At 40.9% G+C, this 52,886-nt stretch carries 48 protein-coding genes and 2 pseudogenes (1 of these 50 cut by a window edge); 21 read left to right on the top strand and 29 right to left on the bottom strand.

All coding sequences use genetic code 11. The features are described from left to right. A partial coding sequence (locus tag R2S57_RS04470; protein ID WP_410479063.1) for a DDE-type integrase/transposase/recombinase occupies positions 1–190 on the bottom strand: 190 nt, incomplete at its 3' end. A 140-nt stretch (positions 191–330) separates the two neighbouring features. On the opposite strand from R2S57_RS04470, the gene R2S57_RS04465 reads away from it, so the two are divergent. Next, positions 331–1,179 (top strand): TlpA disulfide reductase family protein, encoded by an 849-nt coding sequence (locus R2S57_RS04465; protein ID WP_316843908.1) that lies wholly within the window; start codon positions 331–333, stop codon positions 1,177–1,179. Positions 1,180–3,168: 1,989 nt separating this feature from the next. On the opposite strand, the gene R2S57_RS04460 is transcribed toward R2S57_RS04465, so the two are convergent. The 15 genes and pseudogenes from R2S57_RS04460 to R2S57_RS04390 all read right to left on the bottom strand — a co-directional run bounded on the left by R2S57_RS04460 (position 3,169) and on the right by R2S57_RS04390 (position 22,583). Further along, positions 3,169–3,588 (bottom strand): LysM domain-containing protein, encoded by a 420-nt coding sequence (locus tag R2S57_RS04460; protein WP_316843907.1) that lies wholly within the window; start codon positions 3,586–3,588, stop codon positions 3,169–3,171. A 10-nt stretch (positions 3,589–3,598) separates the two neighbouring features. Next, complete coding sequence (locus R2S57_RS04455; protein ID WP_316843906.1) at positions 3,599–5,311, bottom strand: WG repeat-containing protein; 1,713 nt, start codon at positions 5,309–5,311, stop codon at positions 3,599–3,601. A gap of 94 nt (positions 5,312–5,405) precedes the next feature. Continuing rightward, positions 5,406–5,579 (bottom strand): hypothetical protein, encoded by a 174-nt coding sequence (locus R2S57_RS04450; protein ID WP_316843905.1) that lies wholly within the window; start codon positions 5,577–5,579, stop codon positions 5,406–5,408. A 21-nt stretch (positions 5,580–5,600) separates the two neighbouring features. After that, positions 5,601–5,942: pseudogene (locus tag R2S57_RS04445) on the bottom strand (lipid-binding SYLF domain-containing protein); the annotation flags it as partial. A 12-nt stretch (positions 5,943–5,954) separates the two neighbouring features. Then, a complete protein-coding gene (locus tag R2S57_RS04440; RefSeq protein WP_316843904.1) occupies positions 5,955–6,143 on the bottom strand; it encodes a lipid-binding SYLF domain-containing protein in 189 nt (62 codons plus the stop codon). 97 nt (positions 6,144–6,240) lie between these two features. Further along, positions 6,241–9,534, bottom strand: a complete 3,294-nt coding sequence (locus tag R2S57_RS04435; RefSeq protein ID WP_316843903.1) for a TonB-dependent receptor — start codon at positions 9,532–9,534, stop codon at positions 6,241–6,243. 84 nt (positions 9,535–9,618) lie between these two features. After that, positions 9,619–10,635, bottom strand: a complete 1,017-nt coding sequence (locus R2S57_RS04430) for a fasciclin domain-containing protein (RefSeq protein WP_316843902.1) — start codon at positions 10,633–10,635, stop codon at positions 9,619–9,621. 10 nt (positions 10,636–10,645) lie between these two features. Beyond that, the gene (locus R2S57_RS04425) at positions 10,646–11,716 is read right to left on the bottom strand and encodes a fasciclin domain-containing protein (protein WP_316843901.1); all 1,071 of its coding nucleotides are present in this window, start codon (positions 11,714–11,716) and stop codon (positions 10,646–10,648) included. A 10-nt stretch (positions 11,717–11,726) separates the two neighbouring features. Then, complete coding sequence (locus R2S57_RS04420) at positions 11,727–12,962, bottom strand: fasciclin domain-containing protein (protein WP_316843900.1); 1,236 nt, start codon at positions 12,960–12,962, stop codon at positions 11,727–11,729. A gap of 19 nt (positions 12,963–12,981) precedes the next feature. After that, complete coding sequence (locus tag R2S57_RS04415) at positions 12,982–14,040, bottom strand: fasciclin domain-containing protein (protein WP_316843899.1); 1,059 nt, start codon at positions 14,038–14,040, stop codon at positions 12,982–12,984. Positions 14,041–14,046: 6 nt separating this feature from the next. Continuing rightward, positions 14,047–15,330 (bottom strand): hypothetical protein, encoded by a 1,284-nt coding sequence (locus tag R2S57_RS04410; RefSeq protein ID WP_316843898.1) that lies wholly within the window; start codon positions 15,328–15,330, stop codon positions 14,047–14,049. A gap of 4 nt (positions 15,331–15,334) precedes the next feature. Further along, positions 15,335–17,173, bottom strand: coding sequence for a hypothetical protein (locus R2S57_RS04405; RefSeq protein ID WP_316843897.1), 1,839 nt, complete (start codon positions 17,171–17,173; stop codon positions 15,335–15,337). 4 nt (positions 17,174–17,177) lie between these two features. Beyond that, positions 17,178–20,591: a TonB-dependent receptor domain-containing protein gene (locus R2S57_RS04400; protein WP_316843896.1), complete on the bottom strand. Its 3,414-nt coding sequence runs from the start codon at positions 20,589–20,591 to the stop codon at positions 17,178–17,180. A gap of 247 nt (positions 20,592–20,838) precedes the next feature. Next, positions 20,839–21,858 carry a FecR family protein gene (locus R2S57_RS04395; protein ID WP_316843895.1) on the bottom strand — a complete coding sequence of 340 codons (1,020 nt, stop codon included), beginning with the start codon at positions 21,856–21,858 and terminating at the stop codon, positions 20,839–20,841. Positions 21,859–21,983: 125 nt separating this feature from the next. Further along, the gene (locus R2S57_RS04390; RefSeq protein WP_316843894.1) at positions 21,984–22,583 is read right to left on the bottom strand and encodes an RNA polymerase sigma-70 factor; all 600 of its coding nucleotides are present in this window, start codon (positions 22,581–22,583) and stop codon (positions 21,984–21,986) included. A gap of 330 nt (positions 22,584–22,913) precedes the next feature. Between R2S57_RS04390 and R2S57_RS04385 the strand changes: the two genes are divergently transcribed. Continuing rightward, positions 22,914–23,222 carry a hypothetical protein gene (locus R2S57_RS04385; RefSeq protein ID WP_316843893.1) on the top strand — a complete coding sequence of 103 codons (309 nt, stop codon included), beginning with the start codon at positions 22,914–22,916 and terminating at the stop codon, positions 23,220–23,222. A gap of 247 nt (positions 23,223–23,469) precedes the next feature. On the opposite strand, the gene R2S57_RS04380 is transcribed toward R2S57_RS04385, so the two are convergent. Next, positions 23,470–24,651, bottom strand: coding sequence for a hypothetical protein (locus R2S57_RS04380; protein WP_316843892.1), 1,182 nt, complete (start codon positions 24,649–24,651; stop codon positions 23,470–23,472). A 356-nt stretch (positions 24,652–25,007) separates the two neighbouring features. On the opposite strand from R2S57_RS04380, the gene R2S57_RS04375 reads away from it, so the two are divergent. The 7 genes from R2S57_RS04375 to R2S57_RS04345 all read left to right on the top strand — a co-directional run bounded on the left by R2S57_RS04375 (position 25,008) and on the right by R2S57_RS04345 (position 31,754). Continuing rightward, positions 25,008–26,837, top strand: coding sequence for an ABC transporter ATP-binding protein (locus R2S57_RS04375; RefSeq protein ID WP_316843891.1), 1,830 nt, complete (start codon positions 25,008–25,010; stop codon positions 26,835–26,837). A 227-nt stretch (positions 26,838–27,064) separates the two neighbouring features. Continuing rightward, the gene (locus tag R2S57_RS04370; RefSeq protein ID WP_316843890.1) at positions 27,065–27,445 is read left to right on the top strand and encodes a nuclear transport factor 2 family protein; all 381 of its coding nucleotides are present in this window, start codon (positions 27,065–27,067) and stop codon (positions 27,443–27,445) included. A gap of 67 nt (positions 27,446–27,512) precedes the next feature. Further along, a complete protein-coding gene (locus R2S57_RS04365; RefSeq protein ID WP_316843889.1) occupies positions 27,513–28,079 on the top strand; it encodes a Crp/Fnr family transcriptional regulator in 567 nt (188 codons plus the stop codon). A gap of 210 nt (positions 28,080–28,289) precedes the next feature. Further along, complete coding sequence (locus tag R2S57_RS04360) at positions 28,290–28,625, top strand: hypothetical protein (protein ID WP_316843888.1); 336 nt, start codon at positions 28,290–28,292, stop codon at positions 28,623–28,625. Positions 28,626–28,636: 11 nt separating this feature from the next. Next, positions 28,637–29,050, top strand: coding sequence for a hypothetical protein (locus R2S57_RS04355; RefSeq protein ID WP_316843887.1), 414 nt, complete (start codon positions 28,637–28,639; stop codon positions 29,048–29,050). Positions 29,051–29,270: 220 nt separating this feature from the next. Beyond that, entirely contained in the window at positions 29,271–29,783 is a 513-nt protein-coding gene (locus R2S57_RS04350) for a hypothetical protein (protein WP_316843886.1), read from the top strand. Between the two features lie 273 nt (positions 29,784–30,056). After that, the gene (locus R2S57_RS04345; RefSeq protein WP_316843885.1) at positions 30,057–31,754 is read left to right on the top strand and encodes a hypothetical protein; all 1,698 of its coding nucleotides are present in this window, start codon (positions 30,057–30,059) and stop codon (positions 31,752–31,754) included. Between the two features lie 407 nt (positions 31,755–32,161). Here R2S57_RS04345 and R2S57_RS04340 read toward each other — a convergent pair whose 3' ends face one another. Together R2S57_RS04340 and R2S57_RS04335 are read right to left on the bottom strand one after the other, a co-directional pair. Continuing rightward, positions 32,162–33,136 (bottom strand): hypothetical protein, encoded by a 975-nt coding sequence (locus R2S57_RS04340; RefSeq protein ID WP_316843884.1) that lies wholly within the window; start codon positions 33,134–33,136, stop codon positions 32,162–32,164. A gap of 111 nt (positions 33,137–33,247) precedes the next feature. Then, positions 33,248–33,595, bottom strand: a complete 348-nt coding sequence (locus R2S57_RS04335) for a hypothetical protein (RefSeq protein ID WP_316843883.1) — start codon at positions 33,593–33,595, stop codon at positions 33,248–33,250. A 574-nt stretch (positions 33,596–34,169) separates the two neighbouring features. Between R2S57_RS04335 and R2S57_RS04330 the strand changes: the two genes are divergently transcribed. Then, positions 34,170–35,423, top strand: a complete 1,254-nt coding sequence (locus tag R2S57_RS04330) for a hypothetical protein (RefSeq protein WP_316843882.1) — start codon at positions 34,170–34,172, stop codon at positions 35,421–35,423. Between the two features lie 373 nt (positions 35,424–35,796). On the opposite strand, the gene R2S57_RS04325 is transcribed toward R2S57_RS04330, so the two are convergent. Next, positions 35,797–36,162 carry a response regulator gene (locus R2S57_RS04325; RefSeq protein ID WP_316843881.1) on the bottom strand — a complete coding sequence of 122 codons (366 nt, stop codon included), beginning with the start codon at positions 36,160–36,162 and terminating at the stop codon, positions 35,797–35,799. A gap of 244 nt (positions 36,163–36,406) precedes the next feature. Between R2S57_RS04325 and R2S57_RS04320 the strand changes: the two genes are divergently transcribed. The 5 genes from R2S57_RS04320 to R2S57_RS30475 all read left to right on the top strand — a co-directional run bounded on the left by R2S57_RS04320 (position 36,407) and on the right by R2S57_RS30475 (position 38,965). Then, the gene (locus R2S57_RS04320; protein WP_316843880.1) at positions 36,407–36,709 is read left to right on the top strand and encodes a hypothetical protein; all 303 of its coding nucleotides are present in this window, start codon (positions 36,407–36,409) and stop codon (positions 36,707–36,709) included. Continuing rightward, the gene (locus R2S57_RS04315) at positions 36,706–37,137 is read left to right on the top strand and encodes a hypothetical protein (RefSeq protein WP_316843879.1); all 432 of its coding nucleotides are present in this window, start codon (positions 36,706–36,708) and stop codon (positions 37,135–37,137) included. The genes R2S57_RS04320 and R2S57_RS04315 overlap by 4 nt, the downstream gene beginning before the upstream one ends. Before the next feature lie 134 nt (positions 37,138–37,271). Continuing rightward, positions 37,272–37,595: a hypothetical protein gene (locus R2S57_RS04310; protein ID WP_316843878.1), complete on the top strand. Its 324-nt coding sequence runs from the start codon at positions 37,272–37,274 to the stop codon at positions 37,593–37,595. 104 nt (positions 37,596–37,699) lie between these two features. Then, positions 37,700–38,509, top strand: coding sequence for a TlpA disulfide reductase family protein (locus R2S57_RS04305; RefSeq protein ID WP_316843877.1), 810 nt, complete (start codon positions 37,700–37,702; stop codon positions 38,507–38,509). A gap of 243 nt (positions 38,510–38,752) precedes the next feature. Beyond that, positions 38,753–38,965, top strand: coding sequence for a sigma factor-like helix-turn-helix DNA-binding protein (locus tag R2S57_RS30475; protein ID WP_410479062.1), 213 nt, complete (start codon positions 38,753–38,755; stop codon positions 38,963–38,965). 107 nt (positions 38,966–39,072) lie between these two features. Here the strand turns inward: R2S57_RS30475 and R2S57_RS04300 are convergent, their stop codons facing one another. Next, a complete protein-coding gene (locus R2S57_RS04300; protein WP_316843876.1) occupies positions 39,073–39,306 on the bottom strand; it encodes a hypothetical protein in 234 nt (77 codons plus the stop codon). A gap of 376 nt (positions 39,307–39,682) precedes the next feature. On the opposite strand from R2S57_RS04300, the gene R2S57_RS04295 reads away from it, so the two are divergent. Next, entirely contained in the window at positions 39,683–41,167 is a 1,485-nt protein-coding gene (locus R2S57_RS04295) for an alpha-amylase (protein WP_316843875.1), read from the top strand. Positions 41,168–41,512: 345 nt separating this feature from the next. On the opposite strand, the pseudogene R2S57_RS04290 reads toward R2S57_RS04295, so the two are convergent. Continuing rightward, a pseudogene (locus tag R2S57_RS04290) lies at positions 41,513–42,309 on the bottom strand (SDR family oxidoreductase). Between the two features lie 320 nt (positions 42,310–42,629). Between R2S57_RS04290 and R2S57_RS04285 the strand changes: the two are divergent. Continuing rightward, entirely contained in the window at positions 42,630–42,896 is a 267-nt protein-coding gene (locus R2S57_RS04285) for a hypothetical protein (protein ID WP_316843874.1), read from the top strand. A 455-nt stretch (positions 42,897–43,351) separates the two neighbouring features. On the opposite strand, the gene R2S57_RS30470 is transcribed toward R2S57_RS04285, so the two are convergent. Further along, entirely contained in the window at positions 43,352–43,567 is a 216-nt protein-coding gene (locus tag R2S57_RS30470; RefSeq protein WP_410479061.1) for an ATP-binding protein, read from the bottom strand. Between R2S57_RS30470 and R2S57_RS04280 the strand changes: the two genes are divergently transcribed. Together R2S57_RS04280 and R2S57_RS04275 are read left to right on the top strand one after the other, a co-directional pair. After that, the gene (locus tag R2S57_RS04280) at positions 43,517–43,723 is read left to right on the top strand and encodes a hypothetical protein (protein ID WP_316843873.1); all 207 of its coding nucleotides are present in this window, start codon (positions 43,517–43,519) and stop codon (positions 43,721–43,723) included. The genes R2S57_RS30470 and R2S57_RS04280 overlap by 51 nt on opposite strands. An 86-nt stretch (positions 43,724–43,809) precedes the next feature. Then, entirely contained in the window at positions 43,810–44,319 is a 510-nt protein-coding gene (locus R2S57_RS04275) for a hypothetical protein (protein WP_316843872.1), read from the top strand. Positions 44,320–44,377: 58 nt separating this feature from the next. On the opposite strand, the gene R2S57_RS04270 is transcribed toward R2S57_RS04275, so the two are convergent. The 6 genes from R2S57_RS04270 to R2S57_RS04245 all read right to left on the bottom strand — a co-directional run bounded on the left by R2S57_RS04270 (position 44,378) and on the right by R2S57_RS04245 (position 48,326). Further along, the gene (locus R2S57_RS04270) at positions 44,378–44,989 is read right to left on the bottom strand and encodes a hypothetical protein (protein ID WP_316843871.1); all 612 of its coding nucleotides are present in this window, start codon (positions 44,987–44,989) and stop codon (positions 44,378–44,380) included. Between the two features lie 186 nt (positions 44,990–45,175). Then, entirely contained in the window at positions 45,176–45,730 is a 555-nt protein-coding gene (locus R2S57_RS04265; RefSeq protein ID WP_316843870.1) for a hypothetical protein, read from the bottom strand. 119 nt (positions 45,731–45,849) lie between these two features. Next, positions 45,850–46,443, bottom strand: a complete 594-nt coding sequence (locus R2S57_RS04260) for a hypothetical protein (RefSeq protein WP_316843869.1) — start codon at positions 46,441–46,443, stop codon at positions 45,850–45,852. 478 nt (positions 46,444–46,921) lie between these two features. Continuing rightward, on the bottom strand, positions 46,922–47,209 hold the full coding sequence (locus tag R2S57_RS04255; RefSeq protein ID WP_316843868.1) for a hypothetical protein: 288 nt from the start codon (positions 47,207–47,209) through the stop codon (positions 46,922–46,924). Between the two features lie 179 nt (positions 47,210–47,388). Continuing rightward, positions 47,389–47,904: a hypothetical protein gene (locus tag R2S57_RS04250; protein WP_316843867.1), complete on the bottom strand. Its 516-nt coding sequence runs from the start codon at positions 47,902–47,904 to the stop codon at positions 47,389–47,391. 233 nt (positions 47,905–48,137) lie between these two features. Continuing rightward, positions 48,138–48,326, bottom strand: coding sequence for a hypothetical protein (locus tag R2S57_RS04245; RefSeq protein WP_316843866.1), 189 nt, complete (start codon positions 48,324–48,326; stop codon positions 48,138–48,140). An 832-nt stretch (positions 48,327–49,158) separates the two neighbouring features. On the opposite strand from R2S57_RS04245, the gene R2S57_RS04240 reads away from it, so the two are divergent. Together R2S57_RS04240 and R2S57_RS04235 are read left to right on the top strand one after the other, a co-directional pair. Next, positions 49,159–50,040, top strand: a complete 882-nt coding sequence (locus R2S57_RS04240; RefSeq protein ID WP_316843865.1) for a hypothetical protein — start codon at positions 49,159–49,161, stop codon at positions 50,038–50,040. A gap of 307 nt (positions 50,041–50,347) precedes the next feature. Then, positions 50,348–52,886 carry the 5' portion of a beta-L-arabinofuranosidase domain-containing protein gene (locus R2S57_RS04235; protein WP_316843864.1) on the top strand. It continues 524 nt past the right edge of the window, so 2,539 of the gene's 3,063 nt are visible here — the first part of the coding sequence; the start codon lies at positions 50,348–50,350; its stop codon lies beyond the right edge, outside the window.

Genomic DNA, 52,886 nt, shown 5'->3' with positions numbered 1-52,886 from the left:
TTTCCTCTAATACTTCAGTGCACCAGGCTGCATCCATGGTATTGGAAATACTCCAATTTAAGATATACCTGCTTTTGACATCAATAACAGCCATCATATACATAAACCCTTTTTTCATAGGGATATAAGTGATGTCAGTTTGCCATACCTGATTTACCCGTCTTATGACAAGACTGGTCAGATTATACAATTTGAACGGACGGAAGAAGGCCGCAAGAATACTCGCAGAGGAAACATTGAAAATACCCGTCAAGGTTGAATCAGCAGAAGTATTAAATATTAAGAATTATCTTTACGAATACTTAAATCCACAACAACCGTAATACTAACATGAAAGTGAAGCAAAAAATTTTAGTGGTCATATTATCGATAATACTCGAGATGGCCATCTCACCCTTGAGACTTTTCGGCCTTGGTTACAGTACCGTAATCGGTTTGTTCTGTTATTTCATATTCGTATTACTGATATGGCGTTTGAATAAATCCAAATTGCCCGTAAAGGGTATTGCTTTTCATGCCGCAATGGGAATTTTACTTATCCAGCTGCCAATCCGCGTCTTTTCTTTTAGCACATCTTTATCGACATTACCAGATATGCTTTTTCATATTCTTGGCACTGTCACGGCATATATTTATATATGCTCTCTTCGCACCGGAAAAATCGCAGTGCTGATCTCATCTTTTTTAATCACTTTTTGGATGGTAAAATTCGGGTACCCACTGTGGCAAAACCTGATGAACTACAATAGTTTGGACGGAAAAGTATCGGAAAGTAATAAGATGACTGTTACTGGTTATGAACGTAATGGTGCATTATTGACAACAACTGAGCTGAAATCGGATTACATAATGTTGGACTATTGGTTTTCCGGATGCAAACCATGTTTTGATGAGTTCCCAAAATTCCAGAAGGCATATGACAATCCGCGTTACAAAGGTAGAGTAAATATTATGGCCGTTAATATACCAATGAAAAGTGATACGATCAATCAAGCCTTCCAAGCATTGGAATCCAGAAATTATACCTTTAAAAACATAATCGAGAAGAAGACAAATAACGCCGGTCTGGTAGAAGTCAAAATCTGTCCAACAACTATAATCCTTGATAGGAACCGTAGGATTATCTTTATGGGAGAACTTAAGAATGCAGAGAAATATCTGGAGGAATTGCTTGATTGACATTTATAGCGCAGTCGGACATAAATTCAGGGGTTAACTCATTAATTTGATTATCCCCTTTTTAATGTGATGACGCATGGAAGTCAATAATGAAGATTTAATAAACCTCCCCCTGTCAGGGACAGACGCGGCATCCTTTTGGAACAAAAGACATGAGCAAATGGCCCGGCCCGCAGGGGACAGCCAAAATAAAAAACCTGAAAACACTAAAAAATTTAACCTTCCTAAAAACAGCCGAACAATACCAAAAGGATAAATCAAATTAACCATAACTATAACAGACACCAACTGTACCAAACAGAATTACCAGGCTAGTTCCTTTTTTTCGCCCCCTCCTCACCTCCTCCTATCCCTCCACCGCATAAAATCCTCAAAACCTTTCCTCCTTTTACTTCTTCTATCCCTCTTCAAAAAAAAATAGCAGCCACAAAAAGCACCCAACAGCCCTTAGCCAACAGCACCAACAAAACCGAAACCGAATACCTGGCCCCAGGCGCCCCGACCATACAGCAGAAGCTAATAAAAACAGTCAGTATAAATTTTCCAAACCAGTTCATAACAGATCATTAACCTGAACCGATCAGCAGACAAGCCCCAAATCAATCCAGCCAAACAAAATAAGCAACCGAAAATAAAACCTAACACCACCGTGGCCAAACAGAGAGTTACCTTGGCGAAACGACCATTAAGCACCTTAAAATAAATTTGACAACACAAATAGCCCCTTCCTGTCAGGGACAGACGCGCCATCTTTTCTTAACAAAAGACATGAGCAGATGGCCCGGCACACAGGAAAACAGCCAAAACAAAAAACATATAAAATCAATCTTGGTACCAAATCAACAATGCAGAACCGACACCCCTGCCAGCGATAAACGCCGCCTCATTCCGGAACAAAAAATATAGCAGATGCCCAGCCCAGCCAAAAAAGAAAGCTCATTAAAAAAAAGCAACCATAAAACCCTATGGTTAACTGCCAGGCTTTGGAGAAGCGACCGGATGTTCCCCTGATTTGAGGCCTTATAAACAATATTCATCATTGCCTTATAAATAATTAAAAATTGGCGGAAAGGGGCCAAATCGGTATATCCAGACAGCCCGCCTATAACAGAAATGGCCTGTAAGAAAATCTTATAGGCCATTTTAAATTATATTAAAAACCTATTATTCAAAAAGACTGGAATAACTGGATTTATTATGCTTGATCTTGGTCTCGTTATGACCGATATATTTACACGAATCTTTGGTAATATATTCTGGCGCTCCGCGCCTTCGTTACTGAACGAGCGGGGAATATAGTTTACTGCTACTTGCAACTCTATCCTCCAAATAATCGTGTTTCTGTCTGCTTATCCCAAACATTACTTTCGCATTTGCTTCTGAAACAATCCCTCCCCATACATATCGCATGCGGCCTACTGTCTGCTCAAAGTTTGACCTTTGAGAGCGGGTATGGTGGTTACTCCGTTCCATAATTCTGTTTTACGTTGAACTTAGATTCCTGCTGTACACAGGGAATTGACTGATATCAATCGGAACTTTGATACTTTCAGATTAGTCTGGTATTCCGCACCTTTTGGTGATAGCGTAATTTGTCCCTTTCGCTATTTCGCAACTCCGATGATTCAGACACAGGTTTCTCTCGTAATCTTATTCAACTTTGCTCGATGGGGTTCCAGATCGGACTTCCGGTTACCACCTTTTATCCCAAGCTTGCACAAATGTAATCGTTAGGCCACGTCCATGTGGGCTAAGCTTTCATCCCGATACCTGGGAGATTGAAATCGCACCAATACAGAACTATAGTTAAACGCATCATTGCGTTCTACACTTTCCTGCTGTCTTAGCAGTTCCGGTGTAAACGGATCGCAGACCAAAAGTGGTGAAGTGCCACTTTTAGTGAAATCTCCAATAGTTCGCTGGGATTTACTCTATGTTTTTTTTATCTCGCATTTCTACTAAGCCCAAGAGTAAATCCTAATCCACCTATTAATAAATACGGTCCCATAATTTATGTATTGCATCAAACCCCTCTGATAACAGTGGCGCATCTATTTTTTTTGTAGAAAGTGCCGTGGGCACATCTGCTCTTTTGGCCTGTTTAGGCATTACGGAAGGAAGTCGGCCAATGCTTTTTTTGTCAACCCTTTGAATTGGTCTAGTTGCAGCAATGGGCCATCTAAGTACATCACCGAGATGTAATTCTTTATTGTCGTTTTCATCCATCAGCATCTTGACATCAATTCCGTAACGTCTGGCGACGTTGTAATAATTGTCATTTCCCCCCAGTGTATGATACTGATATTTCTTGGTTTCCTGAGCTTTGGATGGAACAGTTACGTTCAAGCATACAAAAAAAACAATGGCAGGAGAAATTATTTTTAAAAATCTATTTAGGCGAATATCCATACTGATAAATTTAATTATAACCGGTTGTGTCCACTGCAACGCTGTCCTCACTTAAGTCTATATCTACTGAATCCTCTTGAATACTTGAGGAAAGGGACTGGAGATACTTCTGGATCGGAGTTTTTAAGTTTAAAATCATTACTATGACACGATCTTCACGGTCACAGCTCAAAATCACCCTATTGCTTTTTCCTTCAAAAATGCTGGTATATTTTTTACCATCATATCCCCTGCTCAGTAACCGGTATTGTGCAAGCTTCTTTTCAAACGCTTTGACAACTGTTTCTGCTTTTTTGGAATTTATCCAAGAAAGGGTAAAGTAGTAAGCAAAAGCATCGGGCTTAGCTTGTTTAATATCAATATTCTCATCCTCTGTGATCATTGCGACACCATACGCAGCGGCGTTGGTTACCTGTTTTTTTTCATAAAGTAGCGTTGGAAAATGTTTTTCCAGATGAAGCGGCTGAATTTTAAATCTTGATAGTATAGTCCCATAAGTGTCACTAAAAGTGCAACCTTCGGGTTTTTCAAAATTCACAACACTGATAATCTTGTCCAAATCGAGGTAATCCGTTCTGATCCAGCCTGAAATACTGTGCTCTCTGTTAAAGAAATCAACGCCTTTAAATAAATATGCGAATAAATCGTCGGCAGGCTCAAATCCTTCCTTCGGCTGTAATATGTAGCTCCCTTTTTGATCAATCATCCCCAACTTCCCTCCCGACTTAACGAACGCAACCTTCCCAATAAACGAGGTGCAGCCATCAAACTGCGGGTTTACAAGGATTTTGCCTTCATGATCAGCAAGCCCCCATTTACCGCTCATCATTACCGTCATTATATCAGAATTATCACTTGCCCCTACCTCATCAAATTCGGCATTTACAATAATATTTCCCTTCAGGTCGCACCAGCCTGTCTTGTTGTTTTCGGTAAACAGAAAGCGGTTTTTTAAAAGTATGATTTTGTCGTATTTGGGAGAAATCAGGTAGGCTCCGGATTTATTGATAATGCCTGCTTTTCCGTTCACCATTACCATGGCAAGATCCCCTACAAAGTCATCGGCCAGATCAAACCTGAAACCGGTTATGTTTTTTCCGGTGGGATCAATATATCCCCATTTTTTATTTTTTCCTTCAACTGCGCAAAGTCCGCTATGAAAAGATTGTCCGCTAACAAACTGTGGCTTAATTGCTATCTCTCCGTTAACATCTACGAATCCAAATCTGCCTGGTCCGTCGCCTTCTACGTAGTATCCGGCTAACCTCTCTGAAAAAACATGTACTTGATAGGCACTGGGAAATTTGAACTTCAGACTACCGTCCTTGGTTATAGCCATGGGTGGAGAGTTCTCCTTTGTTACCCATGCCAGGCCATCGCCAAATGGTGTAGCACTTTGGTATATTGGTTTTATAACTATTTTCCCTGTTTTATCAATATATCCCCACTTCCCTTCCAGTCCCATCATCTGCACTAAGGCCAAGCCGTCCCGAAAGACTGTGGCTTCGGCAAACTGTGGTGTAATTGCAATTTTTCCTTCCTGGTCGAGATAACCACTTTTGTTTTCTTTATCGACGAAAGGAATAAGCGATATGGAATCAGATTGGCTAAAAAAATTGCAACTTGAAAATATACCCGTGGTAAACAGAATTAAGAGCGTGCGTTTCATATATTTTTTATGGACTAACGAATATAAAAAAAATAAGAATGTTTTATCTTTCAAATTATTAACAATCAACAAATAAGGCTTTTCCGTAAATCAGCCCCTACTTCACCTCCTTCTATTCCTTAACCGCATAAAATCTCAAACCTCCTTCCTATTCGTACTTTTCGTTATTCTTCAAGGTAACAACCCCTTGCTTATAAGTATAGCTTAACCCTTTCAGTGTTTCAAGATAAGTCTTATTCTTGCTGGTCATCGCCTGATAGGTCTGTGCATAGCCTGAAAAGCCTGCAATTGCCAATAGTAAAACTAAAATGATTTTCTTCATGATCTAAAAATAATAATTCAATTACTTCATTTTGGTAATCGCAGCTTTAAGTTCTCCTATTTCATCATCAGGATCCCCACCGGAAGCAAAAATTTCCGCAACATCCATATCTTTGCCATATACTACAGCATTTGCAGCCGCATCAATCTCAAGCGATGCGCCATTTACCGAGAGCCCTGCAAAAAGCCCCTTGCTACGGGAATAGGAATACACCTCGGCATCGAGTTTGTAGTCTGTATTCACTGCAGAACTCCGTCCCAGGGGACCTGCCGCAATAGAAAGATCACCACCAAGGGTAAAGCTGCTTTTCTTGATCGCAGTCAGACTATTGGCATGGGTAAAAACAAGCACAAGATCAGTCGACTGTACACCCGCCTAAAGACCAACACTTCCGCCGGTAATGGTTACAAATACAGGATTACCCCAGGAGCCGTCTGCCCTTTTCACCATAGCAATGCCCCTTCCACGTTTTGCTCCGATCACAAAACCTGCATTAATCAGCTTTGGAACAATAACAATGCCCTGGGCAAGCTCAAGAAGTCTTGAGGGAATAGATTCTTTCATTTTCCCAAAACTGGAAAGGATCTGCGTTGAAGCCAGTATTCTTTTTTGCTCTCTTTTGGTCTTAACCGTTCCAGCTTGGGCCGGAACGGTTATGAATTTAAAAAGTATACCTTGCCCCAATCTGCATCTGCCACCTGGAGGCCAGTGGGTCAACAGAATAAGGCACTCCCGGGTTCACAAACTGATACAAAGGATAACCCTGTGATGATCTGGCAGGAATATAAGGGATTAATCCTACGCTTGAGGTGGAATTATAAGTATTTGGGGAGAAATACACTTTACCCCAATTCTTGTCGATTAGGTTAGTTAAGTTCATAATGTCTACGCTGACGGTAAGCGTCTTTAGTTTTGATGCGTCCTTATCGGTATTAAAGTTGATGTCCTGCGCGAAGTGAAAGTCGGCATTATTATTCCATGGGGTACGTGCCGCGTTCCGCTCTGTAAAGCCGCCCCTTCTCGAACTCAGGTACTTATTGTTGTCAATAAACTTGTCAAAAGCATCGGCCTGCTGCTGCACGGTCTGCGTTGGCGTGGCCGCAAAGAAATTGGCCGATTCGCCTTTTGCCGGGATATAAGCCAGTCCGATCTGCTGTGGCGTGTTTTGCGGTGTGTAATTTACAAATCCGTACGTATACGGGCTGCCCGACTGCGCCGTAACGAACAAGGAAAAACTGCTTACCCACATTTTATCCCATGCTTTTCTATAGTTTGCACTCACCACAATCCGGTTACGAATGTCAAAGTTAGAGTTTGCCAGTTGCGGATCGTTAGGATTCAGGGCCTGGTTCAACTGCCAGTTGGACTCAAAGGAGTTTCTTATCCCATTGGATACATCTTTGGATTTACCATAAGTATAGGCTGCTGTGAACCCAAAGCCGTTATCAAAGTTCTTGGCTACCTGCCCGGTGATGCTGTACCTGTATCCCTGCGAGGTGTTTGACATTTCATAGGCATTGGCAAACTGCGGGTTTCTGGAATTCTGACCCGGGAAGATGGGCTGCTTCCTTTGCGTAGCGGCTGTATCATACGCAAAATAAGTCGGGTTATCGGTTAAGTTAACCTGCCTGAAAATTACGTCTTTTATGGTTTTGGTATAGATGCCCTCTACCGTATATTTAAAGCCTGCCTGGTCCTTATAATCGAGCGCCAGGCTCCCCCTCAACACTTTGGGCATAGTAAAATTATTATCAACCGCGTCCACTTGTGTTTTACCGGCGTTAACATCGTTGGTGATCTGGCCGTTTTGACCAGCGAAGCCGCCTATGCCTGTACCCGGTTGATGTTTAAGCGGGTTACCGTTGAAAACATATGGCGGGTTACCATCCGTTTTCTGATCATAAGATCCGTATGTATTGCCATTGTTGTAGAACGCGTAACCTAACCAGGCAAAAGGTATGCGTGAGGTAAACATGCCTAAACCACCGCGCAGCACCAGGCTTTGATCGCCCCTGGCATCAAAGCGAAAACCGATCCTCGGCGAAACCTGAATTTTACCCAGGTAGTTCCCAGTGATCTGGTTGAGCGGGGTGTAGGTGTAAGTAGTACCGAAATTGGGGTCTGTAAATGCGTTGGTAGTTTTGTCACTTAATATCTGTTTGGTTGGTACATCCTGATAATCAAACCTGATGCCGGGCGTAAACCTGAACTTTTCCGTTACCTGGATCTCATCCTGTACGTAGGCACTATAAAAATTGATGTTGAACTTTGCTCCCGGGTTGGCCAGAATATAGTCGCGGCTGTTATTGGTATAGTTGTAGCTGCCCTGCACCCGTTCGGGGTTATTGTTTAAAAAGTCGCCTATGCTTTCGTAGGTTACCCTGCCGTTCCAGGCGTTTACAAAGCCGTAGTTGATCTTATAAAGCTCGTTATGGGTACCAACAGTAAGCGTATGCTTACCTAAGTTCCACATCAGGTTATCGGTCAGCTCAATGGTGCTTTGCTTCATATTGAAGATGGATGCCTCCCTGTCGGTACCAAAGAAGATGGTACTACCCGGCGTGTTACCTACTATCTGTACCTGCGGGAAAGAGGGGTCGCTGGTTGGCGTGCGGTAATCATGAATATTGGTATACCCTACTACTGCATTGTTTGAAAAATTATTATTGAACCTTGTTTTCAGTTCGGCTACGGTGGAGTTCTGGTTGTTGTTCTGTTTATAGGCGATGCTGCCGAAACGGAAATCAAACTGGTCCCTTTCCATATTGATGGCATCCGAGCGGATATAGTTGTTACGGATAGCCAGCTGGTTCTTGTCGTTGATGTTCCAGTCCAATCTGTTAAAGAACTTGATGGAGTTGGAGCTGGAGTTATACTGCCCCGCCGTGCCCGGGTCGAAGTTATAGTTCTTAATAGAGTAGTCGATGATGTTCTGCGCGTCCTGTTTGCTCAGGATACCTATTGTTGCCGGGCTGCCTGCTACCTGCAGTACAGGGTCCCTTCTGCGAGTTATCTCTTCGTTGGTAAAAAAGAACAGTTTGTTTTTGATCAGCGGGAAACCTACGCGGAAACCGGTCTGGTAATCATAAAACGCCGACGGCAGTTTTTTGTTAAGCTCTGTACCGGTATTGTCGGGGCCTACCAATGTGGCGTTACGGCCGAAACCATAAACTGAGCCATGCACATCGTTGGTACCTGAACGGCTAACGGCGTTAATACTACCACCGGTAAAGTTACCGATCTTCACATCATAGGGTGCAATATAAACCTGTATGGCTTCTATCGCGTCTAATGAAACGGGGTTGGTACGGGTTGAGGAACCCGGCATGCCCGATGAACCGGTTTGCCCCCCTGCTGATGGGCTAAAACCGATCGCATCGTTATTGACAGCGCCGTCTATCGTTACGTTATTATACCTGAAGTTGGTTCCGGCAAATGAGTTGTCTTTAGAACCCTGCGGTACCAGTTTGGTCACATCGGTTATACTGCGGCTTATCGTAGGCTGGTTCCTGATCTGATCGCGGGAGATGTTTTGGCCCGCGCCGTAGTTATTCGCTTTCGGGCTGCTTTTGGTGGCTTTTACCACTACCTCGCTTAGTGCTTTGGTATTATCCGTCAGCACAAAGTTCAGTGTCAGCGGGTCGCCCAGGCTAATCTGCTGAATCGTCCTGTTTTCCGTGTTCATGCTCAGGAATTTCACCTCGATGGTATACGGCCCGCCTACACGTAATCCGGGCAGGTTATAGCGCCCGTCGTTACCTGTTGCTGTAGCATACCGTGTGCCTGAGGCGGTATGCACCGCTGTTACCGTTACGCCCGGCAGGGGCTGCTTCGTCGCGTCCAGTACCTGCCCCCGCAAACCGCCGCTTGTTTCCTGGGCATACACCTTAGTACCTGCAATGCAAACTAATATGCAAAGCATGGCCTGTATGAAATATTTTTTTACGTTTTTCATCTCTTGAATATAATTTTCCGTGTTTGGCCGGATAGTTTTAGCCACGCCAAAAATTTGTTTTTAATAAAATGACCGTGCTGATACTTATCGAGCTACCATTACCTGGTCTATTACTTGTACTATGCCATTTGTTGCGATAATATCCGGGCGTATGATATGCGTAAGCGATAAATTGCCTGCGGTGAAAATGGCAAACCCATCAGCCTCCACATAGAAACCGGAACCGCTACTAAGATTATATCCACCCTTAAAAACCGATGTCAGCAATTTCCCCTGGCGCAAATATGTATCTCTAACTATCAATTGTTGTAATACGGAAACATCGGTATTTTCAACAGACTGGATATCCGGGTAACCGAATGTTTTAAAGGCATCATTGGTAGGTGCAAATACCGTATAGTAAAGGCCTAGATCACTGTAATCAGGATTATTGGGATTAATAGGCGGCGGAACGGATAAGGCCCCGTCCTGACCGATCCGTTTGAGTATAGCTGTATAAATGGTGAGATCTGGTGTTTTACTGATGGTGGCAAATACATTGGTAGTTGGCGGCAACGGAACGCGGTTTAATTCGTGTAAAACGCCATCGTTCAGATCTGTGCTACCGCCATTAATCAATGAGATACCATCAAAGAAAATACCGTAATAGTTTTTGTTAACCCTTGGTTTGTAGGTACCGTTCTTACTGGCTGCATCCTGCTGGTAAAACCCGACCAGGCTCCCGCTGCTCACTTTACCATAAACCATACCGTACTTTAAAACCCCCGATAAGGTTTGCGGGTCGTATTTATTAATACTGTCTAATGTTAAACCAGCCTTGATGAAGGCCGAATCTACCGGCGCAAACACCGTTAGCGGGCCGCCGCTGCTAAACATTTCTGCATTATCTATTCCGGCCCTTTTTAGTGCAGCCCGATACAATGTCAGCTGTTTGTTATCATTAATATATTGGAAAAGAGTTGATGTGGCTTTGTTGAAGCCGGCATCATTGTTTTTTTTACACCCGGCCAAAAATAAAGCAGGGAGCATGATCACAATCAGCGCAATAAAGCCTGTTTTGTATAACCTCATGTTGTTAAAATGATAGTATTTTGTTTTCATTTAAATGGCTTTATTTGATGAGTACTCTGTCAATAATGTGTATCACGGCGTTACCGCAAGGTATATTAGCGTAATAAACCGTTTGGTTACCAGACTGTGGCCGTGCAATGGCTGCCGGTATACCATGGTTACCCCTGCCTGTAACGGTGATGGCATGGAAACCAGCCGGGTTTCCACCGATAATTACATTGCTGCCATCAAGCGTCTGTATCCCGTCAGGATGGGCTACTGTATACCGGTACAGATCTCCTTCAAAAAAACGGTCTTTAATGATATGATATTTGAGGAAAGCCGCCAGTTTAACCGGATCTGCCTTAAAGATGCTATCCAATGTGCTGACACCCAAATTCAAGCCCAGTTTCCCCGAATTTTGAAAAGCTGCGTTGGAAGGTGCCATCAGTGTATAAGCATCCTTGCCTGCTAACAGCGAAACATCGAGGTTGGCGCGGTGCAATGCGGCGGCAAACAGGGTTAGCGTGGTATCATTATGCAGATAATCCATAACTTTGCTGTATGTCTCCGGGTTCGGTACTTGGGGTAATACCTGTATGTAGCCGTTAGATGCCGCATTATCGGCGCTTGTAAGCTTTAACCCGTTTATTGTTGTTACCGTATCTGTACCATTTAAATACCTGGTTAAGTATACATTCCCGCCCGTGGCTGTTAAAAGCGGCTTATTCTGAACTAAGGACTCATGCTTAAACGATATTTTCTGCGGCAAAATACAGTACCTTATCAGATCAGTCAATCGCGCTTTCGTATAAAAATCAAAGCTGCTTTTAGTCGGGGTTGGCATATTCAACAAACTAAAGGCGTTGTTATCTGGCGCCAGAAAAGTATATGGGCCAGGTTTTGCAAGGGTGTCGGTTATTCCAACGTAGGCAAGGGCCCCATTAATTACGCTGAAGTTGAAATTATCGTTCAGTACAAATTTAATCGTACTGCCATCAGAAGTAGTGTTATTATTATCGCTTGCATTATCTTTTTTACACCCGGTTGCTGCAAGCACGGTAAGGCATATAAGAGTCGTTTGCTTAAACCGCTTTCTTAATCTACTTATGTTTTGTATGATGATCTTCATTTTCGCTATATTATTTTACTGCCGGATAAAAAAGTTTGTCAATTTTATATAGTGCGCCATTGGCCCCAACAAAATTATTTACCGGATGCCCGGGCGATGCGTCACGGGGCACCGATATCGATGGAATGGCCGGATCATTACTCCACTTTACGTTTACATTATTGCCTGCGGCAGAAAAAACGAGTGGCGTATTAATTTTTAAATAAAGGCCCTCAATAAAGCCGTAGAAAATATTGTACGCATTATTGTTAACCGCTTGAGTTAGCATGTCGTTATAAAGTACCAATACCGGGCTGCCTGCCCCTCCAAGTTTTGCATTGTAAATAACATGGTGTTGTAATACGCTATCGAGCGAGGAGTAGTAAAAAGAGGTGAAAGTGTTTAAATCGTAGCCAACATAATATTTGGTGGCCAGTTGTCGCAAATCATCCACAGTATTAAACCCTGCATTGCGAAAGGCTTTGTTTGTAGGCACCAGCACTGTGGGTAATACCCCTTTCCTGTAAGAAACAGGCATGGTACTTAGCATGGTTACCATTCCGGTACCATCATCAAATCCAAACTCACCTTCAAACCTTACACTATCCGCAATCCTTATTGCTTCTTTATATAAACTTAGCTCAGGGTCGGCCGCAATAAAATCATATAACATTTTGGAAGGTAGCGTATTTATCAGGCCACTTACCTTATACAAATAGCCATTCGAGGCTTTGATCACCTCCCCATTTTTGTTTGCTTTAACTCCATTAAAATACAAGCCACCCTGCTCCTTTACAAAAACAGGGATATAAGCAACAGACTGGCCGCCGGTAGGCGTAGTTACTATTGTACTTTGCAAAGTAGGTACCTGGGTAGCGGTAACACTATTGCTCAGTGCAAGATCATCGTAAGCACCGGGCGAAATTTGGCCGGTGATCAGTTTGCGCAGCGAATCAAGCGGGAAGCTATTTATGGCGGCGGCATCTAAACCCGCGGCTTTCATGGCCGAATCTGTAGGGGCAAAAATGGTAAAGCCTTTATCGTTAGTCACACTTGCCGCCAGCCCCAGCCTGTTAAAGGCCTGGTAAAATAACTGCACCGAGCTTTCGCCCTGCATTACCTTAACCAGGTCTTTTCCATCAAATGACATACTTGTTGACGGTTTGATATCCAGATCGGTCTTTTTCAGGCAACTGCTTAGTAACGTGCTTAAAAAAACACCTCCTATCAGCGCAACAAAATAAATATGTAGTATTTTCTTTTTCATTGTTTTGTGATAATCATGGTTAATGAATTCTGGCACTGTCTACAGGCATAACAATGCCGTTTAAACCATGCACTATGCCATTTAGCGCCAGGTGATCGGGTTCATTAATCTGAACTGCCGGCCCATAGATATAGGCGTTGCCATAATATGGCGGCAACTGGTAATATTGAATCGCCTTCCAATCGAGACTAAACAAACCATACGTTGCCGGATTGGGCCCATTACCCGGATTTGTTACCTGGATAAAATCGGGCGTAACAACGCCGGGAACAGCTGTATTACCCAAAGGGGCATCAGTCAGATCGCTAACAAAAAATTTGTACGGCGAAAGAATGTACGCGCTGAACAGAAATTTTTTGTAGTTGACAGTATCCATGGCGTTAATGGCCGTTTCATCCATCCCGTTCTGTAAAAAGGCATCGTTGCTTGGAGCCATTATGGTAAACGGCCCCGTTTTATCTAACTGGTCGAATAGTCCGAATTTTTTTAGGGCTTTAGTAAAAAAGCTGTAGCGCGGATTGCCTTCCAATATTGCTTTTACACTACCTGCCGGGTAATAAAGCACCTTGTTTAAAACGATGATATATCCATTGACCGCCTGTACGTCCAGTTTTTTAACTGTTACACCATTGATATGAACAGTTTTTGCCCCTGTCTGCGTTTGGGGCACAGAGAAATAAACTGCGGGCCCAGCCAGGCTTTGGTACGGAAAATCAATTGCCTGGGGGATAGCGTTATATGGGATATCTGCTTTAATGATATGGTAACCGATCAGTTTTTTTAGCGTAGCAATATCTATTTTGGCCAAACTATCTGCAGTGATGCCCGAGTTATTAAAGGCATCATTATCCGGCGCCAGTAAGGTAAAGCGGCCACTGCCTTCCAGCGTTTTATCAAGACCTGTGCGTTGCAAGGCGCCATATAGCATACTGAACGTGTAATTATTCTTTAAAATGGTAATTATGGGGCGATTATCAGCATAAGCCTGCGGCAGTACGTCCGCGTTTTTTAAGCAGCCAAACTGTATGCTTACCAGCATTACCAGTGCGGATAATATATAATATTTGTTTTTTTTCATTGCTGTTTAATTTTTGGGCACTGTGTCAAAATCCCGTTGTATCTGCATCAGGTAAACACGGTCATAAACCATTTCCATGATGTTCAGCGTGCTGTATACATGGTAATTGAATCCTGTATTTACAACTAGGTTAAGATTGGGCGTATATTTGGAAATAGACGTAGTGTTAGCATTGTAATTATTGTATATCGCCGGGTCCTGAGATGAAGTAAGTGTAAAATCCGTAGGGTTATCCACACCATCTCCCCCAATAACCGGCTTATCAGCATCAACCATGGTAAACTGCACATAGGGCATATTGCCGGCATCAAACTTGGCAAAATTGGCATACCTGCGAATTATCCCCTGGTAAAAGAAAGCGCTTTCGGGCAATAAAGGCAATGCCAGGTAAGGTATCTCCGTATCCATTTTGGTAGTAAGGGTGGTGTAATAAACATTATTATACCCCGGTAAAGGATCAAAGTACTGATTGCTGCCATTGCCGGAAGCATCTCCTGTTGCCGGATCGTTGTGTATGTTATAGGTACAGTTAATTTTAACCTTATCAGGGAAGAAAAAATCTCTGCCGTACTTAGTATCTACCGGTGTTTTACCCGATAGGTTTACAAAACCGGTATAAATTTTATTGGCTTCAAACGCCTGGTGTATGAACTGCTCTTTACGGATATATAATCCATATTTACTCTTATCCAGGTCGCGCGAAACAACCTCCAGGGTATAAACCTCGCCCTTCTCTAAGGTTACCGTTGTATCTACTAAAATATTGCTGCGTTGCGCTGTTGACAGTCCTTTGAATGGGGTACTGTTTTGCGGCCTTACCACAAACATAATGCGATGTTTGCCTGATGTTATCTGGGCCCAGGCAGAAAGATCGAACCCATTAATAGCAGTTGCTGTTAACACATGGGCGTTGCCCGGGTATTCGTAATTCTGAGGGTACAAAACGGGCGGATCGGGCTGGTTTAGCTGACCACCTATAGTACCGTTACCTACTGAACTGTTGCCTTCATTAATGGGATATGAAAGGCTGAACAACTGCCTTGTAGTTAAATAATCGCCTACTACTGCTGCATCGTCCGGTAACCCGGCAGCATCGGTTTTAGGATCTACCAGGAAGGTTAAAAATGGGGCGGCTTGTGTGTTATGCAATACATCGACCGTATTGGAGAGGTTATTGAATACCCGGATATATGCCGGATCGGCAAGCGAGGGGCTAACGTCGTATTTTTTGCACCCGGCCATACCTGCCGCACACAGCAATAAAAATAATACCAGTTTATATTGTTTCATTTGCTTATTTGTTATGTTTAATTACTATAAGACGGGCTTTGTTGCCTTGCGATGTTCCCGCCAGCGTTCCTACCAGCGCTACCGTATATACCCCTGTTTCGGCGAACTTAAATTGAGGCACAGAGTAAAGCCCGGCATTGGCAATAAAATTTTCTGACATGTTTACAGGAGCGATGCCGTCCAGGATTATACCCGGCACCTCTGGTAATTTACCCGGCGAGGACTGGGCAACCCTGATGAGAGCGGGTACCATCTGCCTGGCGGTGTTGGCATCAACTCCTCCGGATCCATCACCAGGAGAACTGGGCTGTAAAGAATAAATTATTGATGAGTTTCTTGCCGGCATTATACCCGGTGCAAGGTTTACGTACGCGCTGAAATATCTAATCGTATCTTGATTGAAACCTGTAACCGGCAAAAACAACTGATGATCATTGGTAAACGTGGCATAAGGCAGATCAGGGCAAAGGTTCAGGAACCTGGATTGCAGGGCATAATTATACTGTGTGCGCCGTGGTGCACCGTTTGTGCCATCATCGGGCTGAGTGCCAATTGAGGTATTCGGGTGATAACTGGAGGTATAGAGCGTACCTGTCATATCATTGGCCTCGAAAAGGATGGCGGGTTTACCGCCGGGCTTGTTGTAGGCCCATATGGTATAATTATCAAATGGGTAAAGCAACAAATCGGCCTCTGCCAGTAAAGCGCCGTTTTGATCTTTAGCCGTAACATGGTGATTTCCCCGAACGTATATTTTATATTCGGGCTGCGCTGCCTTACCTGTTTGACTTAAACCGATATATGGAAGCTGGCCCGCTAATGGCTCGCCATCAACACTGATAGTTACCTGTTTACCCGGCAACGCATTAACAGCCTGCATACGGGCATACGTATTGTTCACACCTGGGTCAAGCTCGGTAATAACGCGGTATGAGTTGGCATATGTAAATTTATTTTGCCTGCCACAATCCGTAAAAAGCATTTGCTTTTTGAGGGTTACTACTATACTGTAAACCCCGCCCGGTTTAAACGTACGTACGCGCGGCGAAATCCCTTGCTGTGGGTGAAAGGCTGGATTGCAAGGGTCATAATAGGGCGTAAGCGGCGATTCCGCCAGTTGCTTGGTAAGATCTATACTCCCGCCTCCTGCTATAAAAAGCTTAAACTGGTAGGCACCATATGGTACCTCGATATAAGAAGAGGCTGCCCCAACCGGCACGTTATTCAATTGTGAACCAACAGCGCTCCCATCGGCATAGGTTAATGAAACCGGGCCTATCAGTCCCAGGTTAATCGGATCTATTGTACTGGGCAGGTTTATGATCCGGATCTTAAAATTCTGAGGATTGGCAGAGGGTGTATTGTCGCGGTTTTGAGTGCGAAAATGCCCATCGGGCATCAGGTAAAAATCCTGCGGATGTTGAATATTATTGGTAACAATAGTATCAATTAAAGGAGCGGCTGTAGCACCGGCGGAAGGCCTTGGGAGAATACTAACGCGAACATTCCCGTCTTTATCAACCAGGTTGTTTGGTAGCGTAAATGGGCTGGCATCATCCCCGCTATGCCAGGTGCCATCCGGAAAGATGGAGAGGCCCAGCGGCGTTCCTCCACCGTTGTTGTTACCGATAGGATAAGCAGTTAAAGGGTTATTGTTTACCGTTATATCTGCATCACCATAGTAATTAAAGAAACGGATACTTGATGCTGTTGAATTGCCCACGTTTAGCAACGGAATGCCATTATCGATTTTTGTTTTTTTACAGCCACCTGCAACAAGGGCAAATAGCACCAGTAAAAACATGCTGTAGCAGGCCTGTTTATGAATATTTATCTTTTTCATAAGCTTAGAATAATTTATAAGTTAAACCCAGTGAAAACTCGGCACCCTTGTGGTACATGCGATAGATATATTCCTCCCCATAGTATTTACCACTGTTTCCCGGGTTGGTATAAACCGTTTTGTATGCCGGGTCAAAAATGTTTTTAGCAAACCCCTTTACCGTCCACTGCTTTCCTAATTTTTGGCTGAAAACCACATCAAGCGTCGGTGTCGGCCTGTCGTACAAATCGGGTGTACCATCTAACTGCACTTGTACCAGCCTTGCGCCTACCATGTTAAAGCTGGTCGTTATATTGGTTCCACTTTTTGTATTGGCGTAATCAAAATAGGCGTTGATAGAATATGGTGCCTGCTCAAACACCGGGCTGGTAGCAGGGGCATGGCGGTCATTAATACGTGATGCATCAAGCCTTTCCGGATTTTTATCGATGGTACTTACGTCAAACAACAGATTGGTACCAAAGAAGAGGTATTTAAGCGGATCCCACATTTTGCCCAGATTACGGCGCACCTCCAGTTCTATACCGTACACTTTACCTTTATTAGGGTCATTTTGATAGATGATCAGCGGAAACTCGGGCGCGGTTGAAAGGTTACCTTGTGAGGTATAACTGAATACCCTTTGCAAGGGGTTTTCGATGATCTTACCAAACACCGAAGCTGAAAGGATCTCGCCGGGCCCATTGAACCATTCCCAACGGAAATCAGCGCTTTTTGTGAACTGGTTTTTCAGATCAGGGTTACCACCAATAACAGCGAACTGGAAAGGGTCAAATTCAAAAACGTTGGTGATCTCCCGTAACTCAGGCCGCGCAAGCGAAGTGCTGTAAGCCAGCCTGAAGTTCATATCCGTTATTTTTGAATACGTAAGGTTGACTGAATAATAGGGTTTGTAAGTTTGCCTGTAGCTGGTATTTGGCCTGCTGGTACTGTACCCCACCGGCTGGTTTGGTAAACCGGTAAGCACGTTCAGGTTTGATGGCACAAACACATCAGTAGTATCCACATGCGCCCTGATGTCGGTCGATTCGAAACGTACACCACCGGTAATACGCAGATCTTTTAACACATGAGCATCCAGCATCCCGTAAAATGCCCGGGTTTCGTAAGTACCGTTATAGTTATTCGGTGCTTTTTTAATCTGGTATAAAAAGCCACCTACCCTCGGCTGGCCCTCATTATTATATTGACCGGGAGCCTGTAAACCAATATTACTTGGCGATATCAGCTGGTTAATATCTCCTTTTGCGTCATTAAGCAACTGGGCGCCACCACCACCTAAGTTTGAGCCGGGTAACCCCAGGATATTTTCTGTAAAGTCGCGGTTCCGCCTTAAATAATTGACACCAAATTTCAGTAACTGGTCCAGCTTGCCAACTTTGAAGGGCTGGCTCAGATCGGCCTTAACATTGTAATTTGTTTCATCCAGTTTACGGTATTGGCGGCCGTTAGGGTCGGCAACAAGGGCGGCGCTATTATCAACACCTGCACCATGCACCAAGCCGCTTACAAACGCGTAAGTATCAGAACCTATGCCAACACCATTGGGGTCCTGGAAACGTTGTGTGCGGTAATCGGCCACATCTGTCGACCGGAAATCGGGATCAGTCTGTGTGCTTTTTGAACTGCTTAAATTATAGCTTAGCTTGGGCGACCAGTCTTTATCCAAAAACTTATGCTCACCCTGTAAATTATAGGTGTTAAAAGTCCGGTAGGTGGTTCGTAACTGGTTAATAATGTTATAAACCGGGAAATTCAATCCAGTATTTTGCCACGCCCCGGTAAGGTTACTCCCTTCAGCCTCGGCACCACGGCTTCCTAAGTATTGCGCCTGGATCTCATTACGTTTATTAAACTGATAGGTAAGCCCGATAAGCCCGCCATAGTTCAGCGTTTTGGTCCCTGTGTTTTCCTTATAACTCAAATAATTACCTAAGCGTGGATGACTCGGAGTAATAAAGCTTGGAATACGCAATGGATTAAATATCGAGGGCGAACCGGTAACCACACCCTGATAAAGGCTGTATTGATTACGCTCAGCATCATATATATCATTTGTGCGTTGATAATAGTTGGCATTTACAATAACCCCAAGCGTATGCCCGTGAAATACTTTATAGGAGTTACCAAATGATACGGTATAAACCTGGTTGGGATCGGCTTTTTGGTATTTAGTAGTTAATACCGGGTCAAAGCTCTGCATAATACCGCTTACCCGATAAGCTTCGGTAGCTAACGCAGGATTATTGCGGCTTTGGATAAACAGGTCTTGAATTTGTACTAAACCTCCCGGATATTGCTTACCTAAATTAATGAAATCCTGACTCAGGTTATGCTTGCTTACTTTTTGTCCAAAAAATCCTGGGTCGCTGTTGTAAAAGCTATTGTATTGACCACCAAGGCCAACATTTGAATTAAAACCTGACTGTGCCGTAAATTCAAGTACCAGTGATTCCGGGATGGATTTGGTTTTAAGCTCGATCAGACCTGCTGAAGCATCTGCCGGCCTGTCCGGACTTAGGGTTTTATAGACATTAATGTTATCCAGCAAGGCTGCAGGCACCAGGTCAAGTGGTACAGCGCTGCGATCAGGATTAGCAGATGACAAGCGCGCACCATTCAATTCTGCAATAACACTACGGTCCCCCAAGCCCCGTACGGCAATATATTTATCATCGGTTATGGTTACACCAGTCACCCTTTGCAGCGCCTGTGTAGTGGTAATACTTGCTGTTTTTTCTATATTCTGGGCAGAAATCCCATCAGAAACAGTCGCCGAAGCCTTCCGCTCGTTCAGCAATGTATTTTCTGAATTGGTTCTTCTCCTGGCCAGCACGGTGACATCACCTAAGGCCATACTTGAACTGCTCAGCGCTACCGTAAGGTTATAACTTTTACTGTTAACCTTAACCTCACGCATATTATATCCTATATAGCTAAATACTAAAACGGCTTCGGGCTGGGAGATGCTAATGCTAAAATTACCGTTTCCATCTGTGGTACTGTAGCTTTGGGTTCCTTTTATACGGATAGATACTCCCGGTATTGTTTCTTTACTGACTGCATCAACTACCTTCCCCGTAATACGTTGTTGGACTGGTTTCGATACGATAGTCACAAAGCCATTGATAACTTTATATTCCAGGTCTGTTCGGTCCAATACACGAATGATGGCATCCCGAACGGTAATATCGCTTTCTTTTAGGCTCACATTTTTTATGGTCAGATTCAAAAGGTCTTCCCTGAAAAGGAAGCGGATACCACTTGATTTCTCAATCTCAAGCAGGCTTTCTTTAACACTTGCATTTTTGATTTCAAGCTGAACCTTCTTTTCCAGATTCTGACTATATCCGGTGCTTGCAATCAATACATTGGCAAGTGTTAAGTTGATAACTATGGCAATAAATGAACACTTCATTATAAAATAGAGGTTATCTTTTATTTTTAATGGTATTGAAGGATACTGATATAATCCTTTTTGCATATTTTTGAAAAATTAAGGGTTAACCCGGCTAGCCGGAATTGCTTTTAATATTCACTAAGCTGGACTGACGTCGAAATCCTCCATGCTTATTGTCTTCATACGTCCCCGCCATTGTGCGGGGATGTTATTTTTATGTAGCGTAGTTTTACATAGAACTCCTTTCCCGGTTGATTTATTCCTATTAATAAACAACTATTTTATTCTTACCAACGATCTTGTACCTTAGGTTACCAATAATACAAAGCCCGTCTAACAGCTTGTTAATGGGTACATTGGCATCCAGGGTTACATCAATTGGAATATTATTTAGTGATTGTCGTTTTATGCTGATCGATACATTGTACCAACGCCCAATTTCTTCAGTGAGCTGCCTTAAGGATGCCCCTTTGAAAACGAGCAGGCCTTTTTTCCATATCTGGGTATCATAAACCAGTACCGGGGTAGTAACGGCATGACCTTTATTGTAAGTAAGTTGGTAACCTGGGGCTAATATGGCGAGGGACTTTAGCGAATGATCGGTATTCAGCTTGTCTACCCTTACTTTTCCGGTGGCCACCGCTACACTGAGCGGTTTTCCTGCAAAAGCATTGATCTTAAACGAAGTGCCTAGCACCATCGTTCTGATTTTTCCGGTATAGATAATAAAGGGTTTTTTAGGATTTCTTTTAACTTCGAAATATGCTTCCCCGACGAGCCTGACGATTCTCTGACCACCTGTGAAAGTCCTTGGATAAGAAAGTTTACTTCCTGCCCCAAGGTAAATTTTTGTACTATCGCTAAGTAGAAAGGAGCTCCGCTGACCGTAAGGATTAATCTTTTCATCCATTACGACCATCAATTTTTGCTCATGACGCTGTTTGTTTTTTGTGCTGTAAACGGCATATGCTCCAATGGCGATGAGTGCTACGATCCAAATCGCTGCATAACGTGAAAGATAGTTCCCGATATACCGAAAAGCTGTGTTATTCTTCTTTTCATCCTTTATTCCTAAGGTTTTTTTTAATTCCTTTTCCCATTCGTTTAAAGATTCGGCTCCTACTTCAAAATTTGCGGCATCTTCCCATTGTTGCTGCAGTACTTCATTAAAAAGGGCTTCGCCTTCCGGATATTCAAGAAAGCGGTTTACGGCGAACTTTTCAGCAGCGGAACATTCACCGGCCATGAATTTTTTAATAAGTGATTTATCTACTGGCTGATCCATTCCAAGTTTATTTGGAAGGGCATAACACCATTTTTAGGAAATAATACTATTGGTAAAAATAAAAAAAGAAGAAAAACCTGTAGAACATTGATTATCAGTGTATTTTTTTTACATAAAACAGGTATCTATTTACGAAAAGTAATAGAAATCAGGAACAGAAAGATGGAAATTTCACGATGTTCTGCCATGTGTTCTCGGAAATACCTTAGTGTTGAGCTCATTTGATTGCGTACTGTGCTCACGGAAATATTCATCTTTTCGGCAATCTCATTGTATGTCAAATCCTCAATACGGCTAAATTCAAAAATCCTCCGACGTTGTGGTGATAGCCCCTGAAGCTTGTCGGTATAGAAGTCTTCCAGTTCTTTATACAATAAAGGTATATCTGCGGAAGATGCAGTCATTTCATGATATTCCGGAAAGGAATCTAGTGAGTGTGTGAGTAGCCGTGATTTTCGCAGGTGGTTATAAACCGAGTTTCTTACTGATTTAAACAGGTAGGACTTGAGTCCCTGTTCAGCTGAAATCTTACCGTCCTTTTGCCAGAGCCTGATCATAACATCCATTGCAAGCTCTTTCGCTGTTTCACTATCTTTGAGCAAAGAAAAGGTAAAGCCATAGATCCGCTTAAAATACCGGTTGAACAATAAGTTATATGCTTTTACATTGCCCGCCTGAATGGAATCTAATAATTGCTGATCTGATAATTCTGGTTGCAACTTCATTATTTCATTGAATAGCCGGGACAAATTTAGCCGATGAAGCACAATAGATTACGAGGATAGTGTTATGCTTTTGTTAACAAATTGGAAAGATTGAGTATGCAGGTTCGTGAACTATTTCTGCTCGAATGTACTTTTAACCTTATTCTGCCGCTAACACTATCCATAACATGAGGGGAAAATCAAAATATTCTCTCCTTTTATATAAAATTTCATATTACAGAACTTATTCCTTCAGCACCTATTCATTAATGTCCTTCAAATAAAGCAAATAATGGTTTTAGATTAAATCATTGTTAAGCATCCTGTTAATCTTGTTATAATGATAATTTAATGTTAAATTTATCTTTAGGTAACTTTGCGTCAATGAAATTCCCTCTTTTTCTTTACTATGAGCTGCTGATCCGATTAATCATTTTTAAACCTGAAATTGGAGAATTCCGATCTGCATTGCCTTTTGACGATCATATTCTTCTCAAAACCGATAAAGGGATGATTGATATTCCGATAGAAATGATGAACAGGCAGTTCACTGATCCGAGATTGATATCGGAACGCGAGATAGCCAAACTCGCGGCCGCCTTCCGGCCCTTAGGTGAAATTGATTCGATGACCGGCGGTGCGGTTTCAAATGCATCCTAAATCGCGCTAAAAATATCGCTTCAGCGGCAAGCCTTGACCGAGTGACTCCATAGCGAATTGATCACCTACGAAATATCTACACCATTTTAAAAGCCTTTAAAATGAGCTTTAACATGTGGTTATTTTTTAGCGTAACATACTGATTCTAGTTCCCCGAAACGATATGATCAATTGTTCCGAAATTTCCAAATAGCTAAACGTGGGGCAGTTTTCGCCGAAATGGTTAGATATGTACTACTTGCAGTAATTATGGTAATTTGACTTTAGTGAAAGTTGGCAGAGACCGTTCCGATCCTGCGCCAATTTCACCGTAGGTGTTGCTACCAGTAGCCCACATAGTCCTGTCATTTTTGATCATTAATGAATGGTATTCCGATGCTGCAATCGCCGTAACATTGTCTGCCACTTTGATGAATTTATTTTGATCCGGACCAGTAACACCAAATGTTTGATTGTTATATCCGGAGGCCCATAGGGTTGCATCCATTTTGATAGACAAGGAAAAAAAACGGCCGCCTGCCAGTGCTGTTACACCTTCCGCCACTTTTACGAAACGGTTTTGATTGATAGTATTTCCAATACCCAGTTCACCGTACTCGTTATGACCGGCCGCCCAAAGGCTGTTATCTGTTTTTATTATCAGAGAATGATAAGAACATGCCTTGATAATCTTTACACCATCCATTACCTTTACGAACCCTCTTTGCTCAGCATTATTACCAATGCCCAGCTGTCCGTCTACATTCTGACCGCATACCCATAAACTCCCATCTGTTTTTAGCATCAGCAAATGCGCTTGACCGGCAGATATAGCCTGTACGTTCTCCGCGATCTTTTGATATGTATCGCTAACATCAGCCGTAGAAAGGGTACTGAAGATTTGATAATGATTGAAACCACTGGCCCATAAAGTGTGGTCTGATTTAATCAAAAAGCCATTTTCCGGGCCAGCTTCGATTTGCTCGGCAGCGTCAGTAACCTTTACAAAATTGCCGTTTGACGTCGAATTGCCAATCCCCAGTTCTCCAAATGAATTACTGCCAGACGTCCAAACGGAATTATCGCTCTTGATAATCATGGAACGCGAATCAGTTACGGACACAGCTTTTACCTGATCAAGCACCCGAGCAAAGGCAGTATACTTGTTTTTGTTGCCCAAACCTAAGACGGCGCCCCTATTATCGCCCGTGCTCCATAGTACATTTTTATTATCTATTGCCATGGTGTTGAGTTCAGAAGTAGCAACATGCAGAAAAGTTGCATTTAAAGTCGGCTGTGGTTCGGCCATGGGGCCATCGCTATCGCCTGGAGACCCTTTTTTGCAAGAAGATAATATCAAAAGCAGAGAAACAGTTGTTATCTGAAAAAAGTTCCAGATCATCTTTGGGCGCCTGGCGACCGAAAGATATTTACCATACAGCGTGAACATTGATATTCCTAACCTTTTTAGTGGCAATTTGTTTGGCGGTTAACATATTCTTATTATGCACCACAATTAAAAACTATAAATTGTTACAATGCTCTCAGGCAAAGCGTTCGTATATTTTAATAAAACAGTTCGCATCCTCCTCCAATACATTTGATTCTATCGCTCGTTGTAACTGCCGGATGTTTCCTGGCCAATCCACGGTAGTTATACTTATATTTTTAAAATAATTTAAAGTATTTTACGGTCTGATCCGTTTTGACTACTATGATATTCTCCATAAGAGAATATGTAATAGAAACAGAGACCGCCACATACCAACAAAGAGGGTTTCTGGGAACTTTATTTTAACAAAAAACATGGCAAGGAAACATTTAAACAGCGGTAATCCACAGGGCATTGAATTGCCAAAGGCAAAGATCAACAGGCAATCCTTAAGCCAGGTGAAGCGTTTGCTTACCTACCTAAAACCATACCGGTCTCAGTTCATAGCCGCACTATGCTTTCTGTTTCTATCAAGCCTTGTAGGCCTTGCATTTCCTACATTCATTGGTGCGTTGATTGATACTGCCCAGGGTAAGCAGACCAGCAGTTATCTGCCCGGAACGATATACGGCATCTTGCTATTGGCTTTTATAGTACTGGCCCTACAGGCAGTGGTTTCGTATTTCCGTATACTCTGGTTTGTCAATGTAGCTGAACGCTCGTTGGCAGACATCAGACGTGACACCTACTTTAAGCTAATCACACTACCTATGAGCTTTTTTTCAGGCCGAAGGGTGGGCGAGCTCAATAGCAGGATATCCGCAGATCTATCACAGGTACAGGATACGCTAACCACAACTATTGCCGAAATGTTGAGGCAGGCGATCCTATTGGCGGGCGGCATTGTATTTATGGCCATCATTTCTAAAAAACTCGTATTTGCCCTTCTGCTGGTTCTGCCGCTGATGGTCGTGTTTGCAGTTTTATTTGGCAGGTTTATCAAAAAAATTTCACGTCAGGCCCAGGATAAAATGGCAGAATCCAATACGATAGTAGAAGAAACCCTATTGGGCATTTCCAATGTCAAGGCCTTTGTAAATGAATCTTACGAGGCCACCCGATACCGCAACACCATTGCTGAGGTGGCCACCATCGCAATCAAAGGAGCCAAATTCCGGGGAATGTTCGTCTCATTTATAGTATTATGTGTTTTTGGCGGTATTCTCGCAGTGGTTGGCTACGGTTGCGTCCTGGTCAGCCGGCATGAAATCACCCTTGGTGAACTGTTGAAATTTTCGCTTTACGCGATGTTCCTGGGAAGTTCTCTAGGTAGTTTCCCCGAACTGTTTGCGAACCTCCAAAAGGCTTTAGGGGCCAGCGAACGTGTACTGGAAATTTTGGCGGAAAAGGGCGAAGAGGTATCCATAAATGAAAAAGATTCCTTAGTGGTCCAGAAAATTGAAGGCAATCTTTCCTTTGACAATGTGAGCTTTGCCTACCCTTCCCGACCGGAAATAGAAGTATTGAACAAGGTATCCTTTGCGGCCAGTGCCGGCCAGAGGATAGCGATCGTGGGTCCGAGCGGCTCTGGAAAATCCACCACTGCAGGACTGATCTTACAGTTTTATCATCCCCAGAGCGGCAATATATTGTTCGATGGCAGGCCAGCAAAAGAATATTCACTTACTGACATCAGGAACCAGGTGGCGATCGTTCCACAGGATGTGATGCTGTTTGGAGGAACTGTATTGGAAAACATAGCATACGGAAAATTATCTGCTACCAGAGAAGAAATTCTCCAATCGGCAAAACAGGCAAATGCGCATGATTTTATCTGCTCATTCCCTGACGGCTATGAGACGGTGGTCGGTGAACGGGGAGTAAAGCTATCGGGCGGACAGCGGCAACGTATCGCAATTGCCAGGGCACTGCTAAAAAACCCGGCAATTTTGATCCTTGACGAGGCTACCTCATCGCTGGACTCGGAATCCGAACGTCTGGTACAAGAGGCGCTCGAGGAACTGATGAAGGGCCGTACATCCATAATCATAGCACACCGGTTATCCACTATCCGGGAAGCCGACAAAATCATCGTATTGGAAGGTGGACAGATTATTGAATCCGGCACGCATAAGGAACTGATAAGAACTGATCAGGGGCTTTACAGATACCTAAGCGGTCTGCAGTTCGATATGGGTGCCTGATAGTCCAAAATTTATCCGGCAAAAATCATAAACCTGTAAAGACAGACCGGCACTCCTGAAAATTATCAAACAGCATTCTCATCAAATTAAAATTCTTCTGCATAAATAATATAATTAGCTGGAATTCACGGAACGATGGGCAAACACAGAAATTTGTTTTATTAAACTAGTTATATTTTTCCCGGAGGTAGCCGGGCTACTTTTGTATAAATAAAAACACAGATATTATGAATACATCAGTTGAAAAAATGATCGGTCAGTACGTTTCAGCCTGGAACGAAAACAGCTTGGAAAAGTACAGGGGAGAATTTAAGAAGTGCTGGACTTTAGATGCCGTTTATACCGATCCGTATGGCGAATACAGTGGACTGGAAGCCCTATCTGTTTTCGCCCACAAATCACTTGGCATTATGCCAGAGAGGAAGTTCAGCATTTTAGAAGAGCCCGAGTACCATCACCAAAGTGGAAGATACGCCTGGAGTGTAGAAATTTCCGGCAGGACAAATGTGGGATATGATTACTTTGAATTTAATGGTAATTTTGAAATCACGCGTCTGGTAAGCTTTTTTAAACTATCCGATGATTATCCTGTAGACAAACTTGGTTAAACGCTGGCCAATGCGCTGATTCTTTAATTTATCAAAAAGGGTTCGTGCCTTGCTTAACAAAAAAACAATGTACGAACTCTTTTTTCAGAACCTAGCCAAGCATATCCATTTGGAGCCCTTTGAAAAGCATCTGATTGAAAACAGATTGCAAACAAAAACAGTCAGCAAAAATGATGTGCTTTTGCAGGCCGGGGCTTACTGCAGAAATATTTATTTTGTAACCAAAGGCTGTTTACGTATTTTTCAAAACCATCCTGACGGAAGCGAAACCAGCGTTCTATTCTGTCCCAAAAACTGGTGGGCATGCGACATCATCAGCTTTTCGCAAGGCTTACCCTCAGTTTATTCCATAGAAGCACTTGAAGATACTGAAATAAACTTTATCAGCTCTACTCATCTGGAAGAACTCTACAACGAGTTGCCCAAACTCGAACGGTTCTTCAGAATTTTGTTCCAGAATGGGTTTGCTCTTTACCAGGCGCGGCTTACCCTGGCCCTTTCCAGTTCGGCCGAAGTACGTTATGCACTGTTCAGGAAACAATATCCCACGCTGATGAACAGAATTGCTCAAAAACATATCGCCAGCTATTTAGGCATCACCCCTGTTTTCTTAAGCATCATCAGGAAAAGGTGAGGATCTGCCCTCCACAACCGGCGAAAAGATCAATATATCTATTTTCTTTAATTTGCATCAGAACGTTGGTAATCTGTTAAATTAGATTTAAATATTCTTATATTAAAATATCGTTATGCTAAAATTCTCGACACCCACACGAATGACGAAATAAAAGAACTACAGAAAAAATAATATAAGTCTTAGATTAACCCCAAACAAAAATATCTGATGAAGAATATTTTCAATTTCAATACTGGAACACATAATTTCTGGCCAATATATAATGCCGTAACGAAGTTCTATCCGATAGGTTTAAGGCGCGACGAAAATTCGATCTTATTTGAATACCCTGGTCTTAAAGAGCTTGAAAATATTGTTGTTGATATTATTCATAAAAAGAATCACTTTTATCAATCCTGGTTAAAATTTCAAGACGAACTGTCAAACAAATTAAACAAGGCGTCTCGAGGTTCAACCATGGGGCAAGCTCCTTCGCTTAGCATTGATATTTTTCTTGAAAAAACAGAAACAGAAAGGTTTGTCATTAATAAAAATTGTGCATAAATCTCAGCTTAGTGGGAAAATTTTACACTATTTACGGTGTTGACGACTCGGCATCCTTAGAATCCCATGATGATCAATTCATCAAACATTACTACGCTATAAACGCAATAACAGTTTCTCCATACAAAGAATTTGAACAGCCCTTCAAAAAGGAGATAGAGTTAATTGAAGAATTTTACCCTGATTACAAATTTGTTCCTTTTGCGGTTCATTCCATGGTCATTGATGGGCTCAAGGTTCGATATTCCGACAAAGAGGTATGCTCAGTTTACGATGCTTTATTTAATGGAAACCTCGGTTATTATAATGATTCCACTTTCCATCGGGGCGATACCAGGTATGGCTATGATGGCCATTGGAGAATCAATGACCACGGAAATCAAAATGCTTCCGTGAAATTTTTTTCTCCTCCAATTATTAAATGAACCACAGTTTAAGCATTGATAATTGCTATTAGTTAAAGCTTATCAACTCTCTAGGAAGTTTCCTATCTCAAAAAAAGAACTCAACCTAATGTCACAGAATAGCATCACCTAATCAGATCCGGAGGGAGCCAGTTAAAAAAGTTAAAATACGCAATAAATAAAAAACTCAACAGACCATGGTATTTACCCAGTTCTTTAACAAGACAAACCGAAATTGCCCATGAAAAATCGAATTTATCTAATCTTATTCTTATTTTTTGGAACAAGCTATCCTGCACAATCGCAGTTAAAACCTGGAAAATATAATATTGATAATGGAGAATTCGTTGTCAAAAAGTATGACTACCCGGGCCAAATACGGTACTCGGTTCGTAAGCTTGGGAAATATGAGAAAGGAAATCCAGTGCCAAAGGACCCCAACGCAATTCCTGTCCGGACGAATGAAATTCATTTTGATATTTCAAAAATCAAGGCCCTTACCACTGAAAAACTTGGCGCCAAACTTGCAAGCTTTAAGAAAAATGAAGCAGTCATTAGTATCTTCTTGTCGTTTGAACAAAATGGTAATGTTGCAAGCATTTCATATATTTTGAAGAATGTGAACGAGATAACAGTTAACGAAATTTCACAGATAGACAAGAAAATAAGGAATAATATCATAGCCAAATTTAGTGGCACAGGATATTTGAATTTCCCCGTAATCAATTATCCTGCGATCTACATTAGATTTTAATTTGCTAGTATTGAAGTGATCTAATAAAATGAAATAGTTCCCAATTTATTAGATCAATATTTCAATGAAAAATAATGTATTTATGTTTGAAAAAATTAGTAATCTCATTGAAGGATGAATAATATTTAAATTGATTAGTGCAATAACAAACCCCGTATAATTGTAAATTAAAATCCTTGCAAATGATAAAAATATCTTTGATAACGATTGTAATGATTGTCTCCAGGATAATCAGGTTAAAAACCTATTTTTGAGTATATCTGTAACTAAACAATGAAAGACGAAATTACCAGCAAGAATTTTAAAACCAAATTGGATAGTGAGCTGATCAAAAAATCACAGCGCTGCACAGTAAGAGAGTGTGATGAGGTTAATGCTAGCGATTTCGAATCCTATGTTGATGAACTTGATAAAAGTTATGACGTAAGGCTACAGTTAGAGAGAGGTACCGTGATCAACTCTACTTGTGAATGCAAAAGTAATCTCTCATTCTGCCAGCATAAGATTGCACTTTTAGCCTTTATTGCCAAAGGTACAAAACCAGAGCCCAAGGTTGCTGCCACCAAAAGGATCGATCCTGTAAAACTAGCTTTGGAGCAAGCTGATCCCGAGAAAATTAGAGACTGGATTTTAAAGACCTTAAAGAAAAATAAAGATCTGAGTATTGCTTTCATGAATGAATTCTCTGAAAAATCCAAGAATTATACACCAGAGGAAATTATGGCTCTAACCCATGATGCTGTAAAGGCAGTGATTGGTAAAAGACAAAAAGCCGAAGTTTTTGAGGTGAAAAAGATCATTGATCTTTGGGTGGAACTTCATAAGCCCATTTTGGATCAATATTTTGCTGAACCAGCAAATGAAGATTATTTTAAGCAAGTTCATGCCCTAATTGACACTGTGATTGAATATAAATATCGAATACTAACCAATAGTAAAAGGTTTGAGACCTATTTTAAACAAGTCTTAACCCGGACAGAAGAGGTTATATCAAATATTAGAGATGATGAGACCTGGAATAAGTGCTTAACCTATTTTTCAAAAGAATTTTTTCTGGATGGGTATGGTGGGATTCGTCGCGAGTACACGAATATATTTGTGCATATATTTAATACAACCTCAGTCCAGAGGCGTTCCGAGATAGCGGGGATTATAGAGAAAATATATCAGTCCAGGAAAGATGAAAGAGTCGTGGATTCAAAAGAATTATTGCAGTTGTTGCTACACATGGTTGTAGTCAATAAAAATTTCCCAGATTATAAGGATACATTCCGGCCGATCAGGCATGCTATTGTGTATAATATTAGGCTGATAGATGCGCTAATCGAGCTTGGAGAGTTGAATACTGCAGAGACCTACTGTACTCAGCAAATGGGCGAAAATACCAATTCCAACTATGATTTGGATTATATCGCGAGATTGAAACAGATTTATACCCAAACAAAAGATGATAAGAAACTTGTGGGAGTTCTTTCAAGGGAACTGCTGTACAAGCCTAACTTTGACAACTATACCTTTGTTCTTGCCAATATTCAACCTGATGCCCAATTTAAAAAATGGAGAAATCAGGTTTTGGCAAATGCAAGACAGCTTGCGGGTTTTCATAAAAATGCTGCAGATTTTTCTTTAGCGTTACGAAATTTGGAAGGGGATTTTAAAGGCCTGTTAGCATATCTGGATGAAACTGCAGATTATGATAGTATCGTGCTCTACACGAAGCAGTTAATCCTATATTCGTCAGAAGCATTTATGAAAAGGCTTATTACCAAAATTGACAGTGACCGTGATAATAGGCTGAACATGGATAATCCTGCTAAGCTTGAAGAGATATTAGAAAGGATATATCAAATAGCGGCTTTAAAATATGGGATAGAAAATCTAATGCTTATAGTAAAGGAGAGAGAAAAGGTTTATAGGACATGGGCCAATTTATTCGTGAAATATGTGGGCAGAAAGTCGTCGGCCAGTTAAGTCTTCTAAGTTTAAATGGTGGAGAAAAAAATCAGAACAGAAAATAAATTATTTCAAAGCGAGATTTTGCCTTATAATTCTCTAGGAAAGGGTGCGTCGATAAAATCTGAAGAACCAATATCATCATAAATCAAATAAGTAAGATTGTAATTAGTGTAAAGGCCCTAATGATGCTTGGCTCCGCAAAAATTAATCCCCACGTATCGTCACGAAATTAGCTTATATAGATTAATAATTTGACATAGAATTAGGGTAGATGTTGAAATTCCTGTAACAGAATTAGGGTAAATATTTGCTCCTGTAATAGAATTAGGGTAAATGCATAAGCTGTTTACCTAAAATTTTGGTTTTTTAGTGGGCAAACAATCTGATAAAAACAGCATTTTGAATCCTTTTGACACCTTATACTAAGGCATAAACAAATTATCCATGGTAACTTCGTTCTGCACCAGGCCAATAGAATACATATTGTCTTTAGTGCCATAGGTTGTAACCATGGCTAGGAAAAGTGCTTTTTGAGTTTTACTCTCCCGGCGAAATATATCAAGTTTGTTCTTTAACTCAGTAGCATAGGTCTTATCTATGGCAAACTCAGCATTTGAGAACTTCATTTCACATATACTTATCACATTATCCTTTCTGTCCAGCAAAAGATTGATCTGTGCGCCATTTCCATCTTTAGGAGAATGCCGCCAAGCTGATGTTTCAGTGAACACTGCAGAAATACCAAGCGCCTGTTTAATATTATCTGTATGCTTCATGCAGATCCCTTCGAATGCGTAGCCACTCCAACTCATCCAGGAAGACGTTGATGATTTTTTTAACCATGTACCTTCACCGGTGACGCGGGAATGTTCAATAAATTTAAGGTAGAAAAGGCTATATTCATCGCTAAGCTTGTAAATGCTCTGATTGGCATTCTTCTGGAAAGGCAGGTGCGGAGTAATGAAGCCAGACTCCACAAGTTCCTCAAGTAAAAGACTGGTAGTCCCCCCACTCTGTAGGTTGCATGTCCCTATGATTTCGTTTCTTGTCAATCCCGATGGTTTATCCGCGAGTGCCTTAACTACGGAAATATGCCTGTCTGCGTTTTCGAAAAGAGAACGGTATAGGTTTGTGAATTCTGTTGAAAGGAGACCATCCTTGGTGAAGCAAAGCCTGTCAATGACCTGGGTAGCACTTTCCCCTTTTTTTAGTGCTTTTAGATAATGGGGGACACCGCCCATCGCCATAAAAATGGTTAGCACCTGGTAACGGTCAATATGGATATTATTGCTTTTTAGGTACTGTTCTGTCTCGTGCAATGTGAAAGGTAACAGGCGGATTTTACGCGTTAAGCGATTGTGCAGGCCTCCTTTGCTGTTGACAACTTTTTTGATCATCCAAGTGGCAGCAGATCCACAGATAGTAACAATCAGGTTTGGCTGTTGTGAGGCCCATTGGTTCCAAAAATATTCAAATGCAGAAAGAAAGCCTGATTTATGCGAACTTAGCTAAGGGAACTCATCAAAGAAAATTACAGCTTTTCTTTTTTTAAGTATAGGGGCTGCAAATTCCCTGAGTTGCCAGAAAGCTTCCGTCCAGTTCTTAGGAGCTGCAGGAGCTAACCCTGAACCTAACGCATCTGCGAGAGCCTTGCTGAAATTGAGTAGTTGCTCGGTAGCATTCGCGTCGTGAACTCCGGACAGTTCAAAAATGAGCTGTTTCTTGAAAACCGATCGGATCAGAAAAGTTTTTCCGACTCTACTCCTGCCAAAGATTGCTAAGAACTCTGATGAGGACGAGGCAAGCGCCTCTGACAATATTTTCTTTTCCGCTATTCTTCCGACGAACAATTCCATATTTCTTCTTCTAAGAGATTAAATCAATTTTATCCGCAGCCAAAACTTTAATCAAATGCAGTATTTTGGCTGTGGATAAAAAAATATCTTCAGCCAAAACGTATGTAAAATGAGTTAATTTGGCTATTGATAGTTAGTTTTTTGTTTTAATAAAAGTTCCTTTACTCATGGCGATTTAGTAAATCTGATTTACAAAAATTAGTTTTTAATACTGGCCGAAAGCTGGAACCATATACCGATTACCTTCAACGGCGCTGTTAAAATACCTTTAGAGAATAGTGTGATTAACAGCTCTATTGTACTTTACCAGTGAGTTTAATACAGGCAAAAAATAATGCCACGACCGCAGAGAAAACCTGAAAAAGACTAAATTTAAGATGGTAACCATCACTTGAAGTCAGACTGTGGTATGCCAGAAAAACCAAGCCGGAAGTTAGAAAAATACCCTATTGTGGGTATTTGACTGCAGGCTGTACCTGTTTAATTTTGGGGAACCTATGAAGGCATTTACATATCTCTCAAAATGAAAAGACACATATTCACAATATTAATATGCTTTAACATTATTTCATGTTTGGCACAAACACTCAGTGGTGAATACCGTAACGATGGAAAATCTACAGGATCTTATTACACCAGGATCAACTGGTCGGTATCCTATAAGTTTGAAGAGCGGAACGGGAATTTTTACATCAAGTTCTATTCGCCGAAAATCAGCGTGCCCAGCTATGCACTTTACCACGACGAATTCAAAAAGGAATATTCTCTTGCTGAGTTAGGCCTTGGAAGCTGGCCACACGCCAGACAGCTGCCTTTCGCCATGACCGTTAAAGCCAATGTCAGCGATGGATACAATAATTACGAAGTTTCTGCTTCATGCAATGCAGATTTTACCTGCGGGGATAATTATATTGTTTCTAAAGCAAAGGTAAAGAATGTTACCTTACAGAACTTCAAAGTAATTAATACAAAATATTTCAGGGCCAATCTTGGCGGAGAACCTGCAGTGGATGAAATATTGAAAGTTAAAATAAAGCCACTCGATAAAATTGCGCAAGATAAAACGGCCATTAAAACGTCTGTGAATCGAGCTGGAAACGACACTAAGACGGAAAAGGAAATAAAAGCCACGGAAAAGACTGGACTTGGAAAAACCAAGCTAGCCTCCACAGAAGAAAAAAAGGGCGAAGACAAAGTAGGCAGGGGCAATGAGATAAAAACAAATAGGGAAATTCCAGCCAGTGCAGGTCCGAAGTCCAGCGTTAAAGGACCGATAGCAAAAGTCGATCTTTCGGCAGTTACCACATTTGAAAATAACACAGAACGGGTTTATGGGATAATGGCCGATGGGAAGGAGATTTTAAGATTACCCTTCGAAGAAAGCAGAACAGGTATAAAAAGAATTAAAGGCACGGACTTATTTGAGGTGATGGTTATGGGAAAACATCCAAATGGGTGGGAAAAATATTTACATAGTTTTGTCATCGACTATAAAGGAAAAAAATTCTCCGTAAACGGTACAAATAGGTTTGACTTCCCAGTAGAAGTCAATGCCGATTCGAAAAAACTGTATCTGTATAAAAAACTGGCAGAACCGGAGCGATTGGGAAACAAATGCCCGGAAGCAAAGACATTCGGGGTTGTTTTTCCAAGTAAAGAGGCTGCTGTAGCCGATATATCCAAGGGCACAGGTAGAACGTGTATCACATTAAGTATGGTTTCTGCCAATGTCAGCGTTTACACAGCCGATTATAATCTAAAATTACTTGACCAGGTGAACGGATATGTAATATTTGGTTTTAGCTGGTCTGGACTGTTTAGGGATTAGTATCTTTTCTAATTTTTACCAATAATTTGATATTAACCGTTCCTGACTTCCGCAACAGGAACAACAGCGGATACCGGGCCGTAGTCAAGGCCTGTAGAACTATGAGGGGATAGCCCGTCGGTCGCCCAGACGATAAAAAGTTAACATCGAAATTAAATCAATCTGGCATAACCAGAAAATGTATACGGTTGCCAAGGTCTCTTACTAAATATGTGAATATAAAAATCCACCTACAAAAAACCATTGATTGATATAACATAGGGAGGACCACTGAACTTTTCTCTTTTTCCGCATATCCGTAACCCTGAAAGGCAATGGCTTTTTATAAAATTTATTGGAAAACCCCGGTCACAGACCGTTAGTACATTATAGCTTAGCCTGTTTTCAGACACTGGTTTATGGTGTACAAAAGTGATCCGCTCTCAAAAGGCTTCCCGATAATGGCATCTGCCTGGCAATCCAGACGGGCAATCTCATCGTAACTCAGACCAGTCAGCAGCACAATAGGAATATGTGAGGTACCAGCTCCAGATTTTAATTTATCACAGATCGTCCTTCCATCGGCGGTATCCAGACGGATATCCATTACAATGAGGTCAGGCTTAAATTCCTCAACCGCAATCTCCACCTCCTCAGCGTGGGCAACCGCCCGCGTGAGAAAATTTTCGTAACTTAAAAAATTATCCAAGGCGGCTAACGAAAGCTTATCATCCTCAACCACTAATATTTTTTTACCCATCAGTAACGATTTCACCAATAAGGATGGTGATACCCAAATCTACAAATTCTTTCTAAATGCAGAAAGACCCAAAACTAAATAGCTCAACATCTTCGATTCTCGCCTACAAGTTCAGCACTTACGGGAATACGTAACAAAATTGTCACACTAAAGGGTTCTCTAATCCAAAATAAAACCGGAATTTAGGTATACTAACCAAAAGTAAACGCTCACAGTCTGCATAAGATCCAATGACATGACAGTTATGAAGGAAAACGCTTTTTATCAGTCAGCCCTAAGGGCGCAGATACTAAATCTCTGTAGAATTGAAACAGTTTCCATAGAGAATTGTAGGGAAATTTCCATTCAGATCTTTAATAAGGACAAAAACTACCTTTCCCAAAAAACCATACAAAGATTTTTCGGCCTGATCCGCGACACACACGATACTTCCCCATTTGTGCTCGATAGCCTAGCCAGGTTTACCGGCAACGACAGTTGGGATCAGTTCAAAGAACAGTTTATTGAACAAAAGGTATCCGGTACTACCGTAAGATCCCGCAAATGAATGCCATAATCACCTTAACAGTCCCCATTAAACACCTAGATCAAAAAAAGCGAGTCCCAATACATTATCCCCAGAAGACTGAAACCGAAGCAGAAAACCAAAAAAAACACCTACCTCAGGTTAAAGATGAAAAGAAGTTGCATCTGGAAAACCAACAGATGTGCTATATGACAATTACCAGCCCCCCGGCCAATAATGCCTCCAACATACAAAACCTTTCCAACCGAAGCCGTAAAAATGTAGTGGAGAAACACCTCCCCAAACGCTGTACGGCTGCCCTGTTGGACGATATCAGAATTGGGGATCGCATCATAAACGCAGATGGGGTAAAGGGAATCGTCACTGACATTTATATCGGGAAAAAGAACTCTGAGAAACACTATTATCTTGGGCTTAAACACGGGGTAACTCTCCTCTATATCATATAAACGCAACCGGCATTCCTTTACAAGGAGCGGACAGTCTAAATGGATACCTTTTCAACAAACCACCATTGACACCTTTCACAGTATTTTAACCTTCGTAAATAACTCCTCGCCAAGGCGATTCGAGCTTTTTAGAAATGGCCAATCTTAAAAATGTTCAATACGATGCCGCTAACCAATCCGAAACCTTTGGGCAGATTATTTGCAATGATCTGTATTCCTATGTAAACAGTGTTACCGAAAGAAAATTCACAATCATCCGCAACGGCATCGTTTGGAAAACAGTTGCATTTTCTGCGGGAAATCAAGCTGAAGGCTTTGCTCAGATCACTGGCAACGACCTATACTCCTATATCAACAATTCCACCAACCGCACTATGAACGTTTACAAAAACGGTTCTCCTTTTAAGACGGTCAAGTACAACCCCTCCAATCAAGCTGAATCTTCAAAAAAATTATAGTCAACCAAGTTGATCTGACTTATGCCAACTATCTTTTTGATTATGAAAGCTCGCGCAGCTATAACCGGAAGCAAAAGCCTGACAATCAAACCCTAAAGTTGCCGATGCCTGTTGATTATTTCGATTTTTTAAATAAAATTAATTTAGATGATGAAACACTTTTAATTTCCCATGAATTTTCAACGTTCATTAACCGCTTTGAATTTTCGCCGGTATACGAAAGATCATTAATTTATAATAATGGAAAAGGCAATGGTTACATGAAATTAGATTCTGCATACCTTGCTCAAAATAAGAAATCCACATTGGTTTTCGATATAGCCAACCTTCGTTCATTAATTTCAGACTTTAAATTTAACCAGTACAAAAATAAAAACTTTGCTGAAGAGACTTCCTACTTGTCACAAAGTATAAAAGAGCCTTTCGTAGTTAGCGAAATGAACCGGATGTACAACAAATATAAGATAGGGAATGTAGCTTATGAACTGCCTAACAATGCAGCTGCAGAAGTTTTCAAAAAAATCATCAATCCATTAAAAGGAAAAATCTTGATCGTTGATTTTTGGGCGCAGTGGTGTGCCCCTTGCCGCAGCGGAATAGAGACCAGCTTATCAATGAGAAAGAAATACCAGAATAATCCCGATTTTGATTTTGTATTTATAACAGACGCCGAAAGCACGGAAGCTGCATTTTATGATGACTATATTGTAAAAAATTCAATGATCAATACACACAGAATTAAAGCAGATGAATATTTGGCATTGAGAGAACTGTTCAAATTTAACGGCATACCCCGTTACGTTTTGGTGAACGGGGAGGGAAAGATACAGGACGATAACTTTTTATCATACAGTCTGCAGAGCGAATTCAGTAAATACTTCCCCGGAAAATTTACCGATGCTTATTGGAAATAATAAATTAAATCATTGCAACCACTGTCGGTCATAATAGGCACCTTTAAATATTTTTGCCAATCAACACATTTTAAAGGATTGTATGATTTTTCGATAATGTATTTTGAAATACTAAAATATTAGTAAGCTTTATCCATGAAGCCCACAAACCAGCTCTATCATTTAGCCACCATGACAAAAATCGATCGCTATCCAAGAGGACTCGTTTGATAATTTTTTGATTACTGATCTGATGGCTTTTACATCGAGATCCATCGGATTAAAAACCTGCTGCTAAACCTTCCTGAAAAACAGCAGATACTACTTGAGATGATTTATTTCCAGGGATACACCCATATTGAGACTGCAGAACGGATGGGGATGCCCATGGAAAGTGTTAAAACTTCGGTCAGAAATGCCATGATATTGCTTAGGGGATCATTTAAGGAAAGATATTATCATAACCAATCAGCTTAGCGGCAGATGGGTTAATTATAGCCTCCAGAATAAAGTGCAGTCTATTAAAAATAAAGGGGAACATTCCAACTGGTTGTCCCCCTTTATTGATCAAGACCTAATTAGTCTTATGATTTCAGGCTATCAAAGATGCCAGACAGGCTGCCACCAATGTTATTACCTAATGAGAACGAGGTACTGCTGGATTCATCTCCGTCTTGTGATGAACTGGAGAATAATAACAGATTGCCGATATTAAGCGCACCGCCCAAGCCACCAGAATTTGCGGAATCATTGTTACCAAAAATTCCACCACCGTTAATTTCTTTCATTTCGTTTAAATTCAATTCTTGCATTTTCATAAGCTCAAGTTTTAAATGTTGCCTACTCTGTTATAGATTTTCAGCTTCTTCTGTTCCGGTTTTAACCGTCGTTTGATTTATAAACGCAAACTTTCGGCCAATGGATGTCCATAAACACGATAATCTAAGTAGTTATTTGAATAAGTTAAAGCAGGTGGTTGTGGCTTATTATAAACTTTACTGCTCAAATGGATGTTACGCGATTGCTTTGGGAAACAGCAAAGGCAAATTAACAAAGTATTAGAAGTCTTCAGAGATATTTTATGATGCCATCGATGACTCATGCGTTATAATAATTCATCACAACTAAAAAAGCTAAACTATTCCTACCTATACATGGTTCTATCGCTAGATTTTACATTACACACTAAACTTGATGGAAAACTTTACGATGCTGCAATATTTTCAATGGTACTACCCAGCTGACGGGAGCCTATGGGAAAAAATAATCAACGAAGCGGCCGAGCTGAAAACCTTTGGCATTGATACGCTCTGGCTTCCACCGGCACATAAGGGCATGGAAGGAAAATCTTCCGCCGGTTACGATGTATATGATCATTACGATCTGGGTGAGTTTGACCAAAAAGGAAGTATAGCCACTAAATATGGAACAAAACAAGAATTGCTCCAGGCGGTAAAAAGCGCCCAGGAAGCAGGCCTTCAGGTCTATATGGACATTGTGCTGAACCACTTAGGCGGAGGAGATGAAACTGAAAAGATTCCAGCCAGAAAGGTTAACCCTGAAAACCGCAACGAGTTCGTCTCCGACACTATTGAAATTGAAGCTTACACGAAATTCACTTTTCCGGGCAGGGCAGGGAAATATTCCAGCTTCCTGTGGGATTTCCAGTGCTTCACCGGAGTAGATTATGATGAGCGCTCAAAGGAATCTGCTATATACAGTATCCAGAACCAATACGGAGAAGGTTGGCAGGATGTCCTGGAGACCGAAAACGGCAATTATGATTACCTGATGCTTTGCGATATCGACTTTAGAAACCCAAGCGTGGTAGAGGAAATAAAGCGCTGGGGAGAATGGTTACATGAAACGGTCGGCTTTGATGGATTTAGGCTTGATGCGATTAAACATATGCCGGCAAGCTTTTTCAATGAATGGTTGGATCATATGCGAGGGGTAACAGATAAGGAACTCTTCACCGTCGGTGAGTATTGGTCGCCCGGGAAACTCGATGATATGTTAAGATATATTGAAGTTACGGAAGGAAGAATGTCCCTTTTTGATGCCTGCCTGCAGGGGAACTTCTCTAATGCTTCCAAACAGGGCTCTGATTTCGATATGTCAAAAATCTTTGAAGGAACACTGGTAGGCGCCCGGCCTGAACTGGCGGTAACATTGGTCGAAAACCATGATACCCAGCCTTTGCAATCCCTCGAACAAACCGTTGATCACTGGTTCCGTCCCTTAGCCTATGCGATGATATTGCTCCGGGCAACGGGATATCCCTGTATTTTTTACCCGGACTTATATGGTGCCAGCTATTGCGATGAAGGTAGAGATGGGGAAAAGCATGAGGTTACGCTGGAACCTGTTCCGGAAATCCAGACGATGCTGGGACTGAGAAAAAACAATCTTTATGGGCACCAGAGGGATTACCTTGATCACGCAAATTGCATCGGATGGACTGTTGACGGGGATGCCGACCGCCCCGGTTCAGGAATCGCTGTGCTGTTGTCGAATGGAGAGGCCGGATTTAAGGATATGGAGATGGGGAAAAATTTTGCCGGAAAAGTCTTCCGCGACAGGCTGGGCGATATCAGCGGTGAAGTGATCATCAATGAAGACGGTTGGGGAACCTTCCATTGCGAGGGAGGCAAGGTATCCGCTTATACAGCTGATTAAATATTGAGGGAAAGTGCAGGAAACATTAAAATATGCCCAAAAATAATTTTTACGCTCATATTCTACGTCATCCCAATCAAAAAATATAAAATCCACAACCTAAACAGGATACCTGAACGCCTCAGCTCAAATATCAAGCGATGAAAAAGAATGCCTTCAGATTTTACCGGGACAGTATCACCATTAAAAAACTCTTTTCAGTATGGATCTATTGACCTGCACCTGGAAAACCTAAGGGGCTACGAGGGCAACAAGAGACCAGTCTGTATTGCCCTGAACGATTTTGACTATAAGAAAAGCTTCTTCAGACAGAAGAAGCTTTAATAAGAATTCAATTCTAAATGATTAGGGGTGGCCACTACCACCTGCCGAACCATAAATCTGTCCGGTTGCGTAACTCGCATTATTATCCGCGAGCTGAACATAAATGGATGCAAGTTCTGCGGGCTGGCCGGGACGGCTCAAAGGTGTTACTTCTCCAAACTTTACAATAGCCTCCTGAGGCTGCCCACCGCTGGTCTGTAAGGGTGTCCATATCGGACCCGGTGCTACCCCGTTTACCCTGATCCCTTTGGGCCCAAGTTGTTTGGCCAATGATTTTACAAAGGCAACATTTGCAGCTTTTGTTTGTGAATAATCAAACAGGTTTTCAGATGGATCGTAAGCCTGGACGGAGCTGGTAGAGATAATCACAGCCCCTTCAGGCAATATTGGCAAGGCTGCTTTGGTGATCCAGAACGGCGCATATACATTGGTTTTCATCGTGGTATCAAAATCCGTGGTACTGATATCCAAAAGTGAATCTACCGCTTGCTGGTGACCGGCATTGTAACCAGAATATCAATCCCGCCCAGTTTTTCCTCCGCCTGTTTCACAAGTGATTCGCAAAATGATTCAATTGTAATATCGCCAGGGATACCGAATCCTTTTCTTCCCGCTGCAGTGATTAATGCAAGCACCTCATCAGCATCGGATTGTTCCTGTGGAAGGTAATTGATCACTACATCGGCGCCTTCCCTTGCATAAGCAATTGCGGCCGCGCGTCCGATACCGGAATCACCACCGGTAATCAATGCTTTACGCCCCAATAACCTCCCACTCCCTTTATAGCTTTCTTCGCCATGATCGGGAATCGGATTCATTTTTGAGGCCAGTCCGGGTACTTCCTGCGGCTGTTTTGCGAATGGTGGTCTCGGATATTTCTTAGTTGGACTTTCTAAAGGTTTTTGATTTTGTTCTAGCATATGTTTTTCATTTTCAGGCCGGTTTAATCCAGACCATATCCAGCCATGATATTGATCTGCCGGACAAGAACTACCCCTGTCCCGTTATTTGAACATTGAGAACAGGGTATTTGTTCAGTAAACGTAAGATTGGTAAGTATGAAAAAGGTAACCCTGTCCCCAAAGATCCTAACGCAATTCCAGTTCGGACTAATGATATTCATTTTGATATTTCAAAAATGAACACACTGATCAAGGACAAGCTTAGCGATAAACTTGCTAGCCTAAAAAAAAATGAAGCTGTCATAAGTGTTTTTCTGTCATTCGAGCAGAACGGTAAAATTGCTGATATTTCATATACATTGAAGAATGCCGAGAACATATCTGTGAATGAAATATCGCAGCTTGACAAGAAAATTAGGGACAATATTTTGGCTACCTTTAGCGGCAGGGAATATTCAAATTTCCCTGTGATCAATTATCCTGCAATCTATATCAGGTTTTGATGAACAAAATCACAGCAGTCTAATAAATTGGGAATGAAATGATTAGTCCCCAATTTACGGCACCTATAATTGACTGATAAATAATAAATTAAACTGACTCTTAGCCAAGATCAATAAGTGCAAACCATGATAAAAGAAGAAAAGTTAAAAAACACATTGGATTAACCCTGCTCTCCGTCGTATTTTTTTATAAATCCCTATGTTGCATACATTTATTATTTATCGACAGCATTGGCCTCATTCCTTTTTTCTATTGGCAGGCAGATTGATTTTACAAAGTTTAATATGGCCGCTATTGATGTATATTTCACTAATACCGAGTCATCCAGTGGATATTCCGAGAAAAGCTTACCAGTATTTCCGCTTTGAAACCTTACCAGGTTTTCCGACATTAAGGTTACCAGCGATAGCTGGTTTATTATAAGAGTTGCTTTTTTGTTTAATAATAATAAGGTTTATTTTTTCTTTCTCAAAGATTCCCCCACGAGTTCAACTTTATTTGCCGATGCTGTCAGTCTGTCAAGTACTGCATCTACAAGGCTAGGTTCGTTAATGAACTCATAATATTTATCCAGCGGAAGCTGGGAGGTTATGATGATTTTGTTGCGGCCAATGATCTTTTGTTTAAAAAGGATGGCGGTGAAGTGAAAGAATCGGATAAAGCGCAGCATGAGCTGATTGCAAAGAAATACATTGAACAACTGGCAGGCATGTTGGCTTTTTACGCAAGGATAAACAATATTACTTCACCAGATGCGTCTTTAACTATAGATGAATATTGTAAAGATCTTGCTTGGGGTGGGCTTATGAGTACCAAGGCATACTGAGCAGCGCCGAACAAGTCCCGGATCTAATCCAATGTACTTAAAGAAGTAAAGCACGCGCAAGGTTCAACTACTAAAAAGGATTACTAATGAGATCATTTATAACCTGCCTGTTAATATCCATTATAGGAATACAGGCTCACGCGCAAACAGATAAAAAAGAACTTTACAAGATCCACAAGCTCTTGCAGCAAAGTTTATCTTCAGAGGGAAAATATACAGTCTATGGTACCACGAAAAAAAATGTGATAAGGAACTTTGATTTCAAAAATCCAGATGGTATCGATACATCTGCATCGAATATCTGGAAAAGGGCTGAATGGAAAGACTTTCTAAACAGTGTTGATACTTCTGCTGTTTCTAACTATTCATTGTCCACCGCTGGTAAGCCATGGTTTAGAAATATAGGAAAAGTGAAACATACTCTGGTCTTCGTACCTATCATTTTAAGTACCGATGGTAATCTAGCTGTATCAATATTGGAATTAGCCGATACAGTTGGACGGTCGTCAACAAGTAGGGTTTATTTTTTACAAAAGGAAAATGGCATATGGAAGATTAAACAGGATCGAGTTATTTCATTAACCGATCATTCATAATTAAAAAATAAGATAACATTGAATTAATGAGCGGTCTTAAATTGAGGGCACTGAAAAACTACCCATTGAAAAAGGAACTTATGAATTTTTTATTCCATAAGCCCTTTTCTTTGTGATATTCGCAATCTCCAAAATTATTGCTGTCATTAACATGAAGCCAACCTGCATCATATTTCGAAAGTTCAGCGGTCCATTGGGAAGCTTCACAGTTTGGATGGAGGTGAAGAAATTTTTTGGCACTTTCAGGAATATCCCTTAACCAGTTCCTGTATGTTTTATCATGATTTCCATAAAGATGAATGTGTATTTTCTGACCTGAAGGCACCAAAATATCCGTGGGCATGAGTCCAAATGGCCGACCTGGAATCACAGTATGAACCTCACCATCCGTTGCTGATAACTTTTTTGACCGCCTATTTCTAAAATAGCGCTTAGATGGCAGATCGCCGTCCAATAACATCACTTTTGATCTCTTAGGTAAGAGGAATAAATCGAACCGGTTTTTTGTTTCTTCATTAATATAAATCTGACCGTCTGATTTTGTGTAGAGATCAGCCAACTTATCCCAGATGCCCATTTCCATACAAAAGAAGGGACCTTCTTTAAAATGCCATACAAATGGGATACCAATCCCGCTCATGAGCACCTCATGAGCCAGGTCTACAGCCACGTTGTTTACCAATGCATATATTACATCTGGTTTAATTTCTCTTATGCGTTCCTTATAGCCCGAAAAAGGGATATGCTCAACATTACAAAATGGGATCGGACCAATAGTATTGTAATATACGGCTTTTCAATCCAAAGACCATACAGTTTATGGCCCCGATCCTCAAGTGCGGATATCCAATCCGCGCTATTGTTTCTTTTTCCGCTCCGAAAGCGTTAAGTCTGATATCGCAATATCCGATAAATAACGCTTGGCTTCCTTTGACCACACCTTGGTAATCTGCGGAAGCTCTTTTCTGTTACTTAATTTATTCAGCGTTTTAAATGACATTGGTTTTGTAAAGCGCACATAAACAATTAACGGATTCTTTCCAGCTTGATATCTATAATCAACTTCTGAATCATTATAAAAGTGAAAAATTATTACATCTGTGCTATCTTTTGTAGTGTTTGACAAGGCTACTGAAAAGTTATGGATAGGGATTTCCAGGTCCTTGAAAAACGCAGCCAGAGTTGTATTTTCATAATGTTTTTTGTTTTCGGCAAAATTGTACTCCATATAAGCAATGGTATCAGTTTTAAAACTGTCCAATGGTTTATAGTCGATAGATTTATCGGAAGTTGTGAGGTTTTCTTGAGTTTTATTATTATCTTTTTTAGCCCTATATGTCTGCCCGCTGCAGGAAATTAACTGAATATAAATACAGAAACAAAAAATAAATTTAACAAATCCTTTCATCATAGTTTTATTGCACTTAATTCCACGTTTAACAGTAGGTGGTGATTAATTCTGTTTTCATCCCCCATTCACTTGAGAAAACATCAAAAAAAATTTTATTTCACCCTCCTATCCACAAAACTTTAATTGAATCTTAATATCCCAGAAGTTTTTTTAACTATCTCATCGATTTTTTTTAAATCCTTATCAGTATAAAAATAAATCAGATCAACGTTCCCTTTATTTGCTTTCGTAGCAAAAACTACTCTATGGTGTGTGTATCTTGTTTCAAACGGCAGCATGCAGTTTCTAACATATTCACCAGCGTCATCAGCATTAAATATTCTTTTGCTATACTCTTTAGGGTAAAATTTAAGTTTACCTTTGGTAGTATCAGCAAGTAAAACTGCAACTTTTTTATAGTTCGAATTGGCATCGAATTTTTTGTTAGCGTGCGCCCGTACCCATTCGGCATCTTTTTCTTGCACTTGATGGGTAACTGCAATTCCAATTCTGATCGAACTATCTGAATTAATCAAAGTATAGATCATTGAGGAAGACAATTTGGCATCTCCACAACGAAATATTTTACCTGAATCAAGCGCTTTGAATGATTTCGGAATTGTTAAACTAAAATCCATATCTTTTTTTGCCAAATCTATTTTCCTTTCTATGTTCTGACCTAAAGAACTAAAGGGCAGAACATACAGTAACAATATTGAAATCAAAGTTTTCATTTTATAAATACCTGAAAGAGTTGTATTGTTAAATTGTGAATTATCGATCTCATAAAACTGCTGAGATGTTGTATCATAAGCTGAGTATCCTTGTCTAAAATTAAATCAATTAAGCAGAAGAAATAGTATGGACGTTAAAGCCCTTTAGTGGGATGAAGATGCAAAAATATATTTGAGCAAAAGAAAAATCATTGATATTACGCTTTCCAAAACCAAATAAAACATCATTAAGTATCCTCCCTTCACATCCGGCTGATTGGAATAACTCAGCCTGATTGTTCCGTTTGTATTGATAAAAAGAAAAGCCTGACCCGAATCATTGTAGCAGCTCCGATAAAGTCGAGCCGGTAAAAATTTGTTCCAGACTGAAAATTGTCCCCTTGAAAGCCATTTGATTTTTCGGTTTTCCCCGTATTAGTGTAGATAACACCTCCATTATCGTCTTTAAATGTAATCCATCCGATCAACATATTGCTGCTTACACCATCAGAAGGAACCATTTTGTATGCTGTCTTTTTTCAAAAGTAAGCTCATCGTGGCGGCTGTTGAAGGTAACCATCCATACACCTCCATATTGGGTAAGCTCATTGCCAGTGTCCTGGATATAAGTGATGTCCTCACCATTACCGGTGGTATCTACGCCATTGCGGTAGTTGTTTTTCAATGTCTCAAAGTTCCTGAGTGATATAGTCCGTTGTGCCATACTCCTGTTGTTCGAAAAAACAACACAGCCCACTATTACCATTACTGTTAAGAAATATTTCATCTTTTTTGATACTTAATTTTAGCACTTCTATTTTTCTTTGGAAGTAGAGCACTGTAAATTCTTCATTCCCGATAATGCCATTTTTATTGCTTCCCCGTTGGTTAGTCCTAGGGTTAATAACATTTATATTTTTTTATGCCTGGAGGATTTCTTAACAACAAGGAGCTGTTAAATATTCATTATTCGTATACTTTAAGGTCAAATACAGAGATCAATGGAGAAAGGTAAATTTGCCTATAATTAAAATCAGATCCGGGCTTGTTTGAAGTACTTAAATAGAACAATCTACAATTTTGAAGAAATACATCTTCAATGGATTTATCAACCGGCCTAGAACCAATTAATATTGAGACGGGCTTGATAATTTTTATTTTTCTGTAGTTTTCAGCATTCATGTATTTTAACTTCCTAATTTCTTGCAGATTACCGAAAAACATGCGTGCTATTACCGGATTATTTGAACTAATTGAATCTATCCTAATAGATTGATTATTTATTTTTGTTATATTGATTTTTATAGCAAAGGAATACAAGTTGGTAGAATCCTTAAATTTTCGGATGTTCAAATTCAGTTGTTTAGTTAAATAATTATTAAGTACCGAATCGAGTTTATGCGTGCTCCCTTGAGCCATACCATCCGGCAAAAACAATAGATAAAAGCCCACTACGTAAAGGGCTAGTTTAATTTTTCTCATATAGCGCTAATTAGTTGGTAACCTTTTAAGTTATTTCTATAAAACCGGGATGTTATAATAAAACCTTCAACGTATGGGACAGTCACGCCATCCTTTTTGAAGAAAATTACCTAATTATCTTTTTTCAACCGGCATGATGCTATCTATTACCAGATATCGGTTATCGTTTTTATGAAGAATGACCCCATCTAGCCGGAAATTACATTTAAATCAAATCATTAATTATCTTGCCGTTACGACTTTGGCGACACAGGATCAATTAGATTGGTTTTTCCAGATTTATCCCAAATACTAACAAATAAATCCTGTATAAAATCTTTTGACACTTCTTCGTCCCTTAGCATTTGATTTACTTTATAGAACTTCAAAACCGAATACCGGTTGTAAATCTCTGTAAAAGCATGATGATCCTTTTTCTTCATAAGAACAACTAATTCAATATCATCAAGTTCAGTATATATTTTCATCAAATGATGTAGAGATTCCCAGTTTATGTATAGCAGGGTAAATATATAAGATTTTACTTTTTATATGCATTTCTTTATCTGAATGTATCTTTTTCAATGCAATAATTACATTCCGCATTTGATTGGTATAAAGTATCCTTGCCAGACCATTACGGGCAAAAAACATACTTTTGGCTTTTGATTAATAAGCAGACTTAACAAAATACAAAAATTGACTGGGTGAGCATCCGGATTAGCAATCAGCATAGATAAAACAATATCATGCTCATCGCCAACCAAATAAAAAAACTATTTTAGCAAAAATTAAAATTTAATTGGACAAATTACTTTAGCAAAAGGAGAAGCAAGGCCAATACAACAGCGATTAAAAAGACAGCAGTGAGGGGTTTCAACTTGAGTTTAAGCAATTTTCATCATCCTATCAAACCGAAATATAAGCCATTATAATCAGCATTACGATATGAGCCAAAATCTAAAAAAGTTTCTCCTAAAATGTGTTTTCGCACTTGCACTAATACACCTCGCGTATTTTATATATGGATATTTTAAGTTTGTTGGATTAAAAGAAGTAGATATTTACACAGAGTTTTATCGTTTCAAGTTTTACGACGACGTATCCATTTCTCACTTCTTTGTAACCGGCTTATTTCTACTAACCGTTCTTATTTTACTGATACGGAATCATTCCAGGCAACGGTATAGCGCTCAAAATTTGATTAAAATCGGGGCTGTTCTGCTACCGATAGTATTTTTGTCTTTAACATTCTTTATCAGTTATAGTTTCGGGATGAATGCTAAACTTAAGCAAGAATTATCCGGGAAAAATTTCAATGTGGATAAAACACTGTTAAATGTTTTAAATCCCTTTTTATACCCTTACAACTCCTATAAATCGGAAACATTGTTTAATGTGACCAATATTCTATACCCAAAACCCTATCCGGTAATGGAGGTAAAGGATACTGTTTTCTACGATCCGGCAAATAAGGAGTATTTTAGTTTGCAAACTACATATTACAGCATCGACACCTTAAAAATGCTTACCTCAGACTATGAAAAGTTAAAAAGCGCGACCAACCCTGTGTCTGAGCTGTTTGGCTTTGATGAGAAAGAATTACAGAAAAGAATCATATTAAAAACGACTAGAAAGGACAGTACTGAAATTATATTTAAAGGATCTGAAGTCAATCCGCTCTATGATGATAACATCTGCATTTTTCTCGAAAACAATAGATTGATCAGCCCCATTAACGATCAAACTGTAGCAAAACAACAGCGACAAAATGCTATTGAACGATATCAGCTCCTTTATAAATTAAATAAAGATTCTTTACTTCAGTCCTTTAAAAAGCTAGATACACTGCTAAAAAAATACAACATAGAATCTTCGATTAATCCGGCAGCCCTCACCAAGGATGTCTTTTATTTTCGGGATAAAAACCAGGAACAGCTAAACGATATCAGGAATAACTTCGATCGTAATGCATTGGTTGAAAAAATTAACACCTTGAACCGATTATTTTATCAGCCAGGATACTTTCATTCATCTATCAGAGAGATTTTTTTTATCGTGCTATTTTCGACCTGGCTTTTTGGATTTGTAATTTTTGTGTTCGCCAATTTTATACGGAAACCGAAACATTCTGAGCCTAAGCCAATAAATCAGTAAAATTCCATTGACTAAAAACAGGTCTGATTTTAACCAATAATATATATTATTGACAATAAACATGCGCTTAATCGGTTAACCATGCCAAAGTCTGATGATCATTTATTCATCGTCAACGCTAAAAACAGCCAAAATTCAAGAAGACGTCCGGGTATTAGTCTGTTAATATTTAGTTCTTATCAGGTAAAAAATGAATCATCAACACGTCTCTGTTTTTGATAAATTTACGGAGGATTTCTAAAGAAGAAAGCATCCCTGAAATTTGGCAATGTTTCCAACCGCGTGCGGCACATCTCATGTAATACATATGAAAAGCTATACCCTATTCTTACGCATTTTACTGCCCCTTAACCTTTTCTTTGCAGGCCTTAACCATGCGAATGCCCAAAATGGCGATCAAATCCTCGATGGAATCGGTGAAACAAGCCTTAATGCACGTTACATGTTTAATGGAGATTTAAAAGATGGGTCAAGAAATAACCTGCATGCCAAAGCATCTGGGCCAGGCATAAGCTTCATTAACGACGAACGGTTTGGCAAAGTACTTTCCCTATCTGCAAAAGACGATGCATTTTTAACACTTCCTGCCGGGGTGCTGAACGACATGGAATCACTGAGCATTTCAGGATGGCTTTATCTAAGGTCAAAACAACCTGATCAATATTTTTTCGACTTCGGGAACGATGCAGGAAAGCAGATCTATGTTGCTCCTGCCGGAACAAAAATGCAAGCAGGACTGGAAATTGCGGCGGCTAGCCAAAAAGGAGAAAAAAAAACAGCCATATCCTCAGCCATAACACTTAACAAGTGGGTATACCTCTCTATCGTTGTCGACATGCCGTCAAGATCAATCACGGGCTATGTTGATGGCAAACCTATTGCCACAGCTGAAGATATTCCCTCTGGGCTCACGGCACTCTTTGGAGGTGCAGCAAAACCTTATTTATATATTGGCAGAGCACATTCAACTACGGAGCCAACGCTTGATGCGATGATCCACGATCTTCGTATTTACAGGGTTGCCCTTAACAGCACCCAGATTACGGGCATTTACAAAAATGCACAGAAAGGAAACAATGGTGCCTCAGTAAATACAACTGCCAAGCGAGTAGATGATCTGCAACGTTTTGAACCTGATCATCCCCAGCTTTATAATCAATACCTTCTTAAAGTGAGCGATGTGGAAGTGTTGACCGAAACAGGAAACCTTCCCCGTTTACCCAGTCATGTTACCGGGCAATATAAAGCTGGTTTAAAAGGCCCGATGGTTAGGGTGATCTGGCCATCAGCTACAGATAATGCCAGCGTAACTAAGCCAGGCCGCTATACCATTACCGGAAGCGTGCCTGGAACCGATCTTAAACCAAAAGCGCTTATTACCGTCAGTCAGGCTAAACCTGAAAGCCTTCCTGCTATTAAGTTGGCTGCATTTTCTTTGAGCCAGGTAAGCTTAAAAAATGATGCACACAACCATCAGACCAAGTTCATCGAAAACCGCAATAAGTTTATTGATACACTCGCCAAATCCGACCCCAATTCATTTCTATTTATGTTCCGACATGCCTTTGGCCAAAAACAGCCTAAAGGGGCCAGGCCACTTGGTGTTTGGGACAGCGAAGATACCAAATTAAGGGGGCATGCCACAGGGCATTATCTCAGCGCGATCGCGCAAGCATACGCCAGTACGGGATATGATCCGGTGCTACAGGCAAATTTTGAAAAAAAAATGGAATACATGGTGAATTGTCTTTATGATCTTTCCATGTTATCGGGCAAACCCGAAAAAGCCGGAGGCGTATATGTATCTGATCCGACTGCTGTGCCATTTGGACCTGGAAAAGCTGATTTTGATTCCGACCTGAGCGGATCAGGCATCAGGAATGATTATTGGAACTGGGGCAAGGGATTTATAAGTGCCTACCCGCCAGACCAGTTCATCATGCTCGAAAAGGGCGCTAAATACGGAGGGCAAAAAAATCAGATTTGGGCGCCCTACTATACCCTTCATAAAATCCTCGCCGGACTGATTGATGTGTATGAGGTTAGTGGCAACAAAAAAGCGTTAAACGTGGCCACTGGCATGGCCGACTGGGTATATGCACGCCTGAATCAGCTGCCACAAGAGACCCTGATTAAAATGTGGAATACCTATATCGCGGGGGAGTTTGGAGGGATGAACGAGTCTATGGCCCATTTATACCAGATTACCGGCAAGACTGAATACCTGAAAACAGCCCAGTTGTTTGACAACATTAAGGTATTCTACGGTGATACCCAACATTCGAGTGGACTGGCAAAAAATGTAGACTCTTTCCGCGGCTTACATGCCAATCAACATATACCGCAGATTGTGGGCAGTATAGAAATGTACCGTGTATCGGGAAAACCAGAATATTACAAGGTGGCCGATAATTTCTGGCATAAGGCAACAGATGATTACATGTACAGTATCGGCGGCGTTGCTGGCGCCCGTAACCCTGCCAATGCCGAATGTTTTATCAGTCAGCCTTCCACTATTTATGAGAACGGTTTTTCAGAAGGTGGTCAGAATGAAACATGTGCGACATACAACATGCTTAAATTAACAGGAGACCTGTTTCTCTTTGATCAGCGTGCCGAGCTGATGGATTATTACGAACGTGGCCTTTACAACCACATCCTGGCTTCAGTAGCCGAGCATAGCCCGGCCAATACCTACCATGTTCCACTCAGACCGGGATCGGTTAAACAGTTCGGTAATGCAGACATGACAGGTTTTACCTGTTGCAATGGTACCGCAATTGAAAGCAGTACCAAATTGCAAAATTCAATTTATTTTAGAGATAAGGACAACTCATCTCTTTATG

The organism is Pedobacter psychrodurus (assembly GCF_032678585.1).
Classification (GTDB): Bacteria; Bacteroidota; Bacteroidia; order Sphingobacteriales; family Sphingobacteriaceae; genus Pedobacter; species Pedobacter psychrodurus_A.
This window is presented reverse-complemented; position numbering and strand designations above follow the sequence as displayed.

What these genes read in the sequence shown, in the direction of transcription:
- R2S57_RS04465 (WP_316843908.1), top strand. Translation starts at nt 331, where the DNA reads ATGAAAGTGAAGCAAAAAATTTTAGTGGTCATATTATCGATAATACTC.
- R2S57_RS04460 (WP_316843907.1), bottom strand. Translation starts at nt 3,588, where the DNA reads ATGGATATTCGCCTAAATAGATTTTTAAAAATAATTTCTCCTGCCATT.
- R2S57_RS04450 (WP_316843905.1), bottom strand. Translation starts at nt 5,579, where the DNA reads ATGAAGAAAATCATTTTAGTTTTACTATTGGCAATTGCAGGCTTTTCA.
- R2S57_RS04440 (WP_316843904.1), bottom strand. Translation starts at nt 6,143, where the DNA reads ATGAAAGAATCTATTCCCTCAAGACTTCTTGAGCTTGCCCAGGGCATT.
- R2S57_RS04435 (WP_316843903.1), bottom strand. Translation starts at nt 9,534, where the DNA reads ATGAAAAACGTAAAAAAATATTTCATACAGGCCATGCTTTGCATATTA.
- R2S57_RS04430 (WP_316843902.1), bottom strand. Translation starts at nt 10,635, where the DNA reads ATGAAAACAAAATACTATCATTTTAACAACATGAGGTTATACAAAACA.
- R2S57_RS04425 (WP_316843901.1), bottom strand. Translation starts at nt 11,716, where the DNA reads ATGAAGATCATCATACAAAACATAAGTAGATTAAGAAAGCGGTTTAAG.
- R2S57_RS04420 (WP_316843900.1), bottom strand. Translation starts at nt 12,962, where the DNA reads ATGAAAAAGAAAATACTACATATTTATTTTGTTGCGCTGATAGGAGGT.
- R2S57_RS04415 (WP_316843899.1), bottom strand. Translation starts at nt 14,040, where the DNA reads ATGAAAAAAAACAAATATTATATATTATCCGCACTGGTAATGCTGGTA.
- R2S57_RS04410 (WP_316843898.1), bottom strand. Translation starts at nt 15,330, where the DNA reads ATGAAACAATATAAACTGGTATTATTTTTATTGCTGTGTGCGGCAGGT.
- R2S57_RS04405 (WP_316843897.1), bottom strand. Translation starts at nt 17,173, where the DNA reads ATGAAAAAGATAAATATTCATAAACAGGCCTGCTACAGCATGTTTTTA.
- R2S57_RS04400 (WP_316843896.1), bottom strand. Translation starts at nt 20,591, where the DNA reads ATGAAGTGTTCATTTATTGCCATAGTTATCAACTTAACACTTGCCAAT.
- R2S57_RS04395 (WP_316843895.1), bottom strand. Translation starts at nt 21,858, where the DNA reads ATGGATCAGCCAGTAGATAAATCACTTATTAAAAAATTCATGGCCGGT.
- R2S57_RS04390 (WP_316843894.1), bottom strand. Translation starts at nt 22,583, where the DNA reads ATGAAGTTGCAACCAGAATTATCAGATCAGCAATTATTAGATTCCATT.
- R2S57_RS04385 (WP_316843893.1), top strand. Translation starts at nt 22,914, where the DNA reads ATGTTAAATTTATCTTTAGGTAACTTTGCGTCAATGAAATTCCCTCTT.
- R2S57_RS04380 (WP_316843892.1), bottom strand. Translation starts at nt 24,651, where the DNA reads ATGTTCACGCTGTATGGTAAATATCTTTCGGTCGCCAGGCGCCCAAAG.
- R2S57_RS04375 (WP_316843891.1), top strand. Translation starts at nt 25,008, where the DNA reads ATGGCAAGGAAACATTTAAACAGCGGTAATCCACAGGGCATTGAATTG.
- R2S57_RS04370 (WP_316843890.1), top strand. Translation starts at nt 27,065, where the DNA reads ATGAATACATCAGTTGAAAAAATGATCGGTCAGTACGTTTCAGCCTGG.
- R2S57_RS04365 (WP_316843889.1), top strand. Translation starts at nt 27,513, where the DNA reads ATGTACGAACTCTTTTTTCAGAACCTAGCCAAGCATATCCATTTGGAG.
- R2S57_RS04360 (WP_316843888.1), top strand. Translation starts at nt 28,290, where the DNA reads ATGAAGAATATTTTCAATTTCAATACTGGAACACATAATTTCTGGCCA.
- R2S57_RS04350 (WP_316843886.1), top strand. Translation starts at nt 29,271, where the DNA reads ATGAAAAATCGAATTTATCTAATCTTATTCTTATTTTTTGGAACAAGC.
- R2S57_RS04345 (WP_316843885.1), top strand. Translation starts at nt 30,057, where the DNA reads ATGAAAGACGAAATTACCAGCAAGAATTTTAAAACCAAATTGGATAGT.
- R2S57_RS04340 (WP_316843884.1), bottom strand. Translation starts at nt 33,136, where the DNA reads ATGATCAAAAAAGTTGTCAACAGCAAAGGAGGCCTGCACAATCGCTTA.
- R2S57_RS04335 (WP_316843883.1), bottom strand. Translation starts at nt 33,595, where the DNA reads ATGGAATTGTTCGTCGGAAGAATAGCGGAAAAGAAAATATTGTCAGAG.
- R2S57_RS04325 (WP_316843881.1), bottom strand. Translation starts at nt 36,162, where the DNA reads ATGGGTAAAAAAATATTAGTGGTTGAGGATGATAAGCTTTCGTTAGCC.
- R2S57_RS04320 (WP_316843880.1), top strand. Translation starts at nt 36,407, where the DNA reads ATGAAGGAAAACGCTTTTTATCAGTCAGCCCTAAGGGCGCAGATACTA.
- R2S57_RS04315 (WP_316843879.1), top strand. Translation starts at nt 36,706, where the DNA reads ATGAATGCCATAATCACCTTAACAGTCCCCATTAAACACCTAGATCAA.
- R2S57_RS04310 (WP_316843878.1), top strand. Translation starts at nt 37,272, where the DNA reads ATGGCCAATCTTAAAAATGTTCAATACGATGCCGCTAACCAATCCGAA.
- R2S57_RS04305 (WP_316843877.1), top strand. Translation starts at nt 37,700, where the DNA reads ATGCCTGTTGATTATTTCGATTTTTTAAATAAAATTAATTTAGATGAT.
- R2S57_RS04300 (WP_316843876.1), bottom strand. Translation starts at nt 39,306, where the DNA reads ATGAAAATGCAAGAATTGAATTTAAACGAAATGAAAGAAATTAACGGT.
- R2S57_RS04295 (WP_316843875.1), top strand. Translation starts at nt 39,683, where the DNA reads ATGGAAAACTTTACGATGCTGCAATATTTTCAATGGTACTACCCAGCT.
- R2S57_RS04285 (WP_316843874.1), top strand. Translation starts at nt 42,630, where the DNA reads ATGAACACACTGATCAAGGACAAGCTTAGCGATAAACTTGCTAGCCTA.
- R2S57_RS30470 (WP_410479061.1), bottom strand. Translation starts at nt 43,567, where the DNA reads ATGCTGCGCTTTATCCGATTCTTTCACTTCACCGCCATCCTTTTTAAA.
- R2S57_RS04275 (WP_316843872.1), top strand. Translation starts at nt 43,810, where the DNA reads ATGAGATCATTTATAACCTGCCTGTTAATATCCATTATAGGAATACAG.
- R2S57_RS04265 (WP_316843870.1), bottom strand. Translation starts at nt 45,730, where the DNA reads ATGATGAAAGGATTTGTTAAATTTATTTTTTGTTTCTGTATTTATATT.
- R2S57_RS04260 (WP_316843869.1), bottom strand. Translation starts at nt 46,443, where the DNA reads ATGAAAACTTTGATTTCAATATTGTTACTGTATGTTCTGCCCTTTAGT.
- R2S57_RS04255 (WP_316843868.1), bottom strand. Translation starts at nt 47,209, where the DNA reads ATGAAATATTTCTTAACAGTAATGGTAATAGTGGGCTGTGTTGTTTTT.
- R2S57_RS04250 (WP_316843867.1), bottom strand. Translation starts at nt 47,904, where the DNA reads ATGAGAAAAATTAAACTAGCCCTTTACGTAGTGGGCTTTTATCTATTG.
- R2S57_RS04245 (WP_316843866.1), bottom strand. Translation starts at nt 48,326, where the DNA reads ATGAAGAAAAAGGATCATCATGCTTTTACAGAGATTTACAACCGGTAT.
- R2S57_RS04240 (WP_316843865.1), top strand. Translation starts at nt 49,159, where the DNA reads ATGAATGCTAAACTTAAGCAAGAATTATCCGGGAAAAATTTCAATGTG.